Origin of the sequence: Enterobacter sp. 342, from assembly GCF_036663495.1 — a bacterium.
GTDB lineage: Bacteria > Pseudomonadota > Gammaproteobacteria > Enterobacterales > Enterobacteriaceae > Enterobacter.
The window spans coordinates 57,672-115,342 of record NZ_JAWUEI010000006.1; the positions used below are offsets into that span (position 1 = coordinate 57,672).

General features: G+C 53.4%; 50 protein-coding genes and 1 pseudogene (2 of these 51 cut by a window edge). 23 read left to right on the forward strand and 28 right to left on the reverse strand.

What is annotated here, in order from left to right:
• Positions 1 to 95 carry the 5' portion of an MFS transporter gene (locus tag V6E55_RS06865; RefSeq protein WP_316942435.1) on the reverse strand. It extends 1,114 nt beyond the left edge of the window, so 95 of the gene's 1,209 nt are visible here — the first part of the coding sequence; it begins with the start codon at positions 93 to 95; its stop codon lies beyond the left edge, outside the window.
• 103 nt (positions 96 to 198) lie between these two features.
• On the opposite strand from V6E55_RS06865, the gene V6E55_RS06870 reads away from it, so the two are divergent.
• Both V6E55_RS06870 and V6E55_RS06875 read left to right on the forward strand, forming a co-directional pair.
• A complete protein-coding gene (locus V6E55_RS06870) occupies positions 199 to 1,110 on the forward strand; it encodes a LysR family transcriptional regulator (protein WP_028017527.1) in 912 nt (303 codons plus the stop codon).
• A gap of 155 nt (positions 1,111 to 1,265) precedes the next feature.
• Entirely contained in the window at positions 1,266 to 2,159 is an 894-nt protein-coding gene (locus tag V6E55_RS06875) for a LysR family transcriptional regulator (protein WP_316942436.1), read from the forward strand.
• A gap of 59 nt (positions 2,160 to 2,218) precedes the next feature.
• Here the strand turns inward: V6E55_RS06875 and V6E55_RS06880 are convergent, their stop codons facing one another.
• Positions 2,219 to 2,806, reverse strand: coding sequence for a LysE family translocator (locus tag V6E55_RS06880; protein ID WP_316942437.1), 588 nt, complete (start codon positions 2,804 to 2,806; stop codon positions 2,219 to 2,221).
• A gap of 356 nt (positions 2,807 to 3,162) precedes the next feature.
• Complete coding sequence (locus V6E55_RS06885) at positions 3,163 to 4,323, reverse strand: MFS transporter (RefSeq protein WP_316942438.1); 1,161 nt, start codon at positions 4,321 to 4,323, stop codon at positions 3,163 to 3,165.
• Between the two features lie 130 nt (positions 4,324 to 4,453).
• Here V6E55_RS06885 and V6E55_RS06890 point away from each other — a divergent pair, with 130 nt between their 5' ends.
• Both V6E55_RS06890 and V6E55_RS06895 read left to right on the forward strand, forming a co-directional pair.
• Entirely contained in the window at positions 4,454 to 4,960 is a 507-nt protein-coding gene (locus tag V6E55_RS06890; protein WP_114977338.1) for a MarR family winged helix-turn-helix transcriptional regulator, read from the forward strand.
• Positions 4,961 to 5,004: 44 nt separating this feature from the next.
• A complete protein-coding gene (locus V6E55_RS06895; RefSeq protein WP_129995876.1) occupies positions 5,005 to 5,928 on the forward strand; it encodes a LysR substrate-binding domain-containing protein in 924 nt (307 codons plus the stop codon).
• A 45-nt stretch (positions 5,929 to 5,973) separates the two neighbouring features.
• Here the strand turns inward: V6E55_RS06895 and V6E55_RS06900 are convergent, their stop codons facing one another.
• The 8 genes from V6E55_RS06900 to V6E55_RS06935 form a co-directional block, all read right to left on the reverse strand.
• Positions 5,974 to 6,444: a hypothetical protein gene (locus V6E55_RS06900; protein WP_316942439.1), complete on the reverse strand. Its 471-nt coding sequence runs from the start codon at positions 6,442 to 6,444 to the stop codon at positions 5,974 to 5,976.
• Between the two features lie 285 nt (positions 6,445 to 6,729).
• Positions 6,730 to 7,275, reverse strand: coding sequence for a cysteine hydrolase family protein (locus tag V6E55_RS06905; protein WP_316942440.1), 546 nt, complete (start codon positions 7,273 to 7,275; stop codon positions 6,730 to 6,732).
• Between the two features lie 281 nt (positions 7,276 to 7,556).
• Entirely contained in the window at positions 7,557 to 8,156 is a 600-nt protein-coding gene (locus tag V6E55_RS06910) for an NAD(P)H-dependent oxidoreductase (protein ID WP_316942441.1), read from the reverse strand.
• Positions 8,157 to 8,229: 73 nt separating this feature from the next.
• Positions 8,230 to 8,823 (reverse strand): TetR/AcrR family transcriptional regulator, encoded by a 594-nt coding sequence (locus V6E55_RS06915; protein WP_114977333.1) that lies wholly within the window; start codon positions 8,821 to 8,823, stop codon positions 8,230 to 8,232.
• Between the two features lie 34 nt (positions 8,824 to 8,857).
• A complete protein-coding gene (locus V6E55_RS06920; RefSeq protein WP_316942442.1) occupies positions 8,858 to 11,947 on the reverse strand; it encodes an efflux RND transporter permease subunit in 3,090 nt (1,029 codons plus the stop codon).
• A complete protein-coding gene (locus V6E55_RS06925; protein WP_316942443.1) occupies positions 11,944 to 13,053 on the reverse strand; it encodes an efflux RND transporter periplasmic adaptor subunit in 1,110 nt (369 codons plus the stop codon). Before V6E55_RS06925 ends, V6E55_RS06920 begins: the two co-directional genes overlap by 4 nt.
• A 74-nt stretch (positions 13,054 to 13,127) precedes the next feature.
• Positions 13,128 to 13,742, reverse strand: coding sequence for a TetR/AcrR family transcriptional regulator (locus V6E55_RS06930; RefSeq protein ID WP_316942444.1), 615 nt, complete (start codon positions 13,740 to 13,742; stop codon positions 13,128 to 13,130).
• A gap of 209 nt (positions 13,743 to 13,951) precedes the next feature.
• Positions 13,952 to 14,746 carry an SDR family NAD(P)-dependent oxidoreductase gene (locus tag V6E55_RS06935; protein WP_129995869.1) on the reverse strand — a complete coding sequence of 265 codons (795 nt, stop codon included), beginning with the start codon at positions 14,744 to 14,746 and terminating at the stop codon, positions 13,952 to 13,954.
• Between the two features lie 96 nt (positions 14,747 to 14,842).
• On the opposite strand from V6E55_RS06935, the gene V6E55_RS06940 reads away from it, so the two are divergent.
• Positions 14,843 to 15,211: a MerR family transcriptional regulator gene (locus V6E55_RS06940; RefSeq protein ID WP_316942445.1), complete on the forward strand. Its 369-nt coding sequence runs from the start codon at positions 14,843 to 14,845 to the stop codon at positions 15,209 to 15,211.
• Between the two features lie 44 nt (positions 15,212 to 15,255).
• On the opposite strand, the gene V6E55_RS06945 is transcribed toward V6E55_RS06940, so the two are convergent.
• From V6E55_RS06945 to V6E55_RS06955, 3 genes are all read right to left on the reverse strand, one after another.
• A complete protein-coding gene (locus V6E55_RS06945; protein WP_236921472.1) occupies positions 15,256 to 15,570 on the reverse strand; it encodes a PTS sugar transporter subunit IIB in 315 nt (104 codons plus the stop codon).
• Between the two features lie 142 nt (positions 15,571 to 15,712).
• Complete coding sequence (locus V6E55_RS06950) at positions 15,713 to 16,312, reverse strand: HAD-IB family hydrolase (protein WP_114977327.1); 600 nt, start codon at positions 16,310 to 16,312, stop codon at positions 15,713 to 15,715.
• A 57-nt stretch (positions 16,313 to 16,369) separates the two neighbouring features.
• On the reverse strand, positions 16,370 to 17,281 hold the full coding sequence (locus V6E55_RS06955) for a LysR family transcriptional regulator (RefSeq protein ID WP_316942446.1): 912 nt from the start codon (positions 17,279 to 17,281) through the stop codon (positions 16,370 to 16,372).
• Positions 17,282 to 17,380: 99 nt separating this feature from the next.
• On the opposite strand from V6E55_RS06955, the gene V6E55_RS06960 reads away from it, so the two are divergent.
• Both V6E55_RS06960 and V6E55_RS06965 read left to right on the forward strand, forming a co-directional pair.
• The gene (locus V6E55_RS06960; protein ID WP_316942447.1) at positions 17,381 to 18,508 is read left to right on the forward strand and encodes an alkene reductase; all 1,128 of its coding nucleotides are present in this window, start codon (positions 17,381 to 17,383) and stop codon (positions 18,506 to 18,508) included.
• Positions 18,509 to 18,524: 16 nt separating this feature from the next.
• Positions 18,525 to 19,064: an ester cyclase gene (locus tag V6E55_RS06965; protein WP_129995865.1), complete on the forward strand. Its 540-nt coding sequence runs from the start codon at positions 18,525 to 18,527 to the stop codon at positions 19,062 to 19,064.
• A 39-nt stretch (positions 19,065 to 19,103) separates the two neighbouring features.
• Here V6E55_RS06965 and V6E55_RS06970 read toward each other — a convergent pair whose 3' ends face one another.
• Positions 19,104 to 19,571 (reverse strand): nuclear transport factor 2 family protein, encoded by a 468-nt coding sequence (locus V6E55_RS06970; RefSeq protein WP_316942448.1) that lies wholly within the window; start codon positions 19,569 to 19,571, stop codon positions 19,104 to 19,106.
• A 103-nt stretch (positions 19,572 to 19,674) separates the two neighbouring features.
• Here V6E55_RS06970 and V6E55_RS06975 point away from each other — a divergent pair, with 103 nt between their 5' ends.
• Positions 19,675 to 20,253 carry a TetR/AcrR family transcriptional regulator gene (locus V6E55_RS06975; protein ID WP_316942449.1) on the forward strand — a complete coding sequence of 193 codons (579 nt, stop codon included), beginning with the start codon at positions 19,675 to 19,677 and terminating at the stop codon, positions 20,251 to 20,253.
• Positions 20,254 to 20,297: 44 nt separating this feature from the next.
• Here V6E55_RS06975 and V6E55_RS06980 read toward each other — a convergent pair whose 3' ends face one another.
• The gene (locus V6E55_RS06980; protein WP_114977467.1) at positions 20,298 to 20,840 is read right to left on the reverse strand and encodes a histidine phosphatase family protein; all 543 of its coding nucleotides are present in this window, start codon (positions 20,838 to 20,840) and stop codon (positions 20,298 to 20,300) included.
• Positions 20,841 to 21,079: 239 nt separating this feature from the next.
• Between V6E55_RS06980 and V6E55_RS06985 the strand changes: the two genes are divergently transcribed.
• The gene (locus tag V6E55_RS06985) at positions 21,080 to 21,592 is read left to right on the forward strand and encodes a GNAT family N-acetyltransferase (RefSeq protein ID WP_316942450.1); all 513 of its coding nucleotides are present in this window, start codon (positions 21,080 to 21,082) and stop codon (positions 21,590 to 21,592) included.
• Here the strand turns inward: V6E55_RS06985 and V6E55_RS06990 are convergent.
• Both V6E55_RS06990 and V6E55_RS06995 read right to left on the reverse strand, forming a co-directional pair.
• Positions 21,573 to 22,355 carry a hypothetical protein gene (locus V6E55_RS06990; protein WP_129995861.1) on the reverse strand — a complete coding sequence of 261 codons (783 nt, stop codon included), beginning with the start codon at positions 22,353 to 22,355 and terminating at the stop codon, positions 21,573 to 21,575. The genes V6E55_RS06985 and V6E55_RS06990 overlap by 20 nt on opposite strands.
• 1 nt (position 22,356) lies before the next feature.
• Positions 22,357 to 22,554, reverse strand: coding sequence for a hypothetical protein (locus V6E55_RS06995; RefSeq protein WP_114977319.1), 198 nt, complete (start codon positions 22,552 to 22,554; stop codon positions 22,357 to 22,359).
• Positions 22,555 to 22,806: 252 nt separating this feature from the next.
• On the opposite strand from V6E55_RS06995, the gene V6E55_RS07000 reads away from it, so the two are divergent.
• From V6E55_RS07000 to V6E55_RS07035, 8 genes and pseudogenes are all read left to right on the forward strand, one after another.
• Complete coding sequence (locus tag V6E55_RS07000) at positions 22,807 to 23,241, forward strand: nuclear transport factor 2 family protein (protein ID WP_129995860.1); 435 nt, start codon at positions 22,807 to 22,809, stop codon at positions 23,239 to 23,241.
• Positions 23,238 to 23,957, forward strand: a complete 720-nt coding sequence (locus V6E55_RS07005; RefSeq protein WP_114977317.1) for an SDR family NAD(P)-dependent oxidoreductase — start codon at positions 23,238 to 23,240, stop codon at positions 23,955 to 23,957. Before V6E55_RS07000 ends, V6E55_RS07005 begins: the two co-directional genes overlap by 4 nt.
• On the forward strand, positions 23,954 to 25,213 hold the full coding sequence (locus V6E55_RS07010; protein WP_316942451.1) for an NAD(P)/FAD-dependent oxidoreductase: 1,260 nt from the start codon (positions 23,954 to 23,956) through the stop codon (positions 25,211 to 25,213). Before V6E55_RS07005 ends, V6E55_RS07010 begins: the two co-directional genes overlap by 4 nt.
• 1 nt (position 25,214) lies before the next feature.
• Positions 25,215 to 25,937, forward strand: a complete 723-nt coding sequence (locus tag V6E55_RS07015; RefSeq protein ID WP_316942452.1) for a DUF1365 domain-containing protein — start codon at positions 25,215 to 25,217, stop codon at positions 25,935 to 25,937.
• Positions 25,934 to 27,154, forward strand: a pseudogene (locus tag V6E55_RS07020) (class I SAM-dependent methyltransferase). The gene V6E55_RS07015 and the pseudogene V6E55_RS07020 overlap by 4 nt, the downstream one beginning before the upstream one ends.
• Entirely contained in the window at positions 27,151 to 27,636 is a 486-nt protein-coding gene (locus tag V6E55_RS07025; RefSeq protein WP_316942453.1) for a DUF2878 domain-containing protein, read from the forward strand. The pseudogene V6E55_RS07020 and the gene V6E55_RS07025 overlap by 4 nt, the downstream one beginning before the upstream one ends.
• Positions 27,633 to 28,157, forward strand: a complete 525-nt coding sequence (locus tag V6E55_RS07030; protein ID WP_316942454.1) for a hypothetical protein — start codon at positions 27,633 to 27,635, stop codon at positions 28,155 to 28,157. Before V6E55_RS07025 ends, V6E55_RS07030 begins: the two co-directional genes overlap by 4 nt.
• On the forward strand, positions 28,154 to 28,684 hold the full coding sequence (locus V6E55_RS07035; RefSeq protein ID WP_316942455.1) for a DUF3833 domain-containing protein: 531 nt from the start codon (positions 28,154 to 28,156) through the stop codon (positions 28,682 to 28,684). The genes V6E55_RS07030 and V6E55_RS07035 overlap by 4 nt, the downstream gene beginning before the upstream one ends.
• A 7-nt stretch (positions 28,685 to 28,691) precedes the next feature.
• Here the strand turns inward: V6E55_RS07035 and V6E55_RS07040 are convergent, their stop codons facing one another.
• The 4 genes from V6E55_RS07040 to V6E55_RS07055 form a co-directional block, all read right to left on the reverse strand.
• A complete protein-coding gene (locus tag V6E55_RS07040) occupies positions 28,692 to 29,717 on the reverse strand; it encodes a methionine synthase (RefSeq protein WP_316942456.1) in 1,026 nt (341 codons plus the stop codon).
• Positions 29,718 to 29,740: 23 nt separating this feature from the next.
• Positions 29,741 to 30,715: a DUF1852 domain-containing protein gene (locus V6E55_RS07045; protein WP_316942457.1), complete on the reverse strand. Its 975-nt coding sequence runs from the start codon at positions 30,713 to 30,715 to the stop codon at positions 29,741 to 29,743.
• A gap of 179 nt (positions 30,716 to 30,894) precedes the next feature.
• Positions 30,895 to 31,386, reverse strand: a complete 492-nt coding sequence (locus V6E55_RS07050) for an Hcp family type VI secretion system effector (RefSeq protein WP_114977308.1) — start codon at positions 31,384 to 31,386, stop codon at positions 30,895 to 30,897.
• A gap of 253 nt (positions 31,387 to 31,639) precedes the next feature.
• Positions 31,640 to 32,161 carry a DUF2778 domain-containing protein gene (locus V6E55_RS07055; RefSeq protein WP_316942458.1) on the reverse strand — a complete coding sequence of 174 codons (522 nt, stop codon included), beginning with the start codon at positions 32,159 to 32,161 and terminating at the stop codon, positions 31,640 to 31,642.
• Positions 32,162 to 32,429: 268 nt separating this feature from the next.
• Between V6E55_RS07055 and V6E55_RS07060 the strand changes: the two genes are divergently transcribed.
• Positions 32,430 to 32,969, forward strand: coding sequence for a DUF2058 domain-containing protein (locus V6E55_RS07060; protein WP_114977306.1), 540 nt, complete (start codon positions 32,430 to 32,432; stop codon positions 32,967 to 32,969).
• A gap of 7 nt (positions 32,970 to 32,976) precedes the next feature.
• On the opposite strand, the gene V6E55_RS07065 is transcribed toward V6E55_RS07060, so the two are convergent.
• Both V6E55_RS07065 and azoR read right to left on the reverse strand, forming a co-directional pair.
• A complete protein-coding gene (locus tag V6E55_RS07065; RefSeq protein ID WP_316942459.1) occupies positions 32,977 to 33,663 on the reverse strand; it encodes an RluA family pseudouridine synthase in 687 nt (228 codons plus the stop codon).
• An 89-nt stretch (positions 33,664 to 33,752) separates the two neighbouring features.
• On the reverse strand, positions 33,753 to 34,358 hold the full coding sequence (gene azoR / locus V6E55_RS07070) for an FMN-dependent NADH-azoreductase (RefSeq protein WP_316942460.1): 606 nt from the start codon (positions 34,356 to 34,358) through the stop codon (positions 33,753 to 33,755).
• Between the two features lie 205 nt (positions 34,359 to 34,563).
• Here azoR and hrpA point away from each other — a divergent pair, with 205 nt between their 5' ends.
• On the forward strand, positions 34,564 to 38,466 hold the full coding sequence (hrpA, locus tag V6E55_RS07075; protein ID WP_316942461.1) for an ATP-dependent RNA helicase HrpA: 3,903 nt from the start codon (positions 34,564 to 34,566) through the stop codon (positions 38,464 to 38,466).
• 73 nt (positions 38,467 to 38,539) lie between these two features.
• Here hrpA and V6E55_RS07080 read toward each other — a convergent pair whose 3' ends face one another.
• Positions 38,540 to 39,199: an O-methyltransferase gene (locus tag V6E55_RS07080; protein WP_316942462.1), complete on the reverse strand. Its 660-nt coding sequence runs from the start codon at positions 39,197 to 39,199 to the stop codon at positions 38,540 to 38,542.
• 283 nt (positions 39,200 to 39,482) lie between these two features.
• Between V6E55_RS07080 and V6E55_RS07085 the strand changes: the two genes are divergently transcribed.
• On the forward strand, positions 39,483 to 40,286 hold the full coding sequence (locus V6E55_RS07085; RefSeq protein WP_316942463.1) for a YdcF family protein: 804 nt from the start codon (positions 39,483 to 39,485) through the stop codon (positions 40,284 to 40,286).
• 39 nt (positions 40,287 to 40,325) lie between these two features.
• Here the strand turns inward: V6E55_RS07085 and gap are convergent, their stop codons facing one another.
• Complete coding sequence (gene gap, locus V6E55_RS07090) at positions 40,326 to 41,327, reverse strand: type I glyceraldehyde-3-phosphate dehydrogenase (protein ID WP_028017482.1); 1,002 nt, start codon at positions 41,325 to 41,327, stop codon at positions 40,326 to 40,328.
• Between the two features lie 188 nt (positions 41,328 to 41,515).
• On the opposite strand from gap, the gene cybB reads away from it, so the two are divergent.
• On the forward strand, positions 41,516 to 42,046 hold the full coding sequence (cybB, locus tag V6E55_RS07095) for a cytochrome b561 (protein WP_114977301.1): 531 nt from the start codon (positions 41,516 to 41,518) through the stop codon (positions 42,044 to 42,046).
• Between the two features lie 45 nt (positions 42,047 to 42,091).
• Here cybB and V6E55_RS07100 read toward each other — a convergent pair whose 3' ends face one another.
• Positions 42,092 to 43,159, reverse strand: coding sequence for an oxidoreductase (locus V6E55_RS07100; protein ID WP_316942464.1), 1,068 nt, complete (start codon positions 43,157 to 43,159; stop codon positions 42,092 to 42,094).
• A 13-nt stretch (positions 43,160 to 43,172) separates the two neighbouring features.
• Positions 43,173 to 43,916 (reverse strand): DeoR/GlpR family DNA-binding transcription regulator, encoded by a 744-nt coding sequence (locus V6E55_RS07105; RefSeq protein ID WP_114977299.1) that lies wholly within the window; start codon positions 43,914 to 43,916, stop codon positions 43,173 to 43,175.
• 782 nt (positions 43,917 to 44,698) lie between these two features.
• Here V6E55_RS07105 and V6E55_RS07110 point away from each other — a divergent pair.
• Complete coding sequence (locus tag V6E55_RS07110) at positions 44,699 to 45,991, forward strand: TolC family outer membrane protein (protein WP_410493439.1); 1,293 nt, start codon at positions 44,699 to 44,701, stop codon at positions 45,989 to 45,991.
• 121 nt (positions 45,992 to 46,112) lie between these two features.
• Positions 46,113 to 57,671, forward strand: partial view of an Ig-like domain-containing protein gene (locus V6E55_RS07115; protein ID WP_316942466.1) — the 5' portion only. The gene runs 6,447 nt beyond the window's last position; 11,559 of the gene's 18,006 nt are visible here — the first part of the coding sequence; it begins with the start codon at positions 46,113 to 46,115; its stop codon lies beyond the right edge, outside the window.

Genomic DNA, 57,671 nt, shown 5'->3' on the forward strand with positions numbered 1-57,671 from the left:
ATATATTCCAGTGCATTAGTGAACTGGATAAAAGCCATTACAATCGCTATTCGTATAAGGGCTTTATGATTAAACATTGTGGTGATCAGTGGCATAGCAAGCAACCTGTGGATGAAAGATACCCGAGTTTAACTACTATCAATGCAGTTCATTAGATGGTAAAAATGGCACTTATTATTATCATTTTTGGGATAGTTGATGCGCTCGGCTCTTGATTTTAATACCCTTAAAGTGTTCACGGCTGTGGTTGAAAGAGAAAGTTTTATTGGGGCCTCTAAGTTCCTTGAAATGCCTACATCTAATGTAAGTCGTTGTATTTCTCAGTTAGAAGACAAACTGAATCTTCAGCTTATCGAGCGCAGCACCCGACATATGAAACTTACTCAGGCGGGGCACTTACTCTATGCCCGGGCTAAGCCACTACTGGAGGCGCTTGAGCAAACTGAAACAGAATTAACGTTACGGCAAATGCAACTCAAGGGTCCATTACGCATTTGTATTCCGAATGAAATAGGTCCTGCATTGCTGGGCTCTGTTGTTGCCGATTTCGCTTGCCAATATCCCGAGTTGGAAATAAGCTGCGTCACAAATTTGTCTGGTTTTGAATCCCTGCGAGATGATCTTGATTTAGCTGTTATCGTTAGCCGTGGTCAAATGGATGACTGTGACTACATAGCCCGTCATCTGGTGACTATCCCTTGCACTATTGTTGCAGCCCCCTCCGTTATTCAGCGTTATGGTACACCTTCTCGGATACAGCAATTTGAAGAGTTACCCTGTATTACAACGGTAAGTGCACTTAGAGGTGCTCCCTGGCAGTTTGTTAATAAAAAAGGGGGATTTGAAACCATTAAAGTTAAAGGTCATTACCGGGTAAACAGCGGAGAAATGGCAGGGCGAGCGGCGGTCGCAGGTGTCGGTTTTGCCATTCTATCGAAACAAGCCTGTCAGCCATACATTAACAATGGACAGTTAATCGAAGTTGAGTTTGAACAATCGCCAGCGCCATTGCAATTGTTTGCACTTTATTCCGAACGACGCTATTTGCCCGCTAAAACACGAGCGCTCATTGATTTCATGCAGCAGAAATTGAGCAAAAATCCTGAGTAACACAAGCTAATCCAGATACGGAAGCTACCTGACGTACACTCAAGAACCTTCTATAAAAAAGAAATGACTTTTGGTGGTGAATAAAAACATGATAGCTTTACGGTTGATAGAACAACTCTCACGCTTTAAGTTAATGAGTGAACTCAGGAATATAAATGATCGATGATATCCGTTACCTGATAGTTTTTGCAAAAATTGTACAAGCTGGATCGATTTCAGGTGGCGCAGACGCTTTAGGGCTTACTACCGCGACAGCAAGCACGCATCTTTCTAAGCTGGAGAAAAATCTGGGAAGTGCTTTGCTATACAGAAATACGCGCAAATTATCCCTGACACATGATGGTGCAAGTTTGCTAGAAACCGCTAACGCTATGTTGGAACTCTATGAAAAGGGGTTTATCGAGTTTAAACAGCGTTCTATTTCAACAAGCAATAAGCTGAATCTTTCTATTCCTGCAGTTTTTATAAATAGTGTATTCACACGCCATCTTGCAGATTTTATAAAGGAATACCCGGACGTTTACCTGAATATTTCTTATTGCGATACGCGCAAAGATATCATTGCCGATAGTATTGATGTTGCATTTCGAATTGGCGAACTACCAGACAGCGCACTCAAAGCACGGCATCTTTTTGTATTGCCCCGACACGTTGTTGCGTCAAAGAAATTTCTGAGCAATTACCCGCCTGTCAACCATCCTGATGATTTAGAAAAAATGCCCTGGATTGGTCTGAGCATGCTGCAGAGCAGTCGAGAGTTCAGGCACAAAAATGGCGAGGTAGCTGTAATTAAGTATACGCCAACGGTTTACGTTGATAATGTCGAAGCTGCCTATACTCTTGCAAAGCATCAGGTTGGAATCGCTGCTCCTCCTTGCTATCTCAGCAAAGAGGATATTAAGCGAGAAGACATGCAGTTGGTTCTCCCGGACTGGTCACTTGAGTCACTAAAAGTCTACGCGGTTTGGCCTTCGAATATATCTACCAGCAGTATCGCATACACGTTGATTAATAATATTTACAACTCTTTTGAATCCCAGTCATTATGATTGATTTAAAGGTGTGGTAATTTGATGGATTAAATGCAGTCAGTGTGTGAAAGAGTTATTCATTGGGCGAAAAGCATGTAGGAAGCAGTGATGATCAGTGTTCCGCCCATACATAAATTAAAGGCGCGGATGCGTCCAATACTATTAAGTAATGCTGAAATATTCTTCCCAAGAACAGCCCATGCAGCTAATGAGAGATAACATACTAAAAAATAGATTGTTATGAAAATTATCAATGGGATATTGTTTGAAGGATCAGAAAATAATACTACTCCAGATGCGCAGGCAATCCAGGCTTTAGGGTTGAGCCATTGAAGTAAAAAGCCCTGAATGAAGCCAGGTGCCTCTGATTTTGTTAATGACAACTCAGGCTGGGATGAGGCTATCTTATAACCTACGTATATTATAAACGCTGAGCCAGCCACGCTGAGGTATTTGAAAAAGAGTGGGTGTTTATCAATGGCAGCATAGAGCCCAAAACCCATTATTATCAGTAATAGAGTAAATCCTATTGTTGCACCTGAGACGAATGGGAGAGTTCTTCTAAATCCATGGCTCGCGCCTGATGATATAATGACCATATTGACTGGTCCTGGCGAAATGGACATGGTGAGGGAGAACAAAAACATTGCAAAAAATAAAGTCATTTTATCTCCGTATTCTTATCGACGACTCTGTAATAAAGCACATTTTTAATGCACGACTACATTCCTGTTATTCTCATAGTCTATAGATAAAAATGACCAGATAAAGTGGGTTTTCTATAAAGGTGTATTTGATTTTTCGCATGTTTAGCCATCAGCATATCCACCAGGCTGGTAGCAAAACGCAGCAGCAAAACTATCAAGGGCTCCCATCTGAAGCCCTGATTTATTGCTCAGGAGCAAGCTTAAAAATCCTACGCTCCCGGTTTTGCCACGCACTGTGCTGGGTCAAACACGGTCTTTGCCTGGAAATAGTGCTGAAATTAAGGTCTGGCTGGTTTAAACATCTGGTATCTCTTTCACTGTATCGGGCTCGCCGACACGGGTTTAAATTTAAGGGCGATGACGATCAACAGCACGACCCCCGCACTCATGACCAGCCAGGCGCTGGTCAGTGAAACCGCATTGTCGCGAACGATCCCCGCAATTAATGGCATGAGTGCCGCAATCATATACCCACCACCTTGCACTTTAGAGAGCAATTTCCCGGCCTGGGCAGGTGTTCGTGCGTGATCGAATGTGACGATGAGCGACAGCGGGAACAGGGCGCCGATACCTGTGCCAAGCAGCAACGTTGATAATACAGGCGTGGTTCCCGGCGAAAATACCAGACACATTAACCCCGACAGCAGCAACAACAGAACAGTGATCAGCGGAACGCGACGGTCGGGGAATTCACCAATCAGTGCAGAAACAACAAACCCTGCGACAACTTCGGTTAAAGTTAGCCAGGCCAGCATATAACCGCTGCTGCGTGCGCTCCATCCCGCCTGAATATAGAGCGGTGGCAGCCACGCCAGAACCAGCGTGTAGGCTCCCGTCCCCACACCGAAAAAGAGCAGCAATAGCCCGGTACGGGAAGAGGAGAGTGTCACGGTTGCCTGCGCTGGTGCTTCCCCGTGATGATGCTTAACCAATGTCAGCCACAGTACCAGTGCAAGCAGTGTTAACGCGCCTGCCATTGCCAGCGCGGGCTTCAGCTCCAGCCACGAAAATAACGGCTCAGCACTGGCGGCAGCTAATGCGGCCCCGGCCATAATGCCCGTGCTGAACAGGGACATCACCGTGCTGGCCGTCTGCGTATACTCCCTTTTTATCAGCGCAGGCATTAACGCCTGGATCATGCCTATACTGGCCCCGCCCATTAATGCTGTTGTCATCAGGCCCGTCAGTGAAGCACTAACCCCGCGGAATAAACAGGCCAGGAGCAGGATGAAAAGTCCGATCATAATCCCCCGGACGGCACCCACTCTGGCTAAAAGCCACGGGCCGCTTAATGCCGCCAGCCCCATCATGGCGACAGGTAGCGTGGTTAGCAGACTGAATTCCGTGGCTGATAACCCCACTTCGCGCTGGAGTACTGAAAACAACGGTCCGACAGAAGCCAGAATAGGGCGCAGGTTCAACCCGACGATAAAAGCGATAACGGCGAAGAGTAAAGGCGATGTACGTTTCAACATGAGATCCTTTTCGGTAGTAAGCAGCCAGGGCAAAACACCACAAGCATTTATCTTAACGTTAAGATAAAATCCTTTTTTGTGTAAGGTGTACCGCACAACAGGATAAATTCCCGCATTATCAGGGGTGAAAATGAAAGACCACGTAGACTTTGTTGTTGATCAATGGGGCAGTGCCATGCCGGAACTGGATGTCTCATCGATGAAAATTTTTGGCCGAATGCTCAGGTTGATGAAGCATCTTGCAAAAAAGCGTGCTCAGGCCATGGAGGCGTTCGGTTTTCGCGAGGGCGAATTTGATGTGCTCGCCACGTTACGTCGCGCCGGTGAGCCCTATTGCCTTTCGCCCACACAGTTGTATAAATCGCTGTTGATCACCTCAGGGGCGATGACTAACCGGCTCAATCACCTGGAACAACAAGGGCTTATCAGGCGGATTGCTGACCCGGAAGACAAACGCAGTACCCTCGTCAGCCTGACACCTCACGGGCAGGAGTGTATTGAACGCGCGTTGATCGTTCATACAGAAACACAGAATGCACTACTGAGACCGTTATCAGGTGAACAACACAGGCAGCTTGAATCACTGCTGAGGGATTTACTGCTGACATTTCCTCCGGAGGAGTCGGGAGGTAAATGACTGAACACTGGCCTGTATACCGGGAATAAAAAATGAGGGGAAAGATGTCATTACCACCACTGTATGCCCTGCGCGCGTTTGAAGTCGCCGCGCGGTTGAACTCATTCAGTAAAGCCGCTGAAACGCTGAATATTACACCGGGTGCGGTCAGCAGGCATGTCCGAACGCTTGAGCTGTGGTTCGACTGTGAGCTTTTCAAACGGCAAGGCCCAAGAGTTGAGGTGAGCGAGGCCGGGCGTATTCTGGCCGGGCAACTTAGCGAAAGTTTCTCCAGCATGGAGTGGGCCTGTCGCGCATTCAGAAGTGAACATCACCTCCTGCGCCTCAAAGCCCCCAGCTCGCTTACCATGCGGTGGTTGCTCGATGTCCTGAGAACCTTTCGCGAGAACCATGAGAAACCCAAAGTTGAAATAGCCAGTGTCTGGATGGACATTGATACCGTTGATTTCACTCGTGAACCCTATGATTGCGCGATCCTTCTCGGAAATGGCTATTTTGGCGAATCTACAGAGAGCCGGTTGCTTTTCAGTGAATGGCTTATCCCCGTGTGTGCTCCTTCTTTGCTGGAATCTGCCCGGGATCATCTTCCTCAGTGCGATCTTATCCATCCCTCACCGGACAGACGAGACTGGAGACGGTGGCTAAAAAGGACGGGGAAATTTCCCGGGCTCGATGTAAGTGGCGGGATCGTCTTTGACACTCTTGAACAGGGAAGTCTTGCAGCCATGAGTGGTCATGGTATCGCGATGGCCGATCTTCGTCTCTCGGCAGAAGCTCTGAAGGGGGGCCTTCTCGTCTCTCCCTTCCGGGAAGCTATCGCAACAGGAGATGGCTACTATATTGTCTGGCCAAAAAATTCGCTCAGAAAGCAAAGTATCGAACATCTGCAGGACTGGCTTAACCTTAATACTCCGGTTGTTCCCTCTCTGGATATTGTGTGTCTTGATTACAATGATAAACGTCCGTAATGAAAAAGGATATTCCCTGCGGAATATCCTGCGTGCCAGTGTTATTTATGCGTAGGGGATGTTAGCCATTTTCTTATATCTTTCCGGCAATGCACTGTTCAGGTTAAGTAATTTATCCAGAATGTAGAGGGCAGGCGTTCCCTTTGCCCGCTCGGCATCGATCAGTGCAGTGCGTAATACGTTGGCAGCCGCTGTCATTTTATGGAAATAGTCCACTGCTTCAGGTGTCTGCATTTCATCTGACGCGATGTTACGCACCCGGGACCAGTCAGCGAAGTCAGGCAGGGGGAGGGTTGCGTCGTCTGTGGGTAAATACGCAGAAAGCAATTCCTCGGCTTTACCAGGATCGCTATGGGCGAAAGAGAGCAGATGCAGGCGATGTATAAATTGCGAAAGTGCTTCAGATTGTTTTTTTTCAGCTGAAAGTACTTTTATAAAGGCATGTAAATTTTCAGTCGTAGTACTTTTATGTGGCGATACTATTTTCATTAAATGATGCAAAATATCCAGCGTCATAGGTGTCTCATCAACTCTCATTATTATTTATAGTTGCATCTCGATGTTTATTTCATCGCTCAGCAATCTAGCAGGTTGAAAGGATGATATTTCAGTACGGTTAAATTGAAAAACGACAAATAGTAAGACTCAATGTGAGTTTTACTCATCATCGCATTTTACCCATCACGTGCTGCGGCAATCGAGTTGCCGTAAGCTAACTACACTCCAAAAGGTTTATATGAAACTTCAGCCCCCGGCCCACCGAAAGGAGAGCCGGGTAGGTGGTACAGGATCTCAACTGATTTATCTGACCTGACCAAAATGCCAGTTCTCTGCGGTTGAGAGCGCTACAAACGGACCCGCCAGCGTGCTGTTGTGATGAGCAATAATGTCACTGGCAGATAAATGTTCATTATCCATTGTGGTATGCGCATCTGAAATCAATATTGTCCTGAAACCCAGCTCTGGTGCTGCCCGGCATGTGGTGTCGATACAAAACTCTGTTTTCATTCCGGCGATGACCAGCTGTTTGATGCCTCTCTGATTAAGCTCACGCAACAACCCTGTATCCCGGAAACAATTGGGGTAGCGCTTCGTGAAAACAATATCCTGCTCACCTTTTACCTCCAGTTCGGGCACCAGGCTTGTTAACGGACTCTCCTCAGAAAACGGTGTGTTATCAGGCCCGATATGGCGGGCAAAAAAGACGGGCACCTGCGCTTGCCGCGCTTTAGCTATCAACAAATGGATATTTGCCAGAACGGCGTTGGCGGACCAGGGGGGAACCGGGCCCCGGAAGAGGCCCTGCTGCATGTCGATAACTAAGAGTGCATTGTCAGAGGAAATCATTTTCTTTCTCCATTTATAACGTCATGAACGGAGAGAGATTTCCCCGTCCAGTTTGGCGGGGAACGAGGATCTGTTTGTCAGTAGTTCGCTACAGATACGCTCACGCCGCCGAGGGTGTCGGTGGTGGTGAGCGTGAATGTTGGCTGAACTGGCTGATACATATAATGACCTTGAGTTATTTATTTCGCGCTCGGCGAAGAAGTCCATTCAGTTATAGCGCGGGTGATATATGTCCTTCAATTCACTAATTTGAGTAGGTGTGCCGTTAGCATTGTGCTCTATTATTTAATACTCTCGAGTCCTTGCAGGAAATCTTCAACCTGAGCAGGTGTCGCTGTATCTGCCTGGAAAAGAATATCGAGCGTGACGTTCTTCAATCCGCAGAAACCGAAAATACCCTCGATTATCTGCGTCTGAATCGCCGTTGAGTAACCATGCTTGTCGAATCCGCTGAGATCGGTACCCGCTGTTGCCACAAGGTGAACGGGAACGTCACGTAAATTCCCCACAATCCGGCCATCTTCAGCCACCTTATATGCCCAGTCGAGCGTCAAAACGCGATCAAACCAGCCTTTTAACAGACCGGGGACTGACCACCAGTACACCGGGAAGACAAACACCAGCCTATCCGCTCGCTCGACACGCTGCTGCTCGCGCAGAATATCGTCGGGAAGGGCGCTGGGATCGCCGTGATACAAATCAAGATCGGGACGAGACATGGCCGGATTAAACCCTTCGGCATGCAGATCGGCAATTTCAACCTGCGTACCTTGCTCGCGTAATTTCCCGGCAATATGGGTTGCCAGCGAATGGGATAACGAATTGTCGACAGGGTGAGCCGTCACGATCAGTGCGTTATTAATGGCATTTGTAGCAGACATAGCGACCTCGAATGGGTGAGAATTGACGCCTATATTACCATTGGTAACTTAGGCGTCAATCAACCCCGAGCGATCATTTTGTGCTATTCACGTAGGTCTCCAGCACGCCAGACATGGCACCGCTGAGCATATCTTCTGCAATATTTCGGGCGAGCGAGCCGTTACCTGCGGCTGTGCTGAGAGCATCTGCTGCACCAATGATGGCCGTCAGTACCGCTTCACCCTGGACACCTTTCAGAACGATAAAAGGGGAAAGCGCGGTACGCAGACAGTCGGCACATTCGGCCACGCAGGCTTCCCGAAACGTTTGCAACGCGCGGGAGCCGGACAGTGCCGCGGCGATCGGCCCGGTTTCAGGCCCGGCGGTAATGGCGCAGTCGATATAGGCAGCGCTGAAAAAGCGGATCGTCCTTTCCAGCGTTTTGCTGTCGACCGCCAGCGTCTCACGGAATTTCGCCAGTTGCCGATCGCTATAATCCTGGTACAACGCCATCAGCAGCCCTTCACGATCACCAAAGTGGTCATAGGGGATAGGTTTTGTCACATTGGCCCGTTCAGCCAGATAACCCAGCGTCAGTGCCTCCGTGCCTTGCTGGCGGACAATACCACGCGCAACCTCCAGCAGTTGCACGCGGCGATCCTCTTTTCTTAAACGCTTAACTACCATGCTTTCCTCGGGTCAGTTATCTACTGAAGGTAGTTTACACGTTTTCGGTGAGACGCGGCACGCGTTGTTCAACCGGGCGGATCCTGAACCAGATCGCATACATTGCAGGAAGGAACACGAGCGTAACGATGGTTCCCCCTAACGTTCCGCCGATTAGCGTATAGGCCAGCGTCCCCCAGAAGACCGAATGCGTCAGGGGAATGAATGCCAGCACAGCAGCCATTGCGGTCAATAATACCGGTCGCGCCCTCTGGACCGTCGCCTCGACTACCGCCTGGAACGGGTCGAGACCTGCTTTCTGGTTATGGTCGATTTGCCCAATCAGGATCAACGTATTGCGCATAAGAATGCCTGAAAGGGCGATCAATCCGACCAGCGCATTGATGCCAAACGGCTGATTGAAAACCAGCAGTACAGGTACCACGCCAATAAGCCCCAGCGGAGCGGTTAAGAACACCATCACCATGGCCGAGAGTGAACGCACCTGGAAAATGATGATGAGAAGTGTCAGAGCAATCATGATCGGGAACAGCGGTAGCATGGCTTTTGTCGCTTTCCCCGATTCCTCAATTGAACCTGCCATCTCGATACCGTATCCAGGCGGTAGGGCGTCAACAATCGGCTTGAGCTGTTTCATGATGGCGACAGACACATCCGGTGGCTGAAGATTGTCGGCGATATCGCCCCGCACGGTAATCGTGGGGGTACGATCGCGTCGGCGCAGTATTGGGTCTTCCATGCCAATCTCAATTTTGCCGATTTGAGACAGCGGAATGCGCTGCCCCGCGTTGCCGACAAGGGTGAAACCCTCGATTTTCGCCGGGTCAAGACGGATATCACCCGCGGCACGGCCAATGACCTCTACCGAGCGAATATCTTCCCGCACAGAAGTAATCGGCACACCGGATAACAGGAACTGCAACTGCTGAGCGACGGCGCTGGAGGTTAAACCGGTGGCCTGCAGGCGGTTCTGATCGAGGGTGAAATGTAATACCGGCACGCGTGCCCCCCAGTCGGTATTGACGGTTCTCATCATTGGGCTGGCCTGGAGCACGGCTTGCACCTGATCAGCAATGTCACGTACTTTATCGACGTTCGGCCCTGAGACTCGCCAGGCAACCGGGAAGGGCGAGTACGGGCCAAACACCAACTGCGTCACCCGCACGCGCGCTTCGGGCGCAAGTCCGTTGGCGACGGCGTCCCTGAGCCGCAACTTGAGTGCCTCGCGCGACGTTTCACCGTCCGTGAGGATCACGATTTTCGCAAATGAAGGGTCGGGCAATTCGGGGGCCATCGCCAGATAAAAACGGGGCGAGCCCTGACCAATATAGGCAGTGACAATTTTGGCTTCCGGCTGCTGGCCAAGCCACGCTTCAATTTTTGCCGTTGCGGCGCTGGTTTGCGCAATTGAGGTGCCGTAAGGCATCTGTACCTCAACCAGCACTTCCGGGCGATCGGAGGTCGGGAAGAACTGTTTTTTTACCAGCCCCATGCCGAGCACGGCCAGCATGAAAATGGCGACCACAGAACCGGCCACCTGCCATTTTCTGGCGATAACGCGGCCAAGTAGCTGGCGAAAACGGTTATAGCGGGGCGTGTTATAGATGGCGGCATGACCCCCTTCCACTTTGGGGATATTTGGCAGGATCTTCACACCCAGATACGGTGTGAACACCACGGCGACAAACCACGACGCAATCAGTGCAAGGCCAACAATCCAGAACATATTGCTGGTGTATTCCCCGGCTGTCGACTGGGCAAAACCATTCGGCATAAAGCCAATGGCCGTTACCAGCGTACCGGCCAGCATCGGCGCGGCGGTATGGCTCCAGGCGTAGGCAGAAGCTTTGATTCTGTCGTAACCTTCCTCCATCTTCACAACCATCATTTCGATGGCGATAATGGCATCGTCAACCAGCAGACCGAGGGCTAGGATCAGGGAGCCCAGGGTGACGCGGTCAAAGTTTATTCCCGCGGCTTCCATCACCACGAAGACGACTGCCAGCGTTAGCGGTACCGCCGCCGCAACGACCACCCCCACGCGCCAGCCCATGCTGACAAAACAGACCACCATGACCACAAGCAGGGCGACGAAGAATTTGATCATGAATTCATCGACCGACGAGCGAATATTCACGGACTGGTCGGTGACTTTGCTCAGGGACATGCCAAGCGGCAGGCTATCATTTATTTTTACCGTTTCCGCATCCAGCGCTTTACCCAGCGCCAGACCGTTCCAGCCTTCACGCATCACAATGCCCAGCAGAAGAGCGGGTTCATGCTGATTACGAATCAGCATCGTTGGGGGATCTTCATAGCCGCGTTCAACCGTTGCCACATCGGATAACCTGAGCGTTTTGCCCTGAGCCACAAAGGGTGTATTGCGGATCTTCTGCAACTCATCGAATGCCCCGTCCAGGCGGATAAAAATCTGTGCGCCTCGGGTTTCAATGGAACCCGCAGCGGTTAACGCGTTCTGGCTGTTGAGTACATTGAAAATATCCTGTGGTGAGAGACCCATTGTCGCCAGACGGTCATGAGAGAAGGAGATATAAATCCGTTCGGCCTGTTCACCAATAATGTTCACTTTCTTCACGCCAGGTACGTGCAGAAGCTGCTGGCGCAGGCCTTCGGCATCACGTACCAGTTGCCGCTGTGGCTCGCCTTTCGCTTTCAGGGCAAAGAGGGCAAAGGTGACATCCGAGAATTCGTCATTGAACATCGGGCCAAGGACACCCGTCGGGAGATGTTGGGATTCATCCCCAAGTTTCTTCCGCGCTTGATAGAACTCCTCCTGCACCTCAGGAGGGGGGGTCTTGTCCTGCAATGATAGCGTGATAAACGCCATGCCTGGACGGGTATAGGTTTCCGTACGGTCATACCACTTGAGTTCCTGCAGCCGCTTTTCCAGCGGTTCGGCAACCTGATCCTGGATTTCTTGTGCGGTCGCACCCGGCCAGACGGCTATAACCGTCATTTGTTTCACCGTGAAAGGCGGATCTTCCGCGCGTCCGAGCCCAAAAAAGGCGTAAATACCGGCAATCGTCACAAGAACGATCAGGAACAGCGTGATGGATCGCTCGCGGACGGCCAGCGCTGACAAATTGAAGCGATTTTCGCTCATGGCGTGTTCTCCGCCGGGGCCGCATTACGCTCTACGGCGAGCCTGACGATTTCACCTTCATGCAGAAGATGGGCACCTAATGCAACAATCTTCTCGCCGGGTTTCACACCACCTGTAACCTGCGCCGCATCTTCACCCACGCTCAGTACTCTGACGGGCGTCCATGCGACCTTTGCCGGTTGGGTGGAAATGCGCCAGACGCCGGGTCCTTTACCTGCATCATAGAGGGATGCCAGAGGGACCTGCATGATCTGACCTTCCGCTTTATTATCCTGAATGTTCAGCGAGACGGTAGCTCCCAGCGGTGCATTCGCCATTGCACCTTCCAGTACGTACCGTGCTTCAAAAGTGCGGGTTGTGGCGTCGGCTGAATCTGACAGCAGGCGCAGTGTTGCGGTGACCGGGTGTTTTTCATTGCCATAAAGTGTGGCTTGCGCTGCGCTGCCGACGGCAGGGCGCAACGTTTCCGGAAGCTGCACGAGCGCTTCACGCTGTCCTGATCTGGCGAGCCTGATCACGACCTGCCCGGCGCTGACGACCTGACCCGGCTCGGCGAGCGTCTCCATCACCACGCCGTCTGAATCGGCCAGCAGGACAGCATAGCCCGTGGCGTTTTGCGCTACGTTGGCTTGTGCCCGGGCGGCGCTGAGATCAGCCCTGGCCGTATCGGCCGCCGCTTTGATCTGGTCATACTCCGAGGCAGACACGGCACCGGAGGCCACCAGACCGCGATAACGCGCCTCATCGCTGGACGCTTTTCTCGCACGTGCCTGGGCCGCGTCTACCACGCGTTGTTGGGCCTGGGCCTGTAATCTCAGGTCAACCGGATCCAGGCGCAGTAAGGGTTGGCCCTGTTTGACAGTCTGCCCCGTATCAACCAGGCGCTCGAGGATTTTTCCCTGAACCCTGAAACCTAAATCGCTTTGTGTTCTTGCGACCACCACACCCGTAAAAGCGTGGACAGACTTGTTCGCAAGCTCAACGGAGGCCGATCTGACAAGCGGTGGCCTGGTGCGTGGGTCGTCACTCGCGGAAATATCGCCGCACGCCACAAGGGCAAACGGCAGGAGACAAACGGCAACACGGGCAGAAGTGAGCCTGAGCATGGGAAACCTTTTTGAAATAACAGGACGGTATCCGCATTCTCTGACTAGTGACCAATATTGTCAATGGTCACAAATCAGGGGGCCAGGCTTCTTAAAATCAGTGAGGAGAGAAGTACCGCCGCAGTGGGAGCCATTTCGAGGTTGTACTGCAACTGAATGGGGTTAATGAAAGGGCACATCACCATGTGTATGGCATGGGTGACTTCATCCAGTGGTGTTTTTCTTTCGAACTCGCCGGTCTGCCTGCCTTCAATAATGATGCTCTCGATCAGCTTCATCAGGCTTTCCGCGTACCTTTCTGTCGAAGGCCACTGCTCGCGTGCGGCGACGGCGGCAATGTCGTAAAGCTTACGGTCGTGGAAAAACAGTTCGCTTCCCGCTTCGGTAAGCGAACTGAAAAGACGGCGTAATTTTTCGCTTGCTGACGGTGCATCATGGATGGCGGAAAGCACTGCCGCCATAATCAACTCCAGACGGTTAGCGCAAATCACCTCGCCGATAGCCTGCTTGGAATCGAAAAACTTATAAATGTAGGACTTTGAAAAGCCGATGGATTTAGCCAGTTCGGCCACGGTGGTTTTTTCATAGCCGTAGTGACCGAAGTGCTCAAAAGCCGCTTCGACGATTTGCTCTCTGACAGAGTGGTCAAGGGGACCACGTGTTGATGGGGCGTTCATATTTTTAGTCATTATTTAAGCTTAGCGTGACAGGCTTTGATTGACAACGAGTGACCATTTTATACTTTGGTTACCTGCTGTTTTGTCATAAGCCATTCAGACGGGACGATCAACCAGATGGGGTAAGTGTATCACTGTTTTTTGCGCGCGATGGCATCTATCTTTGGCGATATGTGAGGGTTTCAGTGCAATTCTCTTGCACTGAAACGAGAGTCTTTTGCTTAAGGAGAGCGTGGACGTAATATTTTTTCAACGATGAGCAACAGACGTTTGCGTGTTACAAATCGGTGCAACTGCCCCAGTAGCCAGTTGCCACACCCGGTAATCAGATAGCTGCGGTTAGCATCGACAGCCCTTAATGCCTGGGTAACGACTTTATCCGCTGGCATCCTTTTACCTACCGAGGCTTCCTCGGCATTCACCACATCAAAAAAGGCCGTGTCCGTTGCGCCGGGGCATAGCGCCAAAATGCGTATACCCTGTGAGCGGTATTCTGCCCAAAGCGCACTTGAGAAGGAGAGCAAAAATGCTTTTGTTGCGCCATAAATCGCCATATAGGGGTCCGGTTGTAGGGCTGCGGTTGAAGCCACATTGATGACCACTCCAGACCCTTTCTTGAGCATTCCTGGTAGTATCGCGTGAGTAAGTTCCACGGGGACCAGGCAGTTCACGTTTATCTCGTCACGCTGACGATCGATGGACAGTTTTTCGAAGGAACCATAGGTGGCGAACCCGGCGCAATTGATCAGAATGTCGGGGTAACGTCTTAATTTTTCCAGCCGTTCTGTAATGTTAGAAATGGCATCTGGTTCCACTAAGTCCTGGACAATAATAGCGATTGACACCCCATGCGTATTGACTAGCTCTGTAGCAAGCGCCTGTAGCTTTTTCTCGGAGCGGGCGATCAGAATCAATGACACGCCGCGGTTCGCGAGTTGCCGGGCGAAATCACGACCAATTCCCGATGACGCCCCGGTAATCAACGCTGTTTTTCCTGTATAATCAAAAGAATTCATATTTTAAATCCCGTATCTCTGATAGGTGCAACACAGGATAAACCGTGCACTTAGGTACACGGTCAAGCGTGATTTTTATAAGGTGAGGGCGGCGTGATGCGAATTGGTGAACTGTGTGCGAAAACGGGATTGTCAAAAGAGACAGTGCGTTATTATGAAAGGCAGGGGTTGTTAGAGAATATCCCGCAACCTAATCGTAGCAATAACTATAAAGTGTATTCCGCGGTTGATTTACAGCGATTGAAAATGATCAAGCATGCCAAAATGCTGGGCTTTACCTTAGCCGAAATATCAGATGTTTTAGCTGTTTGGATCGATGACAAATTTACTGCAGAGCAGAAAAAAGCGTCTCTGCACCGCAAGTTGCAGCAGCTGGAAGAGAAAGAAGCGGTGTTAATTGAACTCAGAGCCAGGATAACTAACGCCATTAATAAGGTTGGCGAACCTTGCGTAGATGAATTTTGATAGACTGAGAGAGGAGGCCGCAAAAAACGATGCGGCCTTATATGTCAGGCAGCCAGTTCAGGCATCTGCTCCTTCACAAAATTCAATACCTTTTTCGCGTCCAGAGACGCATACGGTAGACTCTCAATAATGGCGATTGCACGGGTATTACCCACAGTTTGTTTTATCTCATCGAGTTTGTACTGAATGTGGGGCGCAATGAGGAAACCATCGAAAGCGGGAGCGACACTGGCGAAATTATCCAGCCCTACAGCGCTAATCATCAGCGGATAGCCTTCGCGTTCTGCCAGAGACTGCATCTTTTTGGCGAGCGAGTTTGCGGTATTACCGAACAAACAACATATCAGAAGCTTTTTCATGTTTTGTTCCTCCTGAAAACCGCTCTTAGGGTAGTCCTGAGGGTGTCACCAAAATGCGCGCTATCTCTTATTTCGGCGACAAATTAACTATTGCCGCCTGAAGACTCGTATTTTGGCTTTTTTACACTATGTCATGGCATGGTCACGCCATTTCTTTCCACTGATAAAATTTTTTCGAGGCAAGAGACAGCATGTCTAAATCTTCCTTCGTATCGCCATAGGCATAGACGTCTTTGTATGTAGATAAATCATAATTATCAATTATCTTCGTTTTTTTTAAGCGGGCGCTACAGTCACCCTTCTTGTATTTTCCGGTTGCTTTTCCACCTGAAAATGCCACTTCACTGCATAAGAGTTCCAGCCCATTCTGCTCACACCAGGGTTTAAGGTATAAATCAAGCGAGGCTGAAACCACCACCACCGTATCCCCTTGAGATTTATGCCAGCTGATTTTCTTCATGGCATCCTCCCGCAACAGGGCAGGAATTTCTGTTTTACTGTAGAAAAGTCCGGCCTTTTTTAATTCAGTTTCAGACTTGCCTGATAACGCGATTCTTACCACTTTTTTCCGTAAAACCGATCCCGATAACGCACCCATTTTATAGGCGAGGATGTAGGGAAGAAGGCGCAGTTTCCCGCACCGTAGCGTTTTTTTATCAACAGACCGATAAATAAACGGAGTGAAGGTGTCGGAAAACGTTATCGTTCCATCGAAGTCAAAAAATGCGATATTTGAAGTCATAAGTCGTTCAGACGGGATAATGAGTTGTTACGGGCGAGTATATCACTGTTTATTACGTTAATGGTTTTTTAGCCAGTCGAGAAAAAACTGACTAAATGCCGTGACCTGAAGCGGCTGTAATTTGCGTTGTGGGTAAACAAACTGCAGCCCGACGTCTTTGCGGTCGTAACGGCTAAATCCGGTGAAACTGTCGGCAAATAGCACCGTAAGTTTACCGGTCTCAACATCGTCTTTGACGTCCCACCACGATTTCCCCGCGATGCCAGCCCCGCTCAGAGCCCACTGACGAAGCAATGCTCCGTCGTCACACACCATGGCAGGTTCTATACGAACGATGGTTTCTTCTCCCTCACTTTCAAAACGCCATTCGTTCATCACCACGCCCTGAGACTCGAGTGCCAGGCATCGGTGCTGGGCTAAATCGGCAAAGGTGGAAGGGGTACCACGATCGCTAAGATACGTCCCGGAGGCGACCAGAACCCGATGATTCGGACGGATATTTCTGACGACAAGGCTGCTGTCTGGCAGGTTGCCGAAGCGAATGCTCATATCCAGCCGGTTAGCGACCAGATCCTCAACATGTTCCCTTAAGTAGATGAAAAATTTCACTTCAGGATGGCATCGCGAAAATTCAAGAACGGCGGGGCTAAGATACTGTCTGCCAAAGTCAGAGGGTGCAGAAAGGCGAATGTTGCCGCTGAGTACACCTTCTTTTTGCGTCAGTAACGACTCGGCGTGATGCATCTCTTCCAGCACGCGAAGCGCGGCATGGTAAAACTCTTCGCCTGCACGGGTCAGCGTAATGGCGCGCGTAGAACGATGGAACAGACGTGTCTGGTAACGCTCTTCAATCGCTTTTAACCTGGCCGTCATAGTAGCTGGTGAAAGTGACAGGCGTCGTCCGGCGGCGGAAAGACTACCCGCCTCGGCAACTTCAACCAGTAATGCCATGTCTTCAAGTTTGCCCATTATTCATATTTTCCGAAAAGTGCATCTGTTTTTGCTGTAATTATCAAAAGAAGATGTGAGCTGTAAAGTGATTTCATCCAAACCACTCGAGATGAAATCATGAACCGAACTTCACTTTTTGAACGTTACAGGTTAGGTGAGCAGAACCTCAAAAATCGTATCGTTATGGCGCCGATGACCCGTGCGCGTTCCTTTCAGCCAGGAAATATTCCGACCTCACTGATGGCTGAGTATTATCGACAGCGTGCCAGCGCGGGATTGATCATCACGGAAGCCACGCAGATCTCGCCTCAGGGCCAGGGATATTCATGGACACCCGGCATCCATTCGCCGGAGCAGGTTTCAGGATGGCAACTCACGACGGGTGCCGTGCATCAGGCGGGCGGGGTGATTTTTTCTCAACTCTGGCACGTCGGCCGGATGTCGCACGCCAGCTTTCATCAGGATGGCCAGCCCGTCGCCCCTTCAGCACTGGCGCCGGACGCCAAAGTGTGGGTGGTGAATGAACAGGGGGAAGGTCAAATGGTTGACTGCCCACAGCCGAGAACGCTCTCGCGAAAGGACATTCACAGTATCATCGCGGACTATCGTCAGGCGGCACTGAATGCCATTCAGGCCGGGTTTGACGGCGTGGAAGTCCACGGCGGAAACGGTTATTTGATTGACCAGTTCCTGCGTCAAACCTCTAACAAACGCACGGATGAGTATGGCGGCACGCTTGCTAACCGGATCCGCTTTGTCCAGGAAGTGTTGAACGCGATTGCGGAGGCTATTGGTCCCGAGCGCACGGGCATCCGGCTTTCGCCGTTTATTACCCAACGTGGGATGAACGATCCGCAGGTGACGGAAGCCATACTCGCTCTCGCGGCCTGGTGTGAACAAAAAGGGATCGCGTTCATCCACCTGGCGGAAGCTGACTGGGACGATGCGCCTCAGGTGCCTGATCATTTCCGTCAATCGCTTCGCGAGGCGTTTAGCGGAACAATTATCGTCGCAGGAAACTATGACCTTGATAAAGCAGAAAAAATACTTGCTGCTGGTTATGCCGATTTGATTGCGTTCGGACGGCCGTTTATCGCCAACCCGGATTTACCTCACCGGCTGGCGCACCAGTTGCCTCTGGCTCAGGTGCGTGACCCTGCCACATTGTTTGGTGGCAATGCGACGGGATATACCGATTATCCAATATACGACCTGCAAGAGAATGATCTGCAGTTATCTAAATAACGTGTCGAGAGAGATTATGAAATATTCAACCTTTTTTGCCCCAGGCATAATGGCGCTTATTCTTGCTGGTACCACGGGAACCGCATTTTCGGCCCAGCTTGAACTGGTTAAACCGGAACATCTTATTGTCGATAAAAGTCTGACGCAGACGCAATTAGCGGCGAATGAATATGTTGCCAGAGAGTATGCAACGTTCTGGAATACGGGGGAAGAGTCCCTGGCCCGTAATGCCCTGGCGATTAATTTCATTGATAAAACACCCCCTGAGGGTCGTAAGCAAGGTCCTGAAGGCGCGATTTTAGCCTCCCGGGCATTTCGTACCGCTGTGCCTGATTTACGCTGTGACGTTGAGCAAATGATTATTTCGGGTAACCGTGCCGTATCCCATTTACATTTTCACGGCACATTCACCGGGACATTTGGCAAGCTAAAAGGAAAGGGGCAGAAAATAGATTTTATCGCCACGGATATTTATGAAATCAGTGACGGCAAAATTGTGGCTAACTGGCATATTGAGGACAACCTGACGCTGATGAAACAGCTGGGTGCGTTGTAAATTCATCACTCCGGGGTCTACCCGGAGTGATACGAAAAACTATAAACCCAGATCGCTCAAAGAGGGATGATCGTCCGGGCGTCTGCCCAGCGGCCAGTGGAACAGTCGCTCTGATTCCTTGATCGGTATATCGTTGATACAGGCAAAACGGTGCTTCATGAGCCCATCTGGTTCAAACTCCCAGTTTTCGTTGCCGTACGAACGGAACCAGTTGCCTGAATCATCATGCCATTCATAGGCATAGCGAACCGCGATCCGGTTATCCGTAAATGCCCAGAGCTCTTTAATCAGACGATAATCCAGCTCTTTTTTCCATTTCCGATCCAGAAACGCCTGGGCTTCTTCACGATTGGTAGCGAATTCGGCGCGGTTGCGCCATTGGGTATCAAGTGAATAGGCCAGAGCGATTTTCGCCGGATCGCGACTGTTCCAGCCATCTTCAGCCAGTCTGACTTTTTCGATAGCACTTTCACGAGTGAAAGGCGGTAAAGGAGGACGTGTGTTCATGGCGATTACCTCATGGTTATATTATGTAGACAGGTCTGTCTACTTGAGGTAATCTATTCCTGTGAAATAACGTTGTCAACATACGTTTTGAGGCTACCGAAAAGTGAAAAGAGAACCCGTAAGCAACGATACAAAAATCAGCGTCAGGGATAAGATATTACTGACGGCGCATGATCTGTTTTATTCCACAGGCTTCAGAGCTACGGGCGTGGATACGCTGATTAAAGCGTCGAAAGTGACGAAGGTGACTTTCTATCGCTATTTTCCGAGTAAAAGTTTACTAATTCTTGCCTATTTGCACTATCGGCATGAAATATGGATTAGCTGGTTTGAGTCCACGCTGCGTCGACATCTCGTCGAAGGTAAAATACCTTCTGATGCGATATCTGAAACGCTTTGCGAATGGTTTATTTCGCCTGAGTTCCACGGCTGTGCGTTTATTAATGCAAGCGCAGAGGCAAAATCGGAAGATATTGAAAGCGAAATAAAAGAGATATGCCGCGATCATAAAATCGAAACAAAGAAAATTATCGCATTGCTGACGAAGATCGCGGATGAGCGCGTCGTCAACGAAATCATGTTGCTCATTGACGGCGCAATTATTCATGCACAAATGGGCATGGATACGGATGATGTCATCTCTCCGTTGAAGAGGGCATTAGCAGGCTTAATCGGGGGCTAACGGGGGCTCCTTAGCTCTCCACGCAGCAAGCTCAGTATTTATCGTTACTCAAACCTGTAAACGCCGGCTCCCCAGTATCCCTTACCCGGGCGAGTCTGTTCTTTCCAGCCTGATGCGATCAGTTCTTTTGCAATAAACCGATTCATGATCCCGTGTCCCATGAGCAAGACGGGTCCGTCGGAGCCCTTAGCCGCCGTCACGAGGAACTCTGCCGCCTTAACGGCACGACTTTTTGCCATTCTTACGCACTCTACCTCTCCCGACAGGCCGCAGAGCCAAAGAACGCGAAACAGCGTCGCCCAGTAAAAAGGCGATAGCCGTAACCCAGGAATACTGAACACCGGCAGTTCTGCTTCCCGAAAAACCTCATCAATTAAGCCAGGTTCACACCCCAGCGTTTTCAACGATGAGAGGGCTCGCGGGAGAGGGCTGCTGAGAAACGTGAGCGCGCGGTATGCGAGTATTTGAGCCATTTCCGAAGGTCTGTCGCTGCCCGTTGAAGAGCGGTTATAGCTGTCGATCCATTCGGTCATTTCCCTGCACGAGACCCTTGGCGCCCCCCTGTAATGGGGTTCTCCATGCCGCATCAAAATAATTTCCATACGTTCTAATCGCTAGTCCTGGTCATCCATTCAACACAGGCAGACTAGCGCGATCTGGTGAGGGTTTTCACCCACCCGTTTTGGTGTATCGGGCGAGATCCATAACACGCGGGCTGTACTTAACGTCGTTCACCGCAATAATATATGCGGCAAGAATGTAACTGTTTTTGTCTTTCTCGTTTCGCACGGCATCACACCTAAAGCGGTTAGTAAGGATACCCTCCATGTCTCTTCGAATTCGACAGGCCACCGGGGCCGATTCAACGCTGTTAAGCGAGCTGGGATATCGCATCTATCCCGCCCATTTTCAGCATCTGTGGGTGTCAGAGGCAGAGATGAAGGATTTTCTGCATGGAGAGTACGCGCTTCCTGTAGTTGAACAGAGCCTGAAAGAAAACGCGGTTTCCTGGTATGTTGCAGAGACCGATCGGCCAGTGGGATTCATAAAAGTAACCTGGGAAGCCACGCTTCCAGAAACGGACAAGAAGGGTGTTCTCCTCAATAAGCTCTACCTTGATCCCGCCGAAACCGGCAAGAACTATGGTCAGGTGATGTTCAACAACATCACAGACATGGCCCGGAGCAGGGGGAAAGACTATCTCTGGCTGGAGGTGCTTGAGCAGAACGCGGGAGCGTACCGGTTCTACCAGAAGCAGGGCATGCTCTGCGTTAAGAGCGTCCTTTTCGAAACCACCTCACAGCAGAGCATACTCAGGATTATGGGGATGCCTCTTTAGAAAGCGTGTCATGCTGTGCCAGCGACAGCGCGCTTGCGCTTGCGGGGTCGAACAGTGAGATGCTCTCAATCTGATTGAGTAAAATCACCTTGCGAAATGACATGGCGCTGCGGGGTTCAGAGTCGAGCGTAATGTCATGCTCCGCATACCACCTGCTGTAATTATTCTCGATGCGTAGATTCATGGTCTTCGCGTCTCGGTACCCGCTCAACATCGGGATCAGCACGATATTGGCCGTTTTTTCATATTCCAGCGTTGCGGTGTGGATCATGCCGACGTAGATCCGCTTCGACCGGAGCGTGACCTGTGCCAGTTCGCCTTGCTCCATGCACTGGTACAGCAGTTGTTCAATCCCGCTCGCCTGCGCCAGACGTTTGTAGAGCGTTTTCCGGCTTTCACCGTCCAGCCTGGCGCTGCCTGCCCAGTTAGAGCGGTAGAGGCAAAACAGGATGGCAAACGCCAGCATCACGACAACCGGTGCCTGAATGCCTAAAAAACTCCAGTTCATAAAGTCGATTTGCCAGTCGGTGTATTTCGGTGAGGCAAAGTGAAAAGCGTTATTGGCGGCGGATAGGGCGAGCAGGAGCAGCCAGAGCAGACCGGTGGCAATCACGCCCTGCAGAACGAAAATGCAGCCGTATAGCGCCACAAGAAAATAGACGTCCCAGCCGAAGGAGCGCTTGATTTTAAAGCGGGTCGACAGATCGCGACTGGTGTACCAGTACCCGCATACCATTAGCACCATAAATATCGCCGTTCCCATATCAGGCCCTCTTCAGGGCGTTGACGTGACGCATAAAATCCTGCCGCACCTCGTTGCTTTTGTCGTTCACCGAGGCGTTCCCGTCCTGGTCGATAATGATGCGGTCGCCATCTTCGACGGCTTCAATAATTTCCTGCTGGCTCATCACCTGCAGTAAAGATTCCGGGCTTGAGAATAGGGAGAGAAAGAGACGTTTCATGCGGGCATCCTTGTGAATAAAAAGGATAAGCCTGGAAGAAGAACGGTGAATTCGCCTTAAGGATATCCTGAAAGTGAAAGCCGGGACGCGAAGCCTGATTCGACCTACAAAAGTCACTTTTTGTCCGTAATTAACTAATTGATATTTATTTAAAATAAAAAATACCTCACCACAAACTTGGACAAATAACATGGTTTGTGTAAGTTTTAATTATGCGATTACGCCACGTTATATACAGCCGGGATGTGACCCATGAGCACGTTGCACACTGTCGTGAGTCGTTTTGTGAAATACTACACCGCACTGGATAGCCAGCCACCCTCTGCGCTGGCGGAGCTTTATCATTCAAATGCCACGCTTATCGATCCGTTCGGCGAACATCAGGGGATTTTTGCGCTTCAGCGCTATTTCACCCATCTGCTGGGCAATGTCGAAGATTGCCGTTTCACTATCGATCCTCCGCTGTGCAGCGAAAGTCGCTTTGCTGTCACCTGGGTAATGCACTGGTCGCACCCGCGCATTGCGGGTGGAGAGCCGCTCGAACTGCCGGGGTGTTCGGTAGTGGAGACGGAAAACCATCTCATCACGCGTCAACGTGATTACTACGATGCGGGAGAGATGCTCTACGAACACCTTCCTCTGCTTGGCTGGGCGGTACGCGGCGTGAAGCGGAGGGTGAAATCATGAAGACGGTACTCATTACTGGCGCAAGCTCGGGTATTGGTGCCGGGTTGGCGAAATCATTTGCCGCTGATGGCTACCACGTGATTGCCTGCGGGCGCGATCCGGCGCGTCTTGAGGCTCTGCACCAGAGTTGCCCCAATCTTACAGTTCGCCTGTTCGATATGACAGACAGGGACGCCTGTCGCCAGGCCCTGGCCGGCAGCTATGCCGATTTGATTATTCTTTGCGCCGGTACCTGCGAATACCTCGATCATGGCGAGGTAGATGCGGCGCTGGTGGAACGCGTTATGGCGACAAACTTCCTCGGCCCGGTGAATTGCCTTGAGGTGCTGCAGTCGCAGCTGGCTGTCGGCAACCGTGTGGTGCTGGTGAGCTCAATGGCCCACTGGCTTCCATTTCCACGCGCGGAGGCCTACGGCGCGTCCAAAGCGGCGCTGAGCTGGTTTGCCGAGAGCTTGCGCCTTGACTGGGAGCCAAAAGGGATTGCTGTCACGGTTGTTTCTCCAGGTTTTGTTGACACGCCTCTGACGCGGAAAAATGATTTTGGCATGCCTGGTCGGGTGACTGTCGACGACGCGGTTAAGGCGATCCGCACCGGGCTGGCGGCAGGAAAAATGCATATCGCGTTTCCTGACGGTTTCGGCCTGATTATGCGATTACTCTCCGGACTGCCTGCGTTTCTTCAGCGCGCACTGCTGCGCAGGATGGTGCGCTCATGAACATTGCGATTATCGGCAGCGGCATCGCCGGCCTGACCTGCGCCTGGCGCCTGGCCGGGCACCATCAGGTGACGCTGTTTGAAGCGGGAGCCACGCCCGGCGGTCATACCGCAACGGTTGATGTTACGACACCTCAGGGCACATACGCGATCGATACCGGGTTTATCGTCTACAACGACCGCACCTACCCGCGGTTTATGGGGTTACTCAGTGAGCTGGGCATCTGCGGGCAAAAAACGCAGATGAGCTTTTCGGTGCACAATCCCGCGACGGGGCTGGAGTACAACGGACACACCCTGACATCGCTGTTTGCCCAGCGTCGAAATCTGGTGAATCCGACGTTCTGGCGGTTGCTCGGGGAGATCGTCCGCTTCAATCGGCTGGCGAAAGAGACGCTGGCAGGGGAGGTGAACCCGAACGCCACGCTACAAACGTTTCTTGATCAGCATGGCTTCACACCGTTTTTTGCGCGCCACTACATTCTGCCGATGGGGGCCGCCATCTGGTCATCGTCGCTGCAGGAAATGAAGCGTTTCCCGCTGCCGCTCTTTTTACGCTTCTTTCATCATCATGGCCTGCTGGATATCACCCATCGCCCGCAGTGGTACGTGGTACCCGGCGGCTCGCGAGAGTATATCCGCGCCATGCTGGACAAATTGGGCGAGCGTCTGACGCTGCACCTCAATGCACCGGTGCAGCGGGTGAGCCGCCACGCACACGGGGTTACGCTTCAGCTTGAAAATGGCAGCCATACCTTCGACCAGGTCATTTTTGCCTGCCACTCCGACAGTGCCCTGGCGATGCTTGATGACCCAACGCCCGCAGAGCGCGAGGTGCTGGGCGATATTGGTTGGCAGCGCAACGAAGTCGTTTTACACAGCGATCCGCGCTGGCTGCCGGTGCGGCAGCGGGCATGGGCCAGCTGGAACTACCGCCTGAGCGCACACGAGCAAGCCAGCGCCTGTGTTACCTACAACATGAATATTTTGCAAGGGTTGCCTGTGGGTAGTCCGTTGTTCTGCGTCACCCTGAACCCGGACACGCCGGTGGATGAACGCTTCGTTCTGCAACGTTTTGTTTATGAACATCCGTTGTTTAACCCGAAAAGTTGGCGAGCACAGGCGCGGCGGGGCGAGATCAACGGCTACCAGAGAAGCTGGTTTTGCGGGGCCTACTGGTACAACGGTTTTCATGAGGATGGCGTGCGCAGCGCGCTGGACGTTGTCAATGCGATAGCGGCCGGAGAGAGGAACTGAGATGAACAGCTGCCTCTATCATGGCGTACTGCGCCACCGTCGCCTTCAGCCGAAAACCCATGAGTTTCGCTATAGCGTCTTTATGGCCTGGTTGGATCTGGATGAATTGCCGCTGCTGGCATCTGTCGGCGTGCGGCGCAATCGCTTTGCCGCCGCCTCGTTTTACGACGCAGACTATCCGCTCGGCTCGCCGCTCAAAGAGAACGTGCTGAGCAGGCTGGAGAGCTTGACCGGAGAACGTCCTGACGGGCGGGTGATGCTTCTGACTCAGCTGCGCTATTTCGGCTTTCATTTCAACCCGGTTAATTTCTACTACTGCTATGACCGGGACAAAACGCTGCGCTGGATCCTGGCGGAAGTCCGCAATACGCCGTGGAATGAACGTCATTACTATGCCGTTAACGGACAAAATGCGCAGCCCACGGAAAAAGCGTTTCACGTTTCCCCCTTCAACCCGATGGACATGGTCTATCACTGGCGCTTTAACAGCCCGCATAACACGCTGCATATGCACATTGAAAATCATCAGGAAACGAAAGTTTTTGACGCCACGCTCGCGTTGCGTCGTGAGCCGTTGACGCCCCCCGCGCTGCGCTCGCTGTTGCTGCGCATCCCGCTCATGACCCTGAAAACCGTTTTCGCCATTTACTGGCAGGCGCTGCGCCTGTGGCTGAAGCGTGTGCCGCTGTATCACCATCCCGTCAGCAGGAGTGAACGCTCATGACCGATCCTGTCTTTGCGCTTGAACCCGATATCCCGCGCAACGTCCGCATCGCGCGCTGGCTGCTTTTTCGTTTGCTAAGCGGTATTCGCGGCGGCTCGCTCACGCTGCGCGAAGGGGCACAAACTTTCCATTTTGGCGAGACATCCTCCGCGCTGCATGCGGATGTGCAAATCCTTTCTCCCGGCGTCTACTGGCGCGTCTTAACCGGCGGTAGCCTTGCCGCGGCAGAAGCCTGGATGGACGGCGAATGGGAAACCACGCAACTCACGCCGCTTCTGGAGCTACTGGCGCTTAACGGCGAGGTACTTGGCCGTCTGGAAAAAGGGTTTCGGCTGCTCGGCCGACCGCTGGAGCGGCTCCGTCACTGGACGCGGCGTAACTCCCGCTCGCAGGCACGTGAAAATATTGCCGCCCATTACGATCTGGGCAACACCTTTTATGCTCATTTTCTGGATAAGGAGCTGCTCTATTCCAGCGCGCTGTTTACCGCGGACGAGCAGGATCTTACGGCAGCGCAGCAGGCAAAAATGGCGCGTTTGTGCGAACAGTTGGCTCTGAATGAGACCGATCACCTGCTGGAAATTGGCACTGGTTGGGGCGCGATGGCGGAATACGCCGCTCGTCATTACGGCTGTCGGGTAACCACTACCACGCTGTCGAAAGAGCAATATCTCTGGGCGACGGAGCGTATCGCCCGCGCCGGATTGCAGGATCGCGTCGAGGTACTGCTTTGCGATTACCGTGACCTTACCGGACAGTATGACAAGCTGGTCTCAATAGAGATGATTGAAGCCGTAGGGCAGCGCTACTTGCCAGTGTTCTTCCGTACCTGCCAGGCGCGGCTGCGTCCGGGAGGTCGCATGGCAATTCAGGCCATTACTATTCAGGACCAGCGCTATCGTGACTACAGCAAAAGCGTCGATTTTATCCAGCGCTATATTTTTCCCGGCGGCTTCTTGCCAAGCATTACCGCGATGAATGAGCTGATGACACGCCACACCGATTTCGTGGTGCGTAATCTCTTCGACATGGGGCCTGACTACGCCCGCACGCTGGCCCACTGGCGGCAGCGCTTTATCCATACCTAGCAGGAGATTGAAAAACTCGGGTTCGATGAGCGTTTTCGCCGGATGTGGCTTTACTACTTTGGCTACTGCGAAGCCGGGTTTAACGCTCGCACCATTAGCGTGGTGCAGTTGACCGCTGAGCGCGTATGAAACGATACCTTCAGGTCTTCCTGCTGGCCATCGCGTTCGATCTTTACTGGGCGCTGGTGGTGCTCTTTCGCGAGCAAGGCCTGATTATCTGGCTCGCGCTGGCGATCCTTGCCTGTCTGTTGTTGCCGTCAGCATACCGTCTGTACGCAATCGGTCTGGCCGCAGCAGGCTGCCTGCTGGATGCACTCTGGGCGTTAACGGGGCTGATTTCCTTCACGAGCGAGTCCCTGATACCGCTATGGATGGTGGCATTGTGGCTGATGTTCGCCACCGTCTGGACACAGCTTACGCTCACTACTACCTTACCCGGCTGGCTGATGACCCTGCTGGCAGCCGTAGGAGGGCCGGTGGCCTACCTGATTGGTGAGCGGCTAGGTGCCATCACGTTTCTGGCGCCGACCTTTATCGTCGTCAGTTGGATGGTGCCGGGCTGGCTGGTGTTGATGCTGTTTTTTCACCTGCTATTGGGGAGACAAAAATGAGGTCTGCCGTTTTGCTTATCTGGCTGATGACCATGTCCCCTCTTGTCCAGGCGGCCGACTGGCTGGCCTGGCATAAGGTGGGGGATGCCACGCTGACCTGGGGACCGTTTACCGTCTATACCTCCCAGCTGTGTACTCCGGATGGTCGATACAGCCGGGAAAATCAGGATCAGGCGCTAATTATTACCTATGCGCGCGATATCGATCGCGATGAGCTGGTTGAAGCGACCCGCGACCAGTGGAAGGCTCAGGGGATCCTGGCGCAGGAGCCTCAAAGCGAAGCCTGGCTGCGTATGCTTCAGTCGCTGTGGCCAGATGTCAGACCGGGTTCGCAACTGGCGTTTGTCCTCAATGATAAGCAGGGGCAGTTCTGGTATCGCGAGCCCGCCACCCGGAAAAGTTTTATTCCCCTGGGACCACGCCAGTCAGAAGCATTCAGTACTCGCTTTCTGGCGATCTGGCTTGGCCCAAGCACGCAGTATCCAGACCTGCGTCAGCAGTTAATCGGAGACCAAAAATGAAACGAATCCTGATGATGGCGCTGGCATTCTTGATGCTGCTGGCCGGCTGTAGCACAGACGTGACCGAGTATCGCCAGCAGCAGCCGCGGCTCGATATCTTCCACTACTTCCAGGGCAAAACCGAAGCGTGGGGGATGGTGCAGGATCGCGGCGGCAAACAGATCCGTCGTTTCCACGTTGAGATTGCCGGGGATGTTATCGGCGATACGCTAACGCTCAATGAACACTTTGTTTATGACGACGGTGAAAAGCAGCAGCGGGTCTGGCATATACGCCGGGTGGGGAACGATCGCTACGAGGGTACGGCAGGGGACATTGAAGGGGTCGCCACCGGGCAGGCAGCAGGCAACGCCTTTAACTGGCATTACAGCATGAATGTGAAGGCGAACGGCAGTACCTGGCTGCTCAAGTTTGACGACTGGATGTACCTGCAGGATGAGACACATCTGTTCAATAAAACCGAGATGAAGAAACTGGGCGTCACCGTCGCCACGGTGACGCTGTTCTTTACCCGGAACGGCGAGTGATGCGCCGTTATGCGAGCTCTTTGCGAATAATCTCCGCCCCGGCGCTCAGGGCTTTCAGCTTACCGTTGGCAACCTGACGGGAAAGTGGAGCCATACCGCAGTTGGTTGACGGGTAAAGCTTATCGGCATCAACAAACTGCAGCGCTTTACGCAGCGTATTGGCCACTTCTTCTGGCGTTTCGATACTGTTTGTGGCGACATCAATTGCACCAACCATCACTTTTTTACCGCGGATCAGCTCCAGAAGATCCATTGGTACGCGGGAGTTGTGGCACTCCAGGGAGATAATGTCGATGTTTGATGTCTGCAGCTTCGGAAATGCTTCTTCATACTGTCGCCACTCTGAGCCGAGCGTTTTTTTCCAGTCAGTATTGGCTTTAATACCGTATCCGTAGCAGATATGTACCGCCGTTTCACATTTCAGCCCTTCAATGGCACGTTCTAACGCGGCGATGCCCCAGTCGTTCACCTCATCAAAAAACACATTAAAAGCCGGCTCATCAAACTGAATAATATCGACGCCAGCTGCTTCTAATTCTCTCGCTTCCTGATTCAGGATTTTGGCGAACTCCCAGGCCAGCTTTTCACGGCTTTTATAGTGCGCGTCGTAGAGGGTGTCGATCATGGTCATTGGCCCCGGCAGGGCCCATTTGATCGGCTTGTCCGTCAACTGGCGTAAGTATTTTGCATCGTCCACGAATACCGGTTTCTGGCGCGCAACGGCAGAGACCACGGTCGGCACGCTGGCGTCATAGCGGTTACGAATGCGCACGGTCTGGCGGTTCTCAAAATCAACGCCGCTCAGGTGTTCAATAAAGGTGGTGACGAAGTGCTGGCGGGTTTGTTCACCGTCGCTGACAATATCAATACCCGCACGGATCTGCTCATCCAGAGACAAACGAAGTGCGTCCTGTTTCCCCGCGAGTAATTCCTGATCCTGTAATTTCCAGGGTGACCACAGTGTTTCAGGTTGAGCAAGCCAGGTCGGCTTAGGCAGGCTGCCAGCCGTAGAAGTCGGGAGCAATGTTTTCATAATAAAAGACCTTTTTTGATGAATTAAAGCGTGTAGTTATCAGACCACTGCTCAAGAATGTGTTGGTAAGGCTTAATGAAGTACGTTTCAGTAAATCGACCCTGTTCAATCGCCAGACGGCTTCGCTCTTCGCGGTCATAAACAATTTTTGTTAATGAGTGATCCTGCTGGTTCAGGTCCGGTCGATAGAAAAGTCCCGCCGCCGAGTTAGCGTTATAAATTTCCGGTCGATAGATTTTCTGGAACGTTTCCATCGTGCTGATGGTGCCGATCAGTTCCAGATCGGTGTAATCACTCAGCAAATCGCCGGTAAAAAAGAACGCAAAAGGTGCGACGCTGTTTTCAGGCATGAAATAGCGTACGTTCAGGCCCATCTTCGCGAAGTACTGTTCTGTTAAAGACTCGCCATCTGGCTGATACTCGATGCCGAGCACAGGGTGCTCGTTTCCCGTACGGCGGTAGGTATCTTTGCTGGAGACGCTCAGGCAAATTACAGGTGCCTTTTTGAAGTTCTTTCTGTACTCAGATGAGCTCATAAAATGGCGGAAGATATTGCCATGCAGCTCGCCAAACTTTTCCGGAATGCTGAAGTGCTGCTGGTTCTTGTTGTGCTCGAGCAGCAGCACGCTGAAATCATAATCCCGCACATACGACGAGAAGTTATTCCCGACAATGCCAGGGATACGCTGGTTGTTTTTCTTGTCGACAATAGTGGTCTGCAGTATCTCAATGGCCGGGAATGCTTTCTCAGCACCGATGTTCATCTCAACTGAAATGATTTCAAGTTCGACCGCATAGCGATCGGCGTTTGGGTTATCCCAGCGCGCCAGGGCGTTAAAACGGTTATTGATCATCACCAGCGTGTTTCGCAGGTTTTCCTGACGTTTTTCCCCACGCGCCAGATTGGCAAAATTGGTGGTGGTACGCGTATTTTCTGACGGGTTGTAATTCTCATCGAAGCAACTGCGCTTAAGGGTATATGTAAAAGCTTTACTCATTGTGGTTATGCATCCTAAGTTCATGTTGCCAAGAAGTTACCGATGCATAATTTATGCCTGAGCCCGTGGCGCAGGGGAAGTGACTTAATTTCACTGCAACATGAGGGAAATTCATTAACAGGATTGCGCACAGGCTGGAGAGTGAAGTGGAAGAGGAAGGGGCATCGCGCCCCTTAGCGTTAGGCTGTAGGCCGTTCGTTCCAGGCGTCGCTGTGCATGATGTTCCCATCGACGATGCGCCAGGTAATTTTTTCGTACTGCAGGCTTACGCTTTCAACGTGGTTCATTTTATCGTTGGCAGCGATCTTCACGTTTGGCACGCTGCAGTTAACACCAGTAACCTTTACGTTCTCCATTAGTACGGAGTAATAACAGACTTCCTGTCCGGCATCATTAATATGATAGAACTTGATTTCAGCGCTTTTAAGCGCCTGACCGGTAGATGCTGCTTTGTAGAGATAGGGCGTGGAGCTATCAACTTCCTTTTCAATCCGCATGGATGAGTGTTGACGCGTGCCGGTGATCTTGCCGTTAGCGCTGTCTACCGGGAGGTTGATGCCATGGCTCAGCCCTATGATCTCAATGCTGCCTTCACGGTCCTGAACATCAACGGAACCTTTAATATGTGCTCCACCGTCGTCTTTTAGCCACATGTAGGGGGGAATTGGCATTCGTTATTTCCTTATTTTATTGAATAGCAGAGTTGTTAAGCGATAAATAACCGTGGTGAGGGTCAGTACAATTAAAATATCGATATTGGTATATGTGTCATATATTGTTTCAGCATTCACATCGCCATAAATAAAATCACAAATAGATGAGGCGACGTCGTGGTTTAGATAGCGTTCAGCGGGCCCCAATGTGCGGCCTACTATAATGCTGATGCATATAAACCAGGCCGTTTTCAATAGCCTGATACCCCATTTACAGGCAAGTGCTGGTATAGCCACTTTCACTCACCTCAACCCAGCCGCGTGCCATCAGCGAACGCATACAGGGAACTTCAATAAGCTCTGTACTCATGAGAGCATTCCGGATCAATGCGTAATCAGAATTATGGGCAATCGTGATACATCCCTCAGATACCGTACCCGGATGCAGCCGAAACAAACCCCGGTAGACGTTATCAATCCAGGTACCATCATCGATTCCCCAGTCATCCTTGTATAAAGCAAACCACTCATCGCGGCCAAATTCTGCACCAGATCTCACCTTGTTCCACCGATCCTGAACCTTCGCTTTTAATCCTGAAAAGAAACCTCCAGTCCCTCTGTCAACAATCCAGTATTTACCTGGGGGAATTGGACCCGATCCTTTGACTGCACCACATAATCCATTGTTTCTGTAAATTCCCTGCCCGGAATGCGCCATAAACACGCCAACGCCGTGCAGGTTAAAAGGCGCATAGTCAGCACCGTTAAGCAGCATTGTTCCTTTTAAGGCCATATTTTCTCCTTAGTATTTTAATAAGAGAAAAAGCAGCCTACGCCTGATGTGGGTACAGATATTCAACTCACATCATATTTCTGCGCTGCTGATTTTTTTAAGAAAATGACCTGACAATTTTTAATCACTCTTGCGGCTGTAATGTTAGTAAACACTGAATAAATAATAAACACGGCTCAGGCAACAAAACGCTATGCCTACTTCTCTGGCACACGCTCCGCAATTCCCGCTATAATCCCCAAAATTTCCCATCGGTTTAGAAACAATCATGACAAAACTCACCTTACAAGAGCAGATGCTGAAAGCAGGCTTGGTCAGCAGCAAGAAAGCGGCGAAAGTGCAGCGCACGGCAAAGAAATCACGTGTTCAGGCACGTGAAGCGCGTGAAGCAGTAGAAGAGAACAAGAAAGCACAGATCGAGCGCGATAAGCTGCTGAGCGAGCAGCAAAAACAGGCGGTGCTGGCGAAAGAGTTTAAAGCCCAGGTGAAACAGTTGATTGAGATGAACCGCATCACCGTGGCGAAAGGCAACATCACCTTTAACTTTACCGATGGCAATCTGATCAAAAAAATCGAGGTTGATAAGCAGACCCAGACTCAGCTGATCAACGGTCGTCTGGCGATTGCGCGCCTGGTGATTAATGCTAATGGTGACTGCGAATACGCGATAATCCCGGCAGTGGTGGCCGATAAAATTGCCCAGCGCGATGCCGACAGTATCGTCTTAAACAGCTCTCTGAGTCAGGAAGAGCAGGATGAAGACGATCCATACGCGGACTTCAAAATCCCTGACGATTTGATGTGGTAAATCAGATTCAGAACGGGGCGGGGTGACGGGCGTTAACCGGCTCTCCGCTCACAGGATGAATAAAATTCAGTTCGCTTGCATGCAACATCAGCCGGGATGTTCCTTCAGCTCCCGGCGCTTCAAGACCACCATACAGATCGCAGCCCAGAATGGGGTGCCCCAGTTGCTGGCAGTGAATACGCAGCTGATGGGTTCGCCCGGTTTCCGGGGTGAGTTTCACTCGCGTTAACGGCAACCCTGAATCCTGATAAAAACGCGCCACCACCTGATAGCGTGAACGTGCAGGCTTGCCGTTAATGGCGCAGATCGACATCAGCGGAAACAGCGCCGGGTCTTTGGCAATTGGCGCGTCTATTATTCCCTCGTCATTTTCAACATGTCCGCAAAGCAGGGCGCTGTAGACTTTCTCTACGTTGCGCTGGCTGAACTGTTGGCACAGTGCCGCATTGATGGCTTTATTGCGCGCAATCACCATCAACCCGGAGGTACCGAAATCAAGACGGTGCACCAGCGTGCAGCCAGGAAACGTCTGGACCAGACGATAATGGACTGAATCGAGGTTTTGCGGATTTTTGCCTGAGAGGCTGAGCAGACCGGAAGGCTTATTGATCAGCAGCAGATGTTCATCCTGCCAGAGGATCTCGATGTCGTCGTGACACGGTGGGGCAATAAAAGAATCGATAATCGCAGACATCAGGCCGCCCGGCTGGAGAGTGGGAGCGGATGATAACGAAATGCGGAGAAAAGAAAAACCCTCCCACCGGGCGGTGAGAGGGGAATATCTTAAGCGGCTACGAAACTGTCGATAGCGGATTTCGCATCGGTCTGGGCTTTGGTCGCCATTTCAGGACCGTAGGCAATACCTTCAGCGAACACGAAGTTCACATCAGTGATACCGATGAAGCCCAGGAAAACGGTCAGGTATGGTGCAACCAGGTCGGTTGGGGTGTCTTTGTGGATACCGCCACGGCTGGTCAGCACGATCGCGCGCTTACCTTTCACCAGACCTTCCGGGCCATTTTCAGTGTAACGGAAGGTTACACCAGCACGCGCCACCAGGTCGAAGTAGTTTTTCAACTGGGTTGGGATGTTGAAGTTGTACATTGGGGCGTTGATGACGATAACGTCGTGCGCCTGCAGCTCAGCAATCAGTTCGTCGGACAGGGCCAGAGCTTCCTGTTGACGTGGGCTCAGTGGTGCATCGCCTGGACGCAGCGCGCCAACCAGTTCTCCATCCAGCACAGGAATTGGGTTTGCAGCCAGGTCACGCACGGTGATTTCGTCAGCAGAATGCAGTTCACGCCACTGTTCAACGAAGTAATCAGACAGCTGACCAGACTGAGAGTACCCTGCCAGAATACTGGATTTCAAAACTAATACTTTGCTCATGGGTGATTCCTGTTATTGCATTTGATTGAAGGGGGTTGCCCCGTTGCTTGTTGACACTCTATTCACAATCCTGCCATAGAGATAGCGCAATATATCGAAGCCTATGTTCGAATTTTTTGAATAAGGCGCTGAAAGCACCAATGTGGTACTCTATAGCAATCATTAAAAAGAGATTTTACCTGGCAGTGCACTGCCCGTTAACGCTATGACAGAACAACAAAAACTCACCTTCGCGATGCTCATTCAACAGCTTGATTCGCTGACTCTGCGTGATAAACAGCGCTTTGCCCGCCGTCTGCACGGCGTGAAGAAGGTTAAAAATCCTGATGCACAACAGGCCATTTACCAGGAGATGGCAAAAGAGATTGAACAGGCGGCAGGGAAAGTTGTGCTGCGTGAAGCTGCGCGTCCGGCGATCAATTACCCGGATAACCTGCCCGTCAGTCAGAAAAAACAGGATATTCTCGAAGCCATCCGTGACCACCAGGTGGTGATTGTCGCCGGCGAAACCGGTTCGGGGAAAACCACCCAGTTGCCGAAAATCTGTATGGAGCTGGGGCGCGGAGTAAAAGGGCTGATTGGCCACACCCAGCCGCGTCGTCTGGCGGCCCGTACCGTCGCGAACCGTATTGCCGAGGAGCTGCAAACGGAGCCGGGCGGCTGCATCGGTTACAAGGTGCGATTCAGCGACCACGTCAGCGATAACACCATGGTCAAACTGATGACCGACGGTATTCTGCTGGCGGAAATCCAGCAGGATCGCCTGCTGATGCAGTACGACACCATCATTATTGACGAAGCGCACGAACGCAGCCTGAACATCGACTTCCTGCTCGGCTATCTGAAAGAGCTGCTGCCGCGTCGCCCGGATCTGAAAATCATCATCACTTCCGCAACTATCGACCCGGAACGCTTCTCGAAGCATTTCAACAATGCGCCGATTATAGAGGTATCAGGACGCACCTATCCGGTAGAAGTGCGCTATCGTCCGATTGTGGAAGAGGCGGATGATACCGAGCGTGACCAGCTGCAGGCCATTTTTGATGCCGTTGACGAGCTGGGTAACGAAAGCGCGGGCGATATCCTGATCTTTATGAGCGGCGAGCGTGAGATCCGTGATACGGCAGATGCGCTCAGCAAGCGCGACCTGCGCCACACGGAGATCCTGCCGCTTTACGCCCGTCTGTCAAACAGCGAACAGAACCGCGTGTTCCAGGCGCACAGCGGGCGACGTATCGTGCTGGCGACCAACGTGGCGGAAACCTCGCTGACCGTACCAGGGATCAAATACGTTATCGACCCAGGCACGGCGCGTATCAGTCGTTATAGCTACCGTACTAAAGTTCAGCGCCTGCCGATTGAGCCGGTTTCCCAGGCCTCCGCAAATCAGCGTAAGGGCCGCTGTGGTCGTGTGTCAGAAGGGATCTGTATTCGTCTTTACTCTGAGGACGATTTCCTGTCGCGTCCGGAATTTACTGATCCGGAAATTCTGCGTACCAACCTGGCGTCCGTAATCCTGCAGATGACCGCCCTGGGGCTGGGCGATATCGCGGCGTTTCCGTTCGTGGAAGCACCGGACAAACGCAACATTCAGGACGGCGTACGTCTGCTGGAAGAGCTCGGCGCCATTACCACCGATGAACTGGCAACGGCCTATAAGCTGACACCGCTGGGCCGCCAGCTCAGTCAACTGCCGGTCGACCCGCGTCTGGCGCGTATGGTGCTGGAAGCGCAAAAACACGGTTGCGTGCGTGAAGCGATGATCATCACCTCGGCGCTCTCCATTCAGGATCCGCGTGAACGTCCGATGGACAAACAGCAGGCTTCTGATGAAAAACACCGCCGCTTCCACGATAAAGAGTCTGATTTCCTCGCCTTTGTGAACCTGTGGAACTATCTCGGTGAGCAGCAGAAAGCACTCTCCTCGAACCAGTTCCGTCGCCAGTGTCGCGTGGATTTCCTCAACTACCTGCGCGTACGCGAGTGGCAGGATATCTACACCCAGCTCCGCCAGGTAGTGAAAGAGCTGGGTATACCGGTCAACAGCGAACCGGCGGAATACCGGGAGGTGCATATCGCGCTGCTGACCGGTTTGTTGTCGCATATCGGGATGAAAGACGCCGAGAAGCAGGAGTATACCGGTGCACGTAATGCGCGCTTTTCCATCTTCCCCGGTTCCGGCTTATTCAAAAAACCGCCGAAATGGACCATGGTGGCGGAGCTGGTGGAAACCAGCCGTCTGTGGGGGCGCATTGCGGCACGTATCGATCCGGAATGGGTAGAGCCGGTAGCGCAACATCTGCTGAAACGCTCGTACAGTGAGCCACACTGGGAGCGTGCGCAGGGCGCGGTAATGGCAACTGAGAAGGTGACCGTCTACGGTCTGCCAGTTGTTGCCGCGCGTAAGGTTAACTACAGCCAGATTGATCCGGCGTTGTGCCGCGAGCTGTTTATCCGCCATGCGCTGGTGGAGGGTGACTGGCAGACGCGCCACGCCTTCTTCCGCGAAAACCTCAAGCTGCGCGCCGAGGTGGAAGAGCTTGAACACAAATCCCGTCGCCGCGACATACTGGTGGATGATGACGCGTTGTTTGAGTTTTACGATCAGCGCATCAGCCATGATGTGATCTCTGCCCGTCACTTCGACAGCTGGTGGAAGAAGGCCAGTAAAGAGACGCCAGACCTGCTCAACTTTGAGAAGAGCATGTTGATTAAGGAAGGGGCGGAGTCAGTCAGCAAACTTGATTACCCGAACTTCTGGCATCAGGGCAACCTTAAGCTGCGTTTGACCTATCAGTTTGAACCAGGTGCAGACGCGGATGGGGTGACCGTACACATTCCGCTGCCACTGTTAAACCAGGTGGAAGAGAGCGGGTTCGAGTGGCAAATTCCTGGCCTGCGTCGCGAACTGATCATTGCATTAATCAAATCGCTGCCGAAACCGGTGCGCCGCAACTTTGTGCCAGCACCAAACTATGCCGAAGCGTTTTTAGCCCGCGTCACACCGCTGGAACTGCCGCTGCTGGATGCCCTGGAGCGAGAGTTCAGACGCATGACGGGCACGACCATCGACCGCGATGACTGGAACTGGGATCAGGTGCCCGATCATCTGAAAATCAGTTTCCGCGTGGTGGACGATAAAAACAAAAAGCTGCAGGAAGGGCGTTCCCTGACCGAACTGAAAGAGGCGTTGAAAGGCAAAGTCCAGGAGACGCTATCTGCGGTTGCGGATGATGGTATCGAGCAGAGCGGATTGCACATCTGGAGTTTTGGTCAGCTTCCGGAAAGCTATGAGCAGAAGCGCGGTAACTATAAGGTGAAGGCCTGGCCCGCGCTGGTCGATGAGCGCGACAGTGTGGCGATCAAGCTGTTTGATAACCCGCAGGAACAGCAACAGATGATGTGGCGCGGTCTGCGCCGCTTGCTGCTGTTGAATATTCCGTCGCCGATTAAGTATCTGCACGAGAAGTTACCGAACAAAGCCAAACTGGGACTGTACTTTAACCCATACGGTAAAGTGCTGGATCTGATCGACGACTGTATCTCCTGCGGCGTGGACAAACTGATCCACGAGGCGGGTGGTCCGGTCTGGACCGAAGCAGGTTTTGCTCAGCTTCATGACAAGGTACGCGCGGAGCTGAACGACACGGTGGTAGATATTGCCAAACAGGTCGAGCAAATCCTCACCACCGTTTTCAATATCAACAAACGTCTGAAAGGGCGTGTGGATATGACCATGGCGCTGGGGCTGTCTGATGTAAAAGCGCAGATGGCCGGGCTGGTGTACCGTGGGTTTGTCACCGGGAACGGCTTTAAGCGACTCGGTGATACGTTGCGTTATCTGCAGGCGATTGAAAAACGGCTTGAGAAAATGGCTATCGACCCACACCGCGATCGTGCCCAGATGTTGAAAGTGGAGAGCGTGCAGCAGGCGTGGCAGCAATGGCTGAACAAACTTCCTCCGGCACGTCGCGACGATGAAGACGTTCAGGCAGTCCGCTGGATGATCGAAGAGCTGCGTGTCAGCTTCTTTGCTCAGCAGCTCGGTACGCCGTATCCGATTTCGGATAAACGTATTTTGCAGACAATGGAGCAGATTTCCGGTTAAAACGCGGTTTTCTCCCTCTCCCTTTAGGGGGCAGAGGGAGAGGGCCGGGGTAGGGCATCAGCCCGCACTTTTTTCACCCGTTTACCATCGCCAGCGTAAACCCGTCCCACCCCTTAACCCCCACCGTCTGCAACGCGGTGGCGGTTAAACGGGGATTGTCCCCAATCATCTCGATAAACCGACGAACACCCTGCACGCGCGCATCGTCACTTTGCTCGTTAATCACTTCGCCCTCGCGCACCACGTTATCACCAATAATCAACGTCCCTGGGCGGGAGTAGTGCAGCGCCCATTCCAGATAACCTGGGTTGTTTGGCTTATCTGCATCAATAAAGATCAGGTCGAATGGCGGTATATCACCGAAATTCTCGAGCGAGTTCAGAGCCGGGCCTTCTACCAGTTCAATACGGTTGTTTAGCCCCGCGAGGTGGATATTCTGGCGGGCAATTTCGGCATGGGTTGGATCCGCTTCAAGCGTAATCAGCTTTCCGTCTGGCGGCAGAGCGCGAGCCATCCAGATGGAACTATAGGCACCGAGCGTGCCAATCTCAAGAACACGCCGCGACTGCGTCAGACGGACAAACAGCGCCAGCAGTTGACCCTGATTGGCCGCTACATCGTGTTCGGGGAGCCCGCCGCGTTTGTTGTTTTCCAGTACCTGACGCAAGACATCATCTTCAGGAATAAGCGAAGAAATCATGAAATTATCTACTGCTGACCACTGTTGTTGCATAGATTGGCTCCTGAGAGTAAAAACTGGGGGCGAAATAGGGATCTGGTAATCGTAGCACTTCAGGCATTGACCCTTCGTAAATCTGGCCCCGAAGTTCCCTGTAAAATCGTTCACGGTATAATTGAGCCGAACTGGATACTTTTTTAAACAGCATACGCAACAGAATGTTTTGAGTGATAGAAAACCAAAAGCATAATAGGTAGATACAATCCGATTCGGCGCTCGCCTGTACTTTATTAGCCAGAAGCCGTCCCCCTGAAGAGACTCACAGGAGAAGTTCACCATGGATCAGACCCATTTCCCCATTCTGCCTGATGCCACGCTGACGGCGATTAATACTCTCGGCACATGGCTGGCGCAGGATGATCTGAGCGGTTCCCGTCAGAACCCGGATGTCGACAGGGTGATTCTGGCAGGAAACGCGGTCATTCCGACCATTGATGCGGCCTGCCGTATCGCCGCGCAAAACGAGATCCCGTTGCTGATTAGCGGCGGGATCGGTCATTCGACCGCGTTTCTATATGCGGCTATTGGCAGTCACCCGCGTTATCACACGATACCGGTCTCGGGGCGGGCGGAAGCCAGTATTCTGGCCGACATTGCACGCGAATTCTGGCAGATCCCTGAGGGTCGTCTGTGGATCGAAGATCAATCCACCAACTGTGGTGAAAACGCGCGTTTTAGCTGGAACATACTGAAACAACATCAGCGAGCTACCGGGCGGGTGCTGGTGGTGCAGGATCCGACGATGCAGCGACGTACCATGGCGACGTTTGCCCGCGTGTGCCGGGATGAACCCGTTGCACCTCAGTGGATAAGCTACCCGGGTGTTACACCGACACTGCAGAACGGCAAAGATGGGGTGGAATTTAGCGAGGGCAACACCGGAGTGTGGCCCGTTGACCGCTACCTGTCACTGGTACTGGGGGAACTGCCGCGACTGTATGATGACGTTAACGGCTATGGTCCTGCCGGACGTGATTTTATCGCTCACGTTGATTTTCCTGATGCCGTGACTGAAGCATGGGCATTGTTACAGCAGGATCCGATCCTGAAAAACGCCTTATCCCGGCGCTCGCTTCTCTGAGCATCCTGCTTTTCCCCCTCCGCGAAGAGGGGGAAGGCATTACAGTGCGGCGTACTTATCCAGGGTGCGCACCAGCTGCGTCACAAAACCATATTCGTTGTCATACCAGGCGACGGCTTTCACCAGTTGCAGATCACCCGCTTCCGTTACCTCGGTCTGCGTTGCATCAAATACCGAACCAAAGTGCGAACCGATCACATCTGACGACACAATCTCTTCATCAGTATAACCAAACGATTTATTTCCCTGTGTCGCCTTTTTCAACGCGGTATTGATCTCCTCAACCGTGACCTTTTTACCCAGAATGGCGACAAGTTCGGTAACGGAGCCGGTTTTAACCGGTACGCGCTGTGCGTGGCCTTTCAGTTTGCCACTTAAGGCGGGGATAACCAGACCGATGGCTTTCGCCGCACCGGTGGTATGCGGAATGATATTTTCTGCCGCCGCGCGTGAGGCACGAAGATCTTTCCCGCGTGGCCCATCTACCAGCGCCTGGGTACCGGTATAGGCGTGAATAGTCGTCATGGTACCGACTTTGATTTCAAAGGCATCATGCAGAGCTTTTGCCAGTGGGGCGAGGCAGTTGGTGGTGCAGGAGGCGACGGAAATGATGGTATCACTGGCGTCAATGGTATCATCGTTCACATTATAAACGATGGTTTTCATCTCTCCGGCAGGGGCAGAGATAAGCACTTTCTTCGCGCCTGCATCCAGATGCGCTCGTGATTTTTCTTCGGAGGTGTAAAAGCCGGTGCACTCCACAACGATATCCACACCTGCGGCTTTCCATGGAATATGTTTCGCCTCTTTTTCGGCGTATACCGCAATGGTTTTACCGTCAACAATCAGCGCATCTTCGGTGAAATCCACGCTCCACGGGAAACCACCGTAGTTGGAATCATGCCTGAGCAGATAGGCCAATACTTTGGGAGAGGTGAGGTCGTTGATGGCGACGACGGTGTTGCTGTCCTGGGTTTCAAGAAGGCGGCGCAGTACAAGGCGTCCAATGCGTCCAAATCCGTTAATGCCAATTTTACTCATAGTGTTCTCCTGTGAACGTGTCGATACGACAGTTTGAACTCATCCAGGCTTAGACCATGACGGGCAGGGCGGCAATTGAAGATGCTTCATGCGTGAGGAAGTATTTGAAAAACCATACAGAAAAATTAATGAATTTTTAAGGAAAGGGGATTATGTTGACGCGATATCTGTTTTTTTCGGGAAATCCCATGCGCACTAAATATACAAGCCTGCAAATCGCTATTCACTGGCTGGTGTTTCTGTTAATCATCGTGGCTTATTGCGCGATGGAGTTTAAAGGTTTCTTCCCGCGTACCGCTCGGCCATTGATCAATATGATCCATGTCTCATGCGGTATCACCATTCTGGTTCTGATGGTGACGCGTCTGCTGGTTCGTCTCAAATTCCGCGCGCCACCGATTCAACCAAAGCCAAAAGCGATGGTGACGGGGATGTCTCATCTGGGGCACCTGGTGGTGTATATGCTGTTCATTGCGTTACCGCTGATTGGTATTGTGATGATGTACAACCGGGGCAGCGATTGGTTTGCTTTTGGCATGGTGATGCCGCATGCGGCGGAATCCAATTTTGATCTGGTAGACGTGCTGAAAGAGTGGCACGAGACGCTGGCAAACCTGGGCTATTTTATGATTGGCCTGCACGCACTGGCGGCACTGATGCACCACTATTTCTGGAAAGATAATACCCTTCTACGCATGATGCCGAAAAAGCGTCAATAAATGCGAAAACAGGCCGGGTAAGCGCAGCGTCACCCGGCTTTTTTTTTAGCGCAGTTGAGCACGCTCTTCAGTAGTTAACGCCAGCGCTTGCGTTGATCCGGTTTCAGACGATTTCACCGCGGCTTCCAGTACAGCCATTACCGCTAATGCCTCGACAGGATGAACAGGATTGGTGATTTCCCCAAGAATCGCATCGCGTACATTGATGTAATACTGGCGCTGATCACCTTTCGGGGTCGCAATAGTCTGCTGAGCACTGTCTGCGCCAAAGAACACCATACTGTCGCTATCTTCGCCCCAGGTTTCACTGCCGGGAATCACCCCTGAGAGTAGCTGCGCTTCCTGCTGATCGATTCTGGCTTTTACCACGCTGCCCTTGTCTCCGTGGACCGTAAAGCGTGCAGTTCCGCCGGCAACCAGCATGCTGGCATGCAGAATGACTTTATGTTCCGGATAATTTAAGACCACGTGCGCCCAGTCATTAACCTCAGCACCGTCGCGCAGTGTCGCGATATTCCCCTGTACTGACTGTGGCAGACCAAAGAGCTGTAGCGTCTGGTCGATCAGGTGCGGACCCAGGTCAAACCACAGACCGCTCCCGGGTACGTTCTGCTCGCGCCAGCGTACGCGCACTTCAGGACGGAAGCGGTCAATATGCGACTCCAGATGTTTAATTTTGCCGAGCGTGCCTTGCTCAATAATCTGCTTAATGCCGAGAAAATCACTGTCCCAGCGACGGTTGTGGAATACAGAGAGCAGAAGCTGCTTTTCATCCGCCAGAGCGATCAGATCCCGGGCTTCCTGCATATCGAGCGTGAAGGGCTTATCCACGACCACATGTTTCCCTGAGTTCAGGGCCAGGGTCGCCAGTGGGGCATGCGTGGCGTTAGGGGAGGCAATGACTATCAGATCGACATCCGGATGCTGAATGGCCTCTTCCGGTGTTGCTACCACCTGAACATCCGGAAGATCGCGTTTTACTTTCTCTTCATCACGAGAAGAGACGACCGCCAGCTTAAGTCCATCTACAGACTGGATCAGCGGAGCATGGAAGGTTTTGCCGACAAATCCATACCCGATCAGTGCAATGTTGATTGTTTTCACTTTACTCATGACCTTCTCCACATTAATTCGCGCAAACCGTGACCTGCAATGCGCTATGGTCCCCAAGCTCAGGCCAGGGACGATCTATAAACAGTTGTTGGATGTTGGATAACCCGGAAACCAGATACGGTTCGCAGCGATTGACTTTCAGGTGGTCGGCGACGATCCAGTGTGCGTGGCTGGCGGCAAGCATCGCGCGCTTGACCTCCGCATCCGCTTCTGTACTGGCACTCAGACCGAGTTCGGCATGAATCGCGCACGCCCCGAGAATCGCGATATCTGCACGATAACGGGACAGTAGCGACAGGGTGGCGCTTCCGGCAAACAGGCGTTGCTTTTGGTCCCATTTCCCACCGAGCAGGATAAGGTCAATATTTTCCCGGTCGCTAAAATGCTGGGCGATATCCAGCGAGGTGGTGATAACGGTGAGCGGCCCCTGAAGAAAGGTGGCAACAGCCATCACCGTGCTTCCGGCATCCAGAAACAGGGTGGAGCCCGGTGGAACTGCCTGCGCGACCTGCTTCCCAAGACGCTGTTTGGCTTCAGGCAGCAACGTATTACGGCCCTGACGATTCATGGCGGAAAGATTAAGTGCAATAGCCCCGCCATGATTCTTCTGCGCAAGGCCCTGGTTTTCAAGGTCAGTCAGATCACGCCGGATGGTGTCTGCTGAAACCTGAAGCTTTTCTGCCAGTTCAGTGATACTGGCCTGGCCTTGCTCACTAATAATATCAAGTACATATCGTTGACGAGCGGTTTTGTGCATGAGGTAATCCTGCAAAATACTGCAATAGTTCGCATAATACAGCATTTCAACGCAGAGAGAAGCACAATGTTGTCATGAAGGTGCGCTAATGGGGTAATGGTTCAGGTGGGTGATTATTAAAATTTTATTAAGTGGTTATAAGTAAACGGTTTTAAATGTTAATCACATTGTTATTGTTATGTTTTATTTAATGATTTGGATTATGTAACTATCTGAGTGTGTTTGTGTGGTGTAATATCTTGAGAAATATAAATTTATCAAAATAAAATCACTTAAAATAGTTTATTAATAACCTATTGTTCCGCCATAAAGGCTATCACTACTTAAATTGACACTTCTTTGAAAATCTTTGTGTCTGACCCGCGAGGAAATTAACGCAAAAATGTACACAGTGCGAATTAGGAATTTTCCTTAAATAACAGGGGGTTTATATGTTTCATTTGAAAGTCTATTTTCAAGGTTTTGTCCAGAAACCCCATGTTTTTTCTTACTTGTAACACCACATTAACATTGTGGGTGTAGTTGCCTATACCGCATTTTGTTATGCTGCTAACCAGTTTAAGAAATAAGTAAATTCTTAATTGAAATAAGTTGCAGAAAGATCTCATCTCCAATGGAAATGGGCATGGGAGGTATTACCTAAAATTCAGAGAGGAAGCCAAATAAGATATTTGTCTAATTATCTATACCTCTTTTTGGGTATTTGTTTGAGTGTCGCTCAGAGTCAGGGAGATAAAATGACGGTATTGAGAAAACCTAAGTTACTTCGATATGCAGCCGCGATGGCACTATTTTCAGTGGCCATAAATACCGCTTGTGCCAATAGTGGTCAGGTGGGCATTGCCCAGGTTTCAACAACAACTTTAAAAGAAAGTATTCTTTTTGCTATCGATCGCGATCCGTCAATTAGTCAGCAGGCCGCGCAATTAGGTATCGGTCAGGCACAAATAGATGAAGCGCGCAGCGGTTGGATGCCACAAATATCGTTGAACGGGAGTACGGGACACAGTCAGACCACTGACTCCAGCGGGTCACTGAAGAATTCCGCCGCCTGGGGGCTGAGCCTGACACAACTGCTGTACGATTTTGGCAAAACCAATAACAGCATCAATCAGTCTTCCGCCCAGCGGGATAGCTACCGTTACCAACTGATGGGCACGCTTTCGGATGTAGCGGAAAAAACGGCGCTGAGCTATGTAGAAGTCAAACGCTATTCCGATCTTTTGCAGGCAGCAAAAGAGAATGTACAGGCGCTCAAAAACGTCGAACAACTGGCAAAACTGCGCGCTGATGCAGGTGTGAGTTCCACATCCGATGAGCTCCAGACCCGCACGCGTATTGCCGGCATGCAGGCGACGGTGGCTCAGTATCACGCCGCTCTGAACAGCGCACGCGCCAGGCTTGCGGTATTAACCGGAATGCAGGCAGAGGCCTATTCACCGGTGCCAGCGAATCTTGCTGTGGAACCAGATTCGCTCAACCGCATCGATTATTCGCTGATACCGGCGGTGATGGCTGCGCAGAACATGGAACGGTCTGCTCAGTATGGCGTGGAAACGGCAAAGTCCCAGCACTGGCCGACGTTAAGTCTGAAAGGGGGACGCACCCGTTATGAATCGGACAACCGTTCTTACTGGGACGACCAGATACAGCTCAACATTGATGCCCCACTGTATCAGGGGGGCGCGGTTTCCGCTCGCGTTCGGCAGGCGGAAGGGGCACGAGCCATGGCTTCCTCTCAGGTCGATCAGGCGCGCTTCGATATCCTGCAAAAAGCTTCCGTAGCGCAGGCGGACTGGACCGGCGCACGGGGAAGAATGGAAGCCGGGAAGCAACAGCTGGAAAATGCACTGCGCGCCCGTGATGTTTATAAAAATGAATACACCCTGAGCAAGCGGAGCATTAACGATCTGCTCAGCGTTGAACAGGATGTCTGGCAGGCCACGTCAGCGAAAATAATCGCTGAGTATGATGGCTGGAGTTCGGCAATTAATTATGCTGCCGCGGTTGATAATTTAATGCCGCTTATTGGAGTAGAGAAAAACGCCGCCGCAAAACTACCCGATTTGAGTTAAAAATAGACGCATATTGTTGCGAAAAATAAGTCTGAAAATAATGGGTGATTTTTCCCAGGGATAGCTACATCCATCTGGTGGACATATCCACAGGAATCCGTACACCTGCAAGGAGAAGAAAATGAGTAACATAAAGGTTGTTGATGTCATCATTCGCAAAACGGCGGAGAAAACGAAATTAACTGGCGAAGGAAATCTGTCGGTCTCTATTTCATCGCCGAGTGTGATTGAAATCCAGGGCTCTGCTCAGGATGTAGTGCGTTATGTCCGCCAGGGTAATGACCTCCTCATTTATATGAAAGATGGCAGCGTTATTCGTTGCAATAACTATTTTGTTGAAGATCCTGAAACGCATAATCAGTCAGAGCTGGTGTTCAATGATCGTCAGGAACTCACTCATATTTCTTTTGCCGATGCCGGGGATGTGTCAGGCGTTGCAGTAACTGAATTAACCGCGCAGGCCACACCGATTAGCAGTATTGAGCCTTTCCTCGAGCAGGGAAGTGTCTTGAGCGACGCGCCGTGGGGCTGGATTGCGGGCGCTGCGTTAGGCGGTGGTGCCATCGGGGCACTGCTGGCTCACGGGGGAGACGGCGAAACCAAAACAAGGGTTGTTGATAATACCAAAGAGGTTGAAAGCGCAACGCCGACCTTTTTGCTGACAGATAAAGCGGGTGACAAGCAGGGGGTGCTGAGTGCAAAAGAGATCACGGACGATAACACCCCAACCTTTAGTGGTACCGGCCAACCGGGCGCAACCATCCAGATCAAAGACAGCAGCGGCAGTACCATCGCCAGTGCAATGGTCGCCAAAGACGGTACCTGGACGGTAAAATTACCAACCCAGACCGACGGGGAGCATACCTGGTCGGTCGTGCAGATCGACGGCAGCAAAACCACCGCTGCGGGCAGTATTACCGTGACGGTTTCTACCGCCGATGCCTCTATTACGCTGGCCACCACGGCGGGCGATAACGTACTTAACGCCAGCGAGCAATCCGCGGGCTTTACGCTTTCCGGTGCCAGCAAAAACCTGGCGCAGGGTACTGAACTCACCATAACGCTGAACGGCAAAACCTACACGGCTGAAGTGGGCGCAGACGGCGCGTGGCTCGTTAACGTGCCTGCAACTGACGCGCAGGCGTTGGGTGACGGCACCTGGACGGTCAACGTCAGCGGTAAGGACGCGGCGGGGAACACCGTGAGCGGAAGCCAGACAATTGGCGTCGATACCACCGCGCCAACGCTGTCTGTTGATACCCTCGCGCAGGACAACATCATCAATGCGGCTGAGCACAACCAGCCGCTGACGCTGACCGGTAAAACCAATGCGGAAGCCGGTCAGATAGTCACCGTGACGCTGAACGGGAAAAACTACAATGCCACCGTGGCGGGTGACGGTACCTGGACCGTCACGCTGGCGGCGAACGACGTGCAGGCGCTCGGCGAGGGCAATCACACCCTGACGGTGAACGTCAGCGATAAAGCGGGCAATGGCTCGTCTGTTACCGCAGATTTCACGGTTGATATCACCGCACCGGTTGTCACCATCAATACCGTGGCGGGCGACGATGTTCTCAATACCAGCGAGCAGGGTCAGGCACAGATTATTTCCGGCCTGGCGAACGGTGCAACTGCGGGCGATGTGGTCTCCGTGACCCTTGGCGGCCAGACTTTCACCGGCGTGGTGCTTGCGGACGGTAGCTGGAGCGTCGGCATTCCGGCGTCCGTGCTGGGCGCTCTGGGTGAAGGCAGCCACACGATTTCGGTTTCCGTTACTGACGCGGCAGGCAACACCGGCAGCGCCACGCACGGCATTACGCTGAGCGGACATCCGCCAGAATTTACGATTGACGCCATCAGTCAGGACAATGTTCTGAATGCTCAGGAGGCGATGCAGCCGCTGAGCCTGACCGGTACCAGCAGTTTGCCGAACGGCAGCGCTATCACGGTGACGCTGAACAACGTCAACTATCAGGCCACCGTCGAAAACGGTATCTGGGCGGTCCAGGTACCGGTTTCCGACGTGCTGAATCTGGCGAACACGCTTTATACCGTCAGCGTCAGCGGTACCGACAGCGTGGGTAACAGCGGTTCTGCAGAAGCGAATCTGCTGGTGGATACCGTCCTTCCGCAGGTCATTATCAATACGTTTGCGGGCGACAACCTGGTCAATAACGCCGAAGCGGGCGTCGATCAAACCCTCAGCGGTCGCGTTACCGGCGCGGCAGCGGGCGATACCGTCTCCATTACCGCAGGCGGCAAGAGCTACACCGCAACGGTTGGCAGTGACCTGACCTGGAGCGTGAAAATCCCGTCAGCGGATCTTCAGGCGTTCGGCGATGGCGATTTGACGTTCACCGCGTCGGTGACCAATGGGCACGGTAATACCGGTAACGGCGAGCGTGATATCAACATCAACGCAGCACTGCCGGGCCTGCGCGTGAACACCATTTCCGGCGATGACGTGATCAACGCCATTGAGCAGCAGCAAGATCTGAGCGTCACCGGCTCCAGTACGCATCTGGCTGCGGGAACGCAGATTATCGTCACCATTAACAACGTCGAGTATGTCACCGCGGTTAACGCCAGCGGCAACTGGCAGATCGGCGTACCCGCTGCGGACCTGCAGGCCTGGACGGCGGGGGGCATGACGGTCAGCGTCAGCGCTGAAGATACCTGGGGCAACACCGTTGCGGCTGAACACCCGATCGAACTCGATCTGAACGCCGTGGCGATCACCATTGATACGGTATCCAGTGATGACCTGCTGAATGCGGCTGAAAAAGGCAGTGATTTAACCCTGTCCGGCCAGACGCAGGGCGTTGAAGCAGGCCAGACCGTGGTAGTGAAATTCGCCGACCAGACCTTTACCGCGCAGGTGCAGCAGGATGGCTCCTGGAGCCTGACCGTACCCGTCAGCGCCATGGAAACCCTGATCGACGGTCGCGCGCAGGTGAGCGTTAGCGTCACTAACGTCTACGGTAACAGTGCCGACGCGTCGCGCGTGGTCACGGTAGATACGCAGCCGCCGACAATAACGATCGATAACCTGACCACCGACAACATCATCAATGCGGCAGAAGCGCAGCAGGATCTGGCGTTGAGCGGCAGCAGCAATGCTGAAGCAGGCCAGGTGGTCATTGTGACGATGAACGGTAAAACCTATCAGACCACGGTTCAGACGGACGGTACATGGCAGTTGAGTGTACCAGCGGCTGACGTCGGCGCGCTGGCAGATGGCATTGTGACCGTGACGGCAACCGTGAGTGATGTGGCGGGGAACACCAGCAGTGCCGATCGCATTGGGCTGGTGGACGCAACCGTACCGCAGGTGACGATTAACGACTTTGTCACCGATACCAACACCGTTAACCAAATCGCCCATTCACAGGCGCAGATCCTGAGCGGCTCCGTCACCGGTGCGGCAGCGGGCGACAGGGTAACAATCTCCATTAATAACGTGGATTACACCACCGTGGTCGATGCGGCGGGTAACTGGAGCCTTGGCCTGCCGGCGTCAGTAGTGCAAGGTCTGGCTGACGGTACCTGGACGATTAACGTCTCCGTGACTGACCAGTCCGGTAATACCGGAAGCCATTCACTGGATGTGGTAGTGAATACCGTGACGCCTGTCATCGGTATCAACACACTGGCGGCGGACGATGTAATCAATGCGACAGAGAAAGGCGAAGATCTGCTGCTCTCCGGCACCAGCAACCAGCCGGAAGGCACTACCGTTACGCTGACCCTGAACGGCATTCACTACACAGCCACTACTGACGCCAGCGGAAACTGGAGCGTCACCGTGCCTGCTTCCGCGGTGAGCACGCTGGGTGAAGCCCATTACACCGTGACGGCGGACGTCACTGACAGCGTGGGTAACAGCGCCTCAACTTCACACGATGTGCTGGTGGACAGCTCGCTACCGGTTGTCACGATCAATACGCTGGCGGGCGACAACATCGTTAACGCAGCGGAAGTGGCGGCAGGGCAAACCCTGACCGGTAAGGTGACAAACGCGGCGTCAGGTGACACTGTCACTATCATTCTTGGCGGCCAGACATTTACAGCTACCGTGCAGGACGATCTGACCTGGCACCTGCCGTTAACCGAGAGTCAGTTCACCGCGCTCGGTAACGGCGACCTCACCGTATCCGCCAGCGTGACCAACGCGCATGGTAATACCGGCTCTTCTTCTCTCGAGTTCACCATCGACGCCCAGCTTCCGGGACTGCGTATTGATACCGTGGCGGGCGATGACGTTATCAACATTATCGAACACGCTCAGAACCTGATTGTGTCCGGCACCAGTACCGATCTGGCCGCGGGCAGCATCGTCACCGTAACCATTAACGGCAACACTTACCCTGCAACTGTGCTGGCGGACGGTTCCTGGCAGGCGGCGGTACCGGCGGCGGATGTATCCCAGTGGGCGGACGGTTCGCTGGAGATCGCAGCAAGCGCGCAGGACACTTCCGGCAACCCGGTAACTATTGGGACTTTCGTTGATGTCGATCTCGCGCCTGTAGCCATCAGCATCAATAGCGTGACCGACGACAAAGTGCTCAACGCAGCGGAAAAAGGCCAGGACCTGGTGCTGTCCGGCACCTCATCCAACGTTGAAGCGGGCCAGACCGTGACCATCACCTTCGCGGGTAAAACGTATACCACCACGGTGGATGCCAACGGGGACTGGACGTACATCGTACCGGCAGCCGATTTGAGCGGCCTGAAAGATGGTGACGCCAGCGTGCAGGTCAACGTCACCAATGTGAACGGCAACGCGGCGTCTTCGGCGCAGGAATTCAGCGTCGATACCACCGCGCCGACGGTGACCATCAACACCATCAGCCAGGACAATATGCTGAACGCGGCCGAGGCGGCTCAGGATCTGACCCTGAGCGGCACCTCTACTGCCGAAGCAGGCCAGACGGTGACCGTGACCTTCAACGGCAACACCTATACCGCGCAGGTGCAGGCGGACGGTAGCTGGACGCTGGACGTCCCGGCGGCGGACATGGCAGGGATCACCGACGGCAATGCGGCGGTAACGGCGACGGTGTCCGATAAGGCAGGCAACCCGGCGAGCGCAGGCTCCTCGGTGCTTGTCGACACCACCGTTCCGCAGATTTCATTCAACATCATTGCGGGCGACGACATCGTAAATATTGCCGAACACGGCCAGGCGCTGATTGTTTCCGGTAAGGTCATGGGCGCACAGGCGGGCGATGTGATCACCGTGACCCTGAACGGTAAAGACTACACGGCGATGCTGGATGCGTCCGGAAGCTGGAGCGTCGGTGTTCCGGCGGCGGACGTGGGCGCGCTGACTAACGGTGACCAGACACTCTCGGCGACCCTCACCGATAAAGCGGGCAACAGCACCACTGCCACGCATGATTTTGACGTCTCCCTGACCGCACCGGTTATCGCCATCAATATCCTGGCGGGTGACGATGTGATCAATGCGGCAGAGAAAGGCGAAGATCTGCTCCTCTCCGGTACCAGCAACCAGCCGGATGGAACCACCATTACGGTGACCCTGAACGGTATCAATTACAGTGCCATCACTGATGCCGGCGGTAACTGGAGCGTCACCGTTCCGGCGGCAAACGTCTCGGCGCTGGGTGAAGCAAGCTACGTCGTGACGGCGAGCGTAACCGACGCCGCAGGCAACAGCGCGAGCACCGGGCATAGGGTGCTGGTCGACAGCGCGCTGCCGCAGGTCACCATTAACCCTGTTGCTACGGACGATGTTATTAATGCAGCGGAAGTCGCTTCCGGACAGACCCTGAGCGGGAAAGTGAGCGGTGCAGCGATCGGTGACACTGTCACCATTTCAGTCAGCGGCAAAACCTATACCGCGACGGTACAGGACGATCTGAGCTGGTCGGTCAACGTGCCGTCTACGGTCTTAACCGCCATCGGTAACGGCGATCTGACGGTTTCAGCCAGCGTCACCAACGGCCACGGCAACACCGGAACAGTTGAGCGCGACATCACCATTGATGCCAACCTGCCGGGCCTGCGCGTTGATACCGTGGCCGGCGACGATGTGATCAACAGCATTGAACACGCTCAGAACCTGATTATCACCGGCTCCAGCGAGGGCCTGGCAACGGGTGCGGTGTTAACCGTGACCGTCAACGGCAAAACCTACGCGGCGACGGTGCTCGCTGACGGTACCTGGGCGGCAGCCATTCCGGCGGCAGACGTCAGCGCGCTGACTGCTGGCACGCTTACTGTGACCGTTGAAGGCCATAGCGCAGCGGGTAACCCGGTTTCTATCAGTCATGACGTGAAGGTGGATCTGGCGGCAGTCGCCATCAGCATTGACTCGATTGCCACCGACGACGTGATTAACGCGGCGGAGAAAGGTGCGGACCTGGTGCTGTCCGGCAGCACCACTAACGTGGAAGAAAACCAGACCGTCACCATCTCCTTTGGCGGTAAGTCTTACACCGCGACGGTGGATGCCGACGGCAACTGGACGGCGACCGTACCGTCTGCCGATTTGGGCAGCCTGAAAGACGGCGACGCCAGCGTGCAGGTAAGCGTCACCAATGTGAACGGTAACAGCGCGTCGGCGGGCCGCGAGTACAGCGTGGACGCCACCGCACCGACGGTGTCTATTGAAATTGTCAGCGATAACAACATCATCAATGCGGCCGAAGCGCAGCAGGATCTTGCGATTAACGGTGTGACCAACGCCGAAGCGGGCCAGACCGTTACCGTCACGCTGAACGGTGCGAATTACACCACCACCGTGCAGGCAAACGGCAACTGGAGTGTGACCGTACCGTCTGCGGATCTGGGGGCGATTGCCGACGGCAACTATACCGTCAGCGCCGCCGTGTCTGATAAAGCGGGTAACCCGGCCTCAGCGGATCGCGATGTGCTGGTCGATACCACCGTCCCGCAGCTGACCATTAACACCGTTTCTGACGATGATGTGATCAACAGCGCCGAGCATGCGCAGGCATTGATTGTTACCGGGTCTGTGACCGGCGCGGCGGCGGGTGATGTGGTCACCGTCACCATCAATAACAAATCTTACACCGCCACGATCGACGCCGCTGGCAACTGGAGTGTGGGCGTGCCGGCAGCCGATGTTACGGCTCTGGCCGCCGGGGGGTACATCATTACCGCGGCGCTGACGGATAAAGCGGGCAACAGCAACAGCGCCACCCACAGCGTGGAAGTCAACCTGACCGCACCGGCGCTGATCATTGACACCGTTTCCGGTGACGATGTGATCAATAGCACCGAGAAAACGCAGGATCTGACCCTTTCCGGTACGGCGTCCGGGCTGGCTGCAGGCGCGGCCGTGACCGTGATGCTCAACGGCAAAGCGTACAGCGCTATGGTTGATAGCAACGGAAAATGGACCACGACCGTTCCGGCTAACGAGGTGGGGCAACTTGGCGAGGCGCTTTACACCGTTACCGCATCGGCAACGGACAGCGTCGGCAACAGCACCAGCACGTCGCACACCGTGAGCGTGGAGTCCGTATTGCCGGGCGTGATTATCAACACCGTTGCGGGCGACGACGTGATCAACGCTGCTGAGCTGGCAGCCGGCCAGACCATCAGCGGCAAAGTGGTGAATGCCGAAGCGGGCAACACCGTGACCGTGATGATTGGCGGTAACAGCTACACCGCAACGGTGCAGAGCGACCTGACCTGGTCCGTTAACCTGCCGTCCGACGTTCTGACCGCGCTGGGTAACGGCGATCTGACTGTGACCGCTAGCGTCACAAACGGCGTGGGTAATAGCGGAACGGGCGAGCGCGATATTGCTATCGACGCTAACCTGCCGGGCCTGCGCGTGGATACCGTGGCAGGTGACGACGTGATCAACAGCATCGAACACGGGCAGAATCTGATTATCACCGGCACCAGCGACGGGCTGGCGGCGGGCGCGGCGCTGACCGTGACCGTAAACGGCAAAACCTATCCGGCGACCGTGCTGGCGGACGGCTCCTGGAGCGCAGCGATCCCCGCGGCGGACGTGGGCGCACTGAGTGCAGGTACGGTTTCAGTAACCGTTGCGGGCCAGAGCAGCGCCGGTAACCCGGTCTCCATTAGCCACGATGTGACGGTGGACCTGGCAAACGTCGCCATCAGCATTGACGTCATCGCCTCAGACGATGTGATCAATGCGGCTGAAAAGGGCGCGGATCTGGTGCTCTCCGGTGCGACTTCGAACGTGGAGGAAAACCAGACCGTCACCATCACCTTCGGCGGCAAGAGCTACACCGCGACCGTTGGCGCTGACGGCAAATGGACCACCACGGTACCAGCGGCCGATCTGACCAATCTGAAAGAAGGTGATGCCAGCGTGCAGGTGAGCGTGGCTAACGTGAACGGCAATAGTGCATCGGCGGGTCGCGAGTACAGCGTGGATGCCACCGCGCCGTCCGTGACCATCAATACGCTTGCGGCTGACGACATTCTGAATGCGACAGAGGCTCAGGCTGACCTGACCGTGTCCGGCACCAGCACCGCTGAAGCGGGTCAGACGATAACGGTGTCACTGAACGGCAAAGACTACACCACCACCGTGGGCGCCGACGGCGGCTGGACGCTGAACGTCCCGGCGGCGGATATTGCGGCGCTGACGGACGGCAGTGTGACCGTGACCGCATCGGTAAGCGACAAAGCGGGTAACCCGGCGTCGGTTGATCACAACCTGACGGTGGACGTCACCGTGCCTGCTGTGACCATCAACACCATCGCTGGCGACGACGTGATTAACGTGGCTGAGCACGCTCAGGCGCAGATCATCAGCGGCTCCGCCACCGGCGCGGCAGCAGGTGATAAGGTGACCGTCACGATTGGCGGACAGACTTACACCACCGTGCTGGATGCGGCGGGTAACTGGACCGTGGGCGTACCGGCGAATGTGATTTCCGGTCTCAGTGACGGCACCGTTACGGTCACTGCGTCAGTTACCGACGCAGCGGGGAACACGGGCAGCGGCACCCATAACGTGACCGTTGATACTGGTCTGCCATCGGTTAACTTCAATGCCATCAGCGACGATAACGTGCTGAACGCGGTGGAAAAAGGTCAGGATCTGAACGTCAGCGGTACCAGCGCTAACCTTGCGGAAGGCACCGTGGTGACGGTGACCCTGAACGGTAAAAACTACACGGCCACCACGGCTGCAGACGGCAGCTGGAGCCTGACGGTTCCGGCAGCGGATCTGGCCGCTCTGGGTCAGGCTAATTACACCCTGAACGCGACCGCCACCAACGGCGTGGGCAACAGCGTGAGTAATACCGCGAACCTGTTGGTGGACACCGCGCTGCCGACCGTCACCATCAATATCGTGGCGGGTGATAACGTCATCAACGCGGCGGAAGTGGCTGCAGGTCAAACCCTGAGCGGTTCGGTGGCAAATGCCGAAGCGGGCAATACCGTCACCGTCACCATTGGCGGCAACCGCTACACCGCGACGGTGCAGAGCGATCTGAGCTGGTCCGTTAGCGTGCCATCTGACGTGCTGACCGCGCTGGGTAACGGCAGCCTGAGCGTAACGGCGACCGTCACCAATGGGCATGGCAACACCGGAACCGGCGAGCTCGAAATCGTTATAGACGCTAACCTGCCTGGTCTGCGCGTGGATACCGTCGCGGGTGACGATGTCATCAACAGTATTGAACATACGCAAAACCTGATCGTCACCGGCTCCAGCGACGGGCTGGCGGCAGGTACGGCGCTGACCGTCACCGTCAACGGTAAAGACTATGCGGCCACGGTGCTGGCGGACGGCACCTGGAGCGCCGCGATCCCGTCCTCCGACGTGAGCGCGTGGCCGGAAGGCACCGTCAAAATTAGCGTTACCGGCGACAGTTCAGCGGGCAACCCGATTACCATCAGTCACGATGTGACGGTGGATCTGGCGACCGTTGCCATCAGCATCAATGCCATCGCCACCGATGATGTGATTAACGCGGCAGAGAAAGGGGCCGATCTGGTGCTGTCAGGCACTACGACCAACGTTGAGGCGGGGCAAACCGTGACCCTGAGCCTGAACGGCAAAATCTATACCGCGACAGTAGACGACAGCGGTAACTGGACTTACACCGTGCCGTCTGCGGATCTGGTACACCTCAAGGATGGCGACGCCAGCGTGCAGGTGAGCGTCACTAACGTGAACGGTAACAGCGCCTCGGCGGGCCGTGAGTACAGCGTGGATGCAACCGCACCGTCCGTGACCATCAACACACTGGCAACGGACGACATCCTGAATGCCGCTGAAGCTCAGGCTGACCTGACCGTGTCCGGCACCAGCACCGCTGAAGCGGGACAGACCGTGACCGTGACGCTGAACGGTAAAAGCTACACCACAACCGTCAGAGCAGACGGCAACTGGACGCTGAACGTTCCGGCGGCGGATCTGGCGGCGCTCGGCGACGGCAGCATCACGGTGACGGCGAGCGTCAGCGACAAGGCGGGTAACCCGGCGTCGGTTGATCACACGCTGACGGTGGACGTGACCGTGCCCGCGGTGACCATCAACACTATTGCTGGCGACGACGTGATTAATGTGGCTGAGCACGCTCAGGCGCAAATCATCAGCGGCACCGCCACCGGTGCGGCAGCGGGTGATAAGGTGACCGTCACCATTGGCGGACAGACTTACACCACCGTGCTGGATGCGGCGGGTAACTGGAGCGTGGGCGTACCGGCGAATGTGATTTCCGGTCTCAGTGACGGCACCGTGACCGTCACGGCGTCGGTCACCGACGCGGCGGGCAACACCGGTACCGGCAGCCATGACGTGATCGTCGATACTGGCCTGCCTTCCGTGGCCTTCAACGCCATCAGCGATGACAACGTCCTGAACGCCGTTGAAAAAGGTCAGGATCTGAGCGTCAGCGGCATCAGCGCCAACCTCGCGGAAGGCACCGTGGTTTCCGTGACCCTGAACGGTAAAAACTACACCGCCACCACGGCGGCGGATGGCAGCTGGAGCCTCACGGTTCCGGCAGCGGATCTGGCCGCGCTGGGAGAAGCCAACTACACCCTGAGCGCGGTAGCGACCAACGCCGTGGGCAACAGCGTGAGCAACACCACGAACCTGCTGGTCGACACCGCGTTGCCGACCGTCATCATCAATACCGTGGCGGGTGATAACGTCATCAACGCGGCAGAAGTGGCCGCGGGGCAGACCATTAGCGGCAAGGTAGTGAACGCGGAAGCGGGTAATACCGTCACTGTATCCATTGGTGGCAACACGTACACGACAACCGTGCAGAGCGATCTCACCTGGTCCGTTAACGTGCCGTCCGACGTTCTGACCGCGCTGGGCAACGGCGATTTGAGTGCGTTAGCTTCCGTCACCAACAGCCATGGCAACACCGGCACAGGCGAGCGCGAAATCGTTATAGACGCTAACCTGCCGGGGCTGCGCGTGGACACCGTGGCGGGTGACGATGTGATCAACAGCATCGAGCACGGGCAGAACCTGCTCGTCACCGGCTCCAGCGACGGGCTGGCAGCTGGTACCACGCTGACGGTAACCGTCAATGGCAAAACCTATGCGGCCTCGGTGCTGGCAGACGGCAGCTGGAGCGCGGCAATCCCGGCGGCAGACGTCGGGGCGCTGACAGCAGGCACGGTCACTGTCACCGTTGCAGGCCAGAGCGCGGCGGGCAACCCGGTAACG

Excerpts from the sequence above, each read along its gene's own strand:
- V6E55_RS07005 (WP_114977317.1), top strand. The coding sequence starts at position 23,238 with ATGAAGACGGTACTCATTACTGGCGCAAGCTCGGGTATTGGTGCCGGG.
- V6E55_RS06930 (WP_316942444.1), bottom strand. The coding sequence starts at position 13,742 with ATGACTAAAAATATGAACGCCCCATCAACACGTGGTCCCCTTGACCAC.
- V6E55_RS06910 (WP_316942441.1), bottom strand. The coding sequence starts at position 8,156 with ATGTCTGCTACAAATGCCATTAATAACGCACTGATCGTGACGGCTCAC.
- V6E55_RS07080 (WP_316942462.1), bottom strand. The coding sequence starts at position 39,199 with ATGCAACAACAGTGGTCAGCAGTAGATAATTTCATGATTTCTTCGCTT.
- V6E55_RS07040 (WP_316942456.1), bottom strand. The coding sequence starts at position 29,717 with ATGAAAACATTGCTCCCGACTTCTACGGCTGGCAGCCTGCCTAAGCCG.
- V6E55_RS06960 (WP_316942447.1), top strand. The coding sequence starts at position 17,381 with ATGAACCGAACTTCACTTTTTGAACGTTACAGGTTAGGTGAGCAGAAC.
- V6E55_RS07045 (WP_316942457.1), bottom strand. The coding sequence starts at position 30,715 with ATGAGTAAAGCTTTTACATATACCCTTAAGCGCAGTTGCTTCGATGAG.
- V6E55_RS06950 (WP_114977327.1), bottom strand. The coding sequence starts at position 16,312 with ATGACTTCAAATATCGCATTTTTTGACTTCGATGGAACGATAACGTTT.
- V6E55_RS07025 (WP_316942453.1), top strand. The coding sequence starts at position 27,151 with ATGAAACGATACCTTCAGGTCTTCCTGCTGGCCATCGCGTTCGATCTT.
- V6E55_RS06880 (WP_316942437.1), bottom strand. The coding sequence starts at position 2,806 with ATGACTTTATTTTTTGCAATGTTTTTGTTCTCCCTCACCATGTCCATT.
- V6E55_RS06925 (WP_316942443.1), bottom strand. The coding sequence starts at position 13,053 with ATGCTCAGGCTCACTTCTGCCCGTGTTGCCGTTTGTCTCCTGCCGTTT.
- V6E55_RS07030 (WP_316942454.1), top strand. The coding sequence starts at position 27,633 with ATGAGGTCTGCCGTTTTGCTTATCTGGCTGATGACCATGTCCCCTCTT.
- V6E55_RS06985 (WP_316942450.1), top strand. The coding sequence starts at position 21,080 with ATGTCTCTTCGAATTCGACAGGCCACCGGGGCCGATTCAACGCTGTTA.
- hrpA (WP_316942461.1), top strand. The coding sequence starts at position 34,564 with ATGACAGAACAACAAAAACTCACCTTCGCGATGCTCATTCAACAGCTT.
- V6E55_RS07110 (WP_410493439.1), top strand. The coding sequence starts at position 44,699 with ATGGCACTATTTTCAGTGGCCATAAATACCGCTTGTGCCAATAGTGGT.
- V6E55_RS07100 (WP_316942464.1), bottom strand. The coding sequence starts at position 43,159 with ATGAGTAAAGTGAAAACAATCAACATTGCACTGATCGGGTATGGATTT.
- V6E55_RS07010 (WP_316942451.1), top strand. The coding sequence starts at position 23,954 with ATGAACATTGCGATTATCGGCAGCGGCATCGCCGGCCTGACCTGCGCC.
- V6E55_RS06875 (WP_316942436.1), top strand. The coding sequence starts at position 1,266 with ATGATCGATGATATCCGTTACCTGATAGTTTTTGCAAAAATTGTACAA.
- V6E55_RS06900 (WP_316942439.1), bottom strand. The coding sequence starts at position 6,444 with ATGACGCTGGATATTTTGCATCATTTAATGAAAATAGTATCGCCACAT.
- V6E55_RS07105 (WP_114977299.1), bottom strand. The coding sequence starts at position 43,916 with ATGCACAAAACCGCTCGTCAACGATATGTACTTGATATTATTAGTGAG.
- V6E55_RS07055 (WP_316942458.1), bottom strand. The coding sequence starts at position 32,161 with ATGGCCTTAAAAGGAACAATGCTGCTTAACGGTGCTGACTATGCGCCT.
- V6E55_RS06895 (WP_129995876.1), top strand. The coding sequence starts at position 5,005 with ATGTCATTACCACCACTGTATGCCCTGCGCGCGTTTGAAGTCGCCGCG.
- V6E55_RS06995 (WP_114977319.1), bottom strand. The coding sequence starts at position 22,554 with ATGAAACGTCTCTTTCTCTCCCTATTCTCAAGCCCGGAATCTTTACTG.
- V6E55_RS06885 (WP_316942438.1), bottom strand. The coding sequence starts at position 4,323 with ATGTTGAAACGTACATCGCCTTTACTCTTCGCCGTTATCGCTTTTATC.
- cybB (WP_114977301.1), top strand. The coding sequence starts at position 41,516 with ATGCGCACTAAATATACAAGCCTGCAAATCGCTATTCACTGGCTGGTG.
- V6E55_RS06965 (WP_129995865.1), top strand. The coding sequence starts at position 18,525 with ATGAAATATTCAACCTTTTTTGCCCCAGGCATAATGGCGCTTATTCTT.
- V6E55_RS06970 (WP_316942448.1), bottom strand. The coding sequence starts at position 19,571 with ATGAACACACGTCCTCCTTTACCGCCTTTCACTCGTGAAAGTGCTATC.
- V6E55_RS06915 (WP_114977333.1), bottom strand. The coding sequence starts at position 8,823 with ATGGTAGTTAAGCGTTTAAGAAAAGAGGATCGCCGCGTGCAACTGCTG.
- V6E55_RS06935 (WP_129995869.1), bottom strand. The coding sequence starts at position 14,746 with ATGAATTCTTTTGATTATACAGGAAAAACAGCGTTGATTACCGGGGCG.
- V6E55_RS06955 (WP_316942446.1), bottom strand. The coding sequence starts at position 17,281 with ATGGGCAAACTTGAAGACATGGCATTACTGGTTGAAGTTGCCGAGGCG.
- V6E55_RS07000 (WP_129995860.1), top strand. The coding sequence starts at position 22,807 with ATGAGCACGTTGCACACTGTCGTGAGTCGTTTTGTGAAATACTACACC.
- V6E55_RS07035 (WP_316942455.1), top strand. The coding sequence starts at position 28,154 with ATGAAACGAATCCTGATGATGGCGCTGGCATTCTTGATGCTGCTGGCC.
- V6E55_RS06980 (WP_114977467.1), bottom strand. The coding sequence starts at position 20,840 with ATGCGGCATGGAGAACCCCATTACAGGGGGGCGCCAAGGGTCTCGTGC.
- V6E55_RS07085 (WP_316942463.1), top strand. The coding sequence starts at position 39,483 with ATGGATCAGACCCATTTCCCCATTCTGCCTGATGCCACGCTGACGGCG.
- V6E55_RS07065 (WP_316942459.1), bottom strand. The coding sequence starts at position 33,663 with ATGTCTGCGATTATCGATTCTTTTATTGCCCCACCGTGTCACGACGAC.
- V6E55_RS07060 (WP_114977306.1), top strand. The coding sequence starts at position 32,430 with ATGACAAAACTCACCTTACAAGAGCAGATGCTGAAAGCAGGCTTGGTC.
- V6E55_RS06945 (WP_236921472.1), bottom strand. The coding sequence starts at position 15,570 with ATGAAAAAGCTTCTGATATGTTGTTTGTTCGGTAATACCGCAAACTCG.
- V6E55_RS07050 (WP_114977308.1), bottom strand. The coding sequence starts at position 31,386 with ATGCCAATTCCCCCCTACATGTGGCTAAAAGACGACGGTGGAGCACAT.
- V6E55_RS06940 (WP_316942445.1), top strand. The coding sequence starts at position 14,843 with ATGCGAATTGGTGAACTGTGTGCGAAAACGGGATTGTCAAAAGAGACA.
- V6E55_RS06920 (WP_316942442.1), bottom strand. The coding sequence starts at position 11,947 with ATGAGCGAAAATCGCTTCAATTTGTCAGCGCTGGCCGTCCGCGAGCGA.
- V6E55_RS06890 (WP_114977338.1), top strand. The coding sequence starts at position 4,454 with ATGAAAGACCACGTAGACTTTGTTGTTGATCAATGGGGCAGTGCCATG.
- azoR (WP_316942460.1), bottom strand. The coding sequence starts at position 34,358 with ATGAGCAAAGTATTAGTTTTGAAATCCAGTATTCTGGCAGGGTACTCT.
- V6E55_RS06905 (WP_316942440.1), bottom strand. The coding sequence starts at position 7,275 with ATGATTTCCTCTGACAATGCACTCTTAGTTATCGACATGCAGCAGGGC.
- V6E55_RS06990 (WP_129995861.1), bottom strand. The coding sequence starts at position 22,355 with ATGGGAACGGCGATATTTATGGTGCTAATGGTATGCGGGTACTGGTAC.
- gap (WP_028017482.1), bottom strand. The coding sequence starts at position 41,327 with ATGAGTAAAATTGGCATTAACGGATTTGGACGCATTGGACGCCTTGTA.
- V6E55_RS07015 (WP_316942452.1), top strand. The coding sequence starts at position 25,215 with ATGAACAGCTGCCTCTATCATGGCGTACTGCGCCACCGTCGCCTTCAG.
- V6E55_RS06870 (WP_028017527.1), top strand. The coding sequence starts at position 199 with ATGCGCTCGGCTCTTGATTTTAATACCCTTAAAGTGTTCACGGCTGTG.